At 57.2% G+C, this 57,671-nt stretch carries 50 protein-coding genes (2 of these 50 running past the window's edge); 39 read left to right on the top strand and 11 right to left on the bottom strand.

Annotated elements, in window-relative coordinates; all coding sequences use genetic code 11:
• Positions 1-595, top strand: partial view of a phosphate/phosphite/phosphonate ABC transporter substrate-binding protein gene (locus ACWKXN_RS10545; RefSeq protein WP_454543762.1) — the 3' portion only. It extends 164 nt beyond the left edge of the window; the window shows 595 of its 759 coding nt (coding positions 165-759); its start codon lies off the left edge, out of view; it ends in the stop codon at positions 593-595.
• Here the strand turns inward: ACWKXN_RS10545 and ACWKXN_RS10540 are convergent.
• Together ACWKXN_RS10540 and ACWKXN_RS10535 are read right to left on the bottom strand one after the other, a co-directional pair.
• Entirely contained in the window at positions 574-1,470 is an 897-nt protein-coding gene (locus ACWKXN_RS10540) for a LysR family transcriptional regulator (protein WP_039263611.1), read from the bottom strand. The genes ACWKXN_RS10545 and ACWKXN_RS10540 overlap by 22 nt on opposite strands.
• Before the next feature lie 22 nt (positions 1,471-1,492).
• Positions 1,493-3,781 carry an FdhF/YdeP family oxidoreductase gene (locus tag ACWKXN_RS10535; RefSeq protein ID WP_454543761.1) on the bottom strand — a complete coding sequence of 763 codons (2,289 nt, stop codon included), beginning with the start codon at positions 3,779-3,781 and terminating at the stop codon, positions 1,493-1,495.
• Positions 3,782-4,782: 1,001 nt separating this feature from the next.
• Here ACWKXN_RS10535 and ACWKXN_RS10530 point away from each other — a divergent pair.
• From ACWKXN_RS10530 to ACWKXN_RS10395, 28 genes are all read left to right on the top strand, one after another.
• Positions 4,783-5,277: a hypothetical protein gene (locus tag ACWKXN_RS10530; RefSeq protein ID WP_033145802.1), complete on the top strand. Its 495-nt coding sequence runs from the start codon at positions 4,783-4,785 to the stop codon at positions 5,275-5,277.
• A 23-nt stretch (positions 5,278-5,300) separates the two neighbouring features.
• Positions 5,301-5,804 carry a type VI secretion system lipoprotein TssJ gene (gene tssJ / locus ACWKXN_RS10525; RefSeq protein ID WP_023312162.1) on the top strand — a complete coding sequence of 168 codons (504 nt, stop codon included), beginning with the start codon at positions 5,301-5,303 and terminating at the stop codon, positions 5,802-5,804.
• A 28-nt stretch (positions 5,805-5,832) separates the two neighbouring features.
• Positions 5,833-7,176, top strand: a complete 1,344-nt coding sequence (tssK, locus tag ACWKXN_RS10520) for a type VI secretion system baseplate subunit TssK (RefSeq protein ID WP_214579690.1) — start codon at positions 5,833-5,835, stop codon at positions 7,174-7,176.
• Positions 7,177-7,193: 17 nt separating this feature from the next.
• Positions 7,194-8,432, top strand: coding sequence for a DotU family type VI secretion system protein (locus tag ACWKXN_RS10515; protein ID WP_033145801.1), 1,239 nt, complete (start codon positions 7,194-7,196; stop codon positions 8,430-8,432).
• Between the two features lie 2 nt (positions 8,433-8,434).
• Positions 8,435-12,055 carry a type VI secretion system membrane subunit TssM gene (gene tssM, locus ACWKXN_RS10510; protein WP_454543760.1) on the top strand — a complete coding sequence of 1,207 codons (3,621 nt, stop codon included), beginning with the start codon at positions 8,435-8,437 and terminating at the stop codon, positions 12,053-12,055.
• Positions 12,056-12,071: 16 nt separating this feature from the next.
• Complete coding sequence (tagF, locus tag ACWKXN_RS10505; RefSeq protein ID WP_023312158.1) at positions 12,072-12,788, top strand: type VI secretion system-associated protein TagF; 717 nt, start codon at positions 12,072-12,074, stop codon at positions 12,786-12,788.
• Positions 12,789-12,799: 11 nt separating this feature from the next.
• Entirely contained in the window at positions 12,800-13,816 is a 1,017-nt protein-coding gene (tssA, locus tag ACWKXN_RS10500) for a type VI secretion system protein TssA (protein ID WP_214579692.1), read from the top strand.
• Positions 13,817-13,891: 75 nt separating this feature from the next.
• Positions 13,892-14,416, top strand: coding sequence for a type VI secretion system contractile sheath small subunit (tssB, locus tag ACWKXN_RS10495; protein ID WP_008502644.1), 525 nt, complete (start codon positions 13,892-13,894; stop codon positions 14,414-14,416).
• A gap of 3 nt (positions 14,417-14,419) precedes the next feature.
• A complete protein-coding gene (gene tssC, locus ACWKXN_RS10490; protein WP_014884232.1) occupies positions 14,420-15,919 on the top strand; it encodes a type VI secretion system contractile sheath large subunit in 1,500 nt (499 codons plus the stop codon).
• Between the two features lie 367 nt (positions 15,920-16,286).
• The gene (locus ACWKXN_RS10485; protein ID WP_048980953.1) at positions 16,287-16,676 is read left to right on the top strand and encodes a T6SS amidase immunity protein Tai4 family protein; all 390 of its coding nucleotides are present in this window, start codon (positions 16,287-16,289) and stop codon (positions 16,674-16,676) included.
• A gap of 179 nt (positions 16,677-16,855) precedes the next feature.
• Positions 16,856-17,338, top strand: coding sequence for an Hcp family type VI secretion system effector (locus tag ACWKXN_RS10480; RefSeq protein ID WP_008502640.1), 483 nt, complete (start codon positions 16,856-16,858; stop codon positions 17,336-17,338).
• Positions 17,339-17,931: 593 nt separating this feature from the next.
• Entirely contained in the window at positions 17,932-18,921 is a 990-nt protein-coding gene (locus ACWKXN_RS10475) for a hypothetical protein (RefSeq protein WP_058841364.1), read from the top strand.
• Positions 18,915-19,331, top strand: a complete 417-nt coding sequence (locus ACWKXN_RS10470) for a hypothetical protein (protein WP_033145793.1) — start codon at positions 18,915-18,917, stop codon at positions 19,329-19,331. The genes ACWKXN_RS10475 and ACWKXN_RS10470 overlap by 7 nt, the downstream gene beginning before the upstream one ends.
• An 86-nt stretch (positions 19,332-19,417) precedes the next feature.
• Positions 19,418-21,181, top strand: a complete 1,764-nt coding sequence (gene tagH / locus ACWKXN_RS10465; protein WP_454543759.1) for a type VI secretion system-associated FHA domain protein TagH — start codon at positions 19,418-19,420, stop codon at positions 21,179-21,181.
• A complete protein-coding gene (locus ACWKXN_RS10460; RefSeq protein WP_014884226.1) occupies positions 21,178-21,975 on the top strand; it encodes a PP2C family protein-serine/threonine phosphatase in 798 nt (265 codons plus the stop codon). The genes tagH and ACWKXN_RS10460 overlap by 4 nt, the downstream gene beginning before the upstream one ends.
• A gap of 16 nt (positions 21,976-21,991) precedes the next feature.
• Positions 21,992-22,990: a hypothetical protein gene (locus ACWKXN_RS10455; protein WP_167818497.1), complete on the top strand. Its 999-nt coding sequence runs from the start codon at positions 21,992-21,994 to the stop codon at positions 22,988-22,990.
• A 9-nt stretch (positions 22,991-22,999) separates the two neighbouring features.
• Positions 23,000-23,812, top strand: a complete 813-nt coding sequence (locus ACWKXN_RS10450; protein WP_454543758.1) for a type VI secretion system accessory protein TagJ — start codon at positions 23,000-23,002, stop codon at positions 23,810-23,812.
• Complete coding sequence (tssE, locus tag ACWKXN_RS10445) at positions 23,805-24,368, top strand: type VI secretion system baseplate subunit TssE (protein ID WP_033145789.1); 564 nt, start codon at positions 23,805-23,807, stop codon at positions 24,366-24,368. Before ACWKXN_RS10450 ends, tssE begins: the two co-directional genes overlap by 8 nt.
• 2 nt (positions 24,369-24,370) lie before the next feature.
• A complete protein-coding gene (tssF, locus tag ACWKXN_RS10440) occupies positions 24,371-26,242 on the top strand; it encodes a type VI secretion system baseplate subunit TssF (protein ID WP_454543757.1) in 1,872 nt (623 codons plus the stop codon).
• Positions 26,239-27,282: a type VI secretion system baseplate subunit TssG gene (gene tssG, locus ACWKXN_RS10435; RefSeq protein WP_454543756.1), complete on the top strand. Its 1,044-nt coding sequence runs from the start codon at positions 26,239-26,241 to the stop codon at positions 27,280-27,282. The genes tssF and tssG overlap by 4 nt, the downstream gene beginning before the upstream one ends.
• 38 nt (positions 27,283-27,320) lie before the next feature.
• Complete coding sequence (tssH, locus tag ACWKXN_RS10430) at positions 27,321-29,936, top strand: type VI secretion system ATPase TssH (protein ID WP_454543755.1); 2,616 nt, start codon at positions 27,321-27,323, stop codon at positions 29,934-29,936.
• Between the two features lie 24 nt (positions 29,937-29,960).
• Complete coding sequence (locus tag ACWKXN_RS10425) at positions 29,961-31,379, top strand: serine/threonine protein kinase (protein ID WP_048980918.1); 1,419 nt, start codon at positions 29,961-29,963, stop codon at positions 31,377-31,379.
• Between the two features lie 65 nt (positions 31,380-31,444).
• The gene (tssI, locus tag ACWKXN_RS10420; protein WP_454543754.1) at positions 31,445-34,006 is read left to right on the top strand and encodes a type VI secretion system tip protein TssI/VgrG; all 2,562 of its coding nucleotides are present in this window, start codon (positions 31,445-31,447) and stop codon (positions 34,004-34,006) included.
• Positions 34,006-34,704, top strand: a complete 699-nt coding sequence (locus ACWKXN_RS10415; protein WP_039263597.1) for a hypothetical protein — start codon at positions 34,006-34,008, stop codon at positions 34,702-34,704. Before tssI ends, ACWKXN_RS10415 begins: the two co-directional genes overlap by 1 nt.
• Before the next feature lie 82 nt (positions 34,705-34,786).
• Positions 34,787-35,227: a DcrB-related protein gene (locus tag ACWKXN_RS10410; RefSeq protein ID WP_301508996.1), complete on the top strand. Its 441-nt coding sequence runs from the start codon at positions 34,787-34,789 to the stop codon at positions 35,225-35,227.
• Between the two features lie 3 nt (positions 35,228-35,230).
• Positions 35,231-39,601, top strand: a complete 4,371-nt coding sequence (locus ACWKXN_RS10405) for an RHS repeat-associated core domain-containing protein (RefSeq protein ID WP_454543753.1) — start codon at positions 35,231-35,233, stop codon at positions 39,599-39,601.
• A gap of 11 nt (positions 39,602-39,612) precedes the next feature.
• On the top strand, positions 39,613-40,095 hold the full coding sequence (locus ACWKXN_RS10400) for an SMI1/KNR4 family protein (protein ID WP_454543752.1): 483 nt from the start codon (positions 39,613-39,615) through the stop codon (positions 40,093-40,095).
• Between the two features lie 471 nt (positions 40,096-40,566).
• Positions 40,567-40,737: a hypothetical protein gene (locus ACWKXN_RS10395; protein ID WP_223997960.1), complete on the top strand. Its 171-nt coding sequence runs from the start codon at positions 40,567-40,569 to the stop codon at positions 40,735-40,737.
• 58 nt (positions 40,738-40,795) lie between these two features.
• Here ACWKXN_RS10395 and ychF read toward each other — a convergent pair whose 3' ends face one another.
• Both ychF and pth read right to left on the bottom strand, forming a co-directional pair.
• Positions 40,796-41,890, bottom strand: a complete 1,095-nt coding sequence (gene ychF / locus ACWKXN_RS10390; RefSeq protein ID WP_010432886.1) for a redox-regulated ATPase YchF — start codon at positions 41,888-41,890, stop codon at positions 40,796-40,798.
• A gap of 126 nt (positions 41,891-42,016) precedes the next feature.
• Positions 42,017-42,601: an aminoacyl-tRNA hydrolase gene (gene pth / locus ACWKXN_RS10385; RefSeq protein WP_023336005.1), complete on the bottom strand. Its 585-nt coding sequence runs from the start codon at positions 42,599-42,601 to the stop codon at positions 42,017-42,019.
• 274 nt (positions 42,602-42,875) lie between these two features.
• Between pth and ychH the strand changes: the two genes are divergently transcribed.
• Positions 42,876-43,151 carry a stress-induced protein YchH gene (ychH, locus tag ACWKXN_RS10380; RefSeq protein ID WP_023312132.1) on the top strand — a complete coding sequence of 92 codons (276 nt, stop codon included), beginning with the start codon at positions 42,876-42,878 and terminating at the stop codon, positions 43,149-43,151.
• A 121-nt stretch (positions 43,152-43,272) separates the two neighbouring features.
• Entirely contained in the window at positions 43,273-44,331 is a 1,059-nt protein-coding gene (locus ACWKXN_RS10375) for a MerR family transcriptional regulator (protein WP_094934682.1), read from the top strand.
• On the opposite strand, the gene dauA is transcribed toward ACWKXN_RS10375, so the two are convergent.
• The 4 genes from dauA to lolB all read right to left on the bottom strand — a co-directional run bounded on the left by dauA (position 44,317) and on the right by lolB (position 48,671).
• The gene (gene dauA / locus ACWKXN_RS10370) at positions 44,317-45,996 is read right to left on the bottom strand and encodes a C4-dicarboxylic acid transporter DauA (protein ID WP_143346863.1); all 1,680 of its coding nucleotides are present in this window, start codon (positions 45,994-45,996) and stop codon (positions 44,317-44,319) included. The genes ACWKXN_RS10375 and dauA overlap by 15 nt on opposite strands.
• Before the next feature lie 124 nt (positions 45,997-46,120).
• Positions 46,121-47,068, bottom strand: a complete 948-nt coding sequence (prs, locus tag ACWKXN_RS10365) for a ribose-phosphate diphosphokinase (protein WP_003856663.1) — start codon at positions 47,066-47,068, stop codon at positions 46,121-46,123.
• Positions 47,069-47,193: 125 nt separating this feature from the next.
• Positions 47,194-48,063, bottom strand: a complete 870-nt coding sequence (gene ispE / locus ACWKXN_RS10360) for a 4-(cytidine 5'-diphospho)-2-C-methyl-D-erythritol kinase (RefSeq protein WP_454543751.1) — start codon at positions 48,061-48,063, stop codon at positions 47,194-47,196.
• Complete coding sequence (lolB, locus tag ACWKXN_RS10355) at positions 48,060-48,671, bottom strand: lipoprotein insertase outer membrane protein LolB (RefSeq protein ID WP_454543750.1); 612 nt, start codon at positions 48,669-48,671, stop codon at positions 48,060-48,062. Before lolB ends, ispE begins: the two co-directional genes overlap by 4 nt.
• 201 nt (positions 48,672-48,872) lie before the next feature.
• Between lolB and hemA the strand changes: the two genes are divergently transcribed.
• Genes hemA through kdsA form a run of 6 tightly spaced genes read left to right on the top strand, consistent with a single transcriptional unit; the run spans position 48,873 to position 54,176 of the window.
• On the top strand, positions 48,873-50,129 hold the full coding sequence (hemA, locus tag ACWKXN_RS10350; RefSeq protein WP_023335999.1) for a glutamyl-tRNA reductase: 1,257 nt from the start codon (positions 48,873-48,875) through the stop codon (positions 50,127-50,129).
• A 41-nt stretch (positions 50,130-50,170) separates the two neighbouring features.
• Positions 50,171-51,253: a peptide chain release factor 1 gene (prfA, locus tag ACWKXN_RS10345; RefSeq protein WP_021240360.1), complete on the top strand. Its 1,083-nt coding sequence runs from the start codon at positions 50,171-50,173 to the stop codon at positions 51,251-51,253.
• Positions 51,253-52,083, top strand: coding sequence for a peptide chain release factor N(5)-glutamine methyltransferase (gene prmC / locus ACWKXN_RS10340; RefSeq protein WP_214579703.1), 831 nt, complete (start codon positions 51,253-51,255; stop codon positions 52,081-52,083). The genes prfA and prmC overlap by 1 nt, the downstream gene beginning before the upstream one ends.
• A complete protein-coding gene (sirB2, locus tag ACWKXN_RS10335; RefSeq protein WP_032656670.1) occupies positions 52,080-52,472 on the top strand; it encodes an invasion regulator SirB2 in 393 nt (130 codons plus the stop codon). The genes prmC and sirB2 overlap by 4 nt, the downstream gene beginning before the upstream one ends.
• A 3-nt stretch (positions 52,473-52,475) precedes the next feature.
• On the top strand, positions 52,476-53,285 hold the full coding sequence (gene sirB1 / locus ACWKXN_RS10330; protein ID WP_023312124.1) for an invasion regulator SirB1: 810 nt from the start codon (positions 52,476-52,478) through the stop codon (positions 53,283-53,285).
• 36 nt (positions 53,286-53,321) lie between these two features.
• Complete coding sequence (gene kdsA / locus ACWKXN_RS10325; RefSeq protein ID WP_023335996.1) at positions 53,322-54,176, top strand: 3-deoxy-8-phosphooctulonate synthase; 855 nt, start codon at positions 53,322-53,324, stop codon at positions 54,174-54,176.
• Positions 54,177-54,264: 88 nt separating this feature from the next.
• On the opposite strand, the gene chaA is transcribed toward kdsA, so the two are convergent.
• Positions 54,265-55,365 (bottom strand): sodium-potassium/proton antiporter ChaA, encoded by a 1,101-nt coding sequence (gene chaA, locus ACWKXN_RS10320; protein WP_023312122.1) that lies wholly within the window; start codon positions 55,363-55,365, stop codon positions 54,265-54,267.
• A gap of 270 nt (positions 55,366-55,635) precedes the next feature.
• Here chaA and chaB point away from each other — a divergent pair, with 270 nt between their 5' ends.
• Both chaB and ACWKXN_RS10310 read left to right on the top strand, forming a co-directional pair.
• The gene (chaB, locus tag ACWKXN_RS10315; RefSeq protein WP_054830003.1) at positions 55,636-55,866 is read left to right on the top strand and encodes a putative cation transport regulator ChaB; all 231 of its coding nucleotides are present in this window, start codon (positions 55,636-55,638) and stop codon (positions 55,864-55,866) included.
• 177 nt (positions 55,867-56,043) lie between these two features.
• Complete coding sequence (locus ACWKXN_RS10310) at positions 56,044-56,739, top strand: gamma-glutamylcyclotransferase (RefSeq protein WP_047061041.1); 696 nt, start codon at positions 56,044-56,046, stop codon at positions 56,737-56,739.
• Between the two features lie 30 nt (positions 56,740-56,769).
• Here ACWKXN_RS10310 and ACWKXN_RS10305 read toward each other — a convergent pair whose 3' ends face one another.
• Complete coding sequence (locus tag ACWKXN_RS10305; RefSeq protein ID WP_096149913.1) at positions 56,770-57,009, bottom strand: DUF1883 domain-containing protein; 240 nt, start codon at positions 57,007-57,009, stop codon at positions 56,770-56,772.
• A gap of 211 nt (positions 57,010-57,220) precedes the next feature.
• Positions 57,221-57,671: the end of a methyl-accepting chemotaxis protein gene (locus tag ACWKXN_RS10300; RefSeq protein ID WP_454543749.1), read on the bottom strand. Its footprint extends 1,334 nt past the window's final position; the window shows 451 of its 1,785 coding nt (coding positions 1,335-1,785); the start codon falls outside the window, past its right edge; it ends in the stop codon at positions 57,221-57,223.

Below are 57,671 nucleotides of genomic sequence, written 5' to 3'. Positions count from 1 at the left end.
TATCCTCAGCCAGACCTGCGGTTATCCGCTGGTCACGCAGCTCCCGGACGTGCAGGTGGTCGGCTGTTTTCACTACGCGGCATCGGGCTGCGAAGGGATCCAGTACCGCAGCTTTCTGGCGGTGCGCGAGGAGGATCGGCACCTCACGCTGGCGGATTTTCGCGGACGTCGGGCGGTCTGTAATTCCCCGGATTCCCAGTCCGGCTACAATGCGCTGCGAAAAATAGTGGCTCCCCTGGCGAGCGGCGGTCCCTTTTTCGCGCAAACGTCCTTCAGCGGCAGCCATCGCCAGTCTCTGATTGATGTGAAACGCGGGGCGGGGGATATCGCGGCCATCGACTGCGTGACCTGGGCACTGCTGCAGCGCCATGAGCCGGAACGCCTTGTGGGGCTGGCGGTCATTGACCGCACCCCGCTGACGCCGGGACTGCCCCTGATCACCTCGCCTAACACCTCGCGTGAAACGCTTAACGCCATTCGCGATGCGCTCCACGCGCTGGCCAGTTCACCGGAACATCGGGAGATTTGCGACGCGGTGCTGATCGGCGGTTTTAGCGTGGTCACGCGCGAGGCCTACGCCTCATTGACCGCGTGATAAATCTCCTGCGCGTCGGTAAAACAGCGCAGCGCCAGCGAGGAGACGGGCTTCTGCCTGCGCATAATCAGGCCGACGGGAGCCTCAATGTTCGCGTCAGCGATGGGGACAATCCGGAAGTTGCCGTTCAGTGCCTCCAGCCCGTTGTTCAGCGGCATGACGGCGCAGCACACGCCGCTCTGAACCGCCTGAATGATCTGGAACGTCGAGTCGCTTTCGAAAACGGACGTGGGTTCGATGCCGGCAGATTTAAAGCTGGCCTCCATATGCGCCCGGTAGTGCATCCCTTTGGTCAGGAACCCCAGCGGAAAATCCGTCAGGTCGTGCCACGTCAGCGCTGCCTGGCCGAGCTGGAAATGGCGAGTGTCGTGCAGCAGGCCCATCTTCGTTTTTGGCAGCTGGATAACGTCAAACAGGCTGGTGTCGATGCTGTTGAGGTAGCAAATTCCCAGCTCAAGCTGATTGCGGCTGACGCCGTCGGCGATCTGCGCTGAGGACATGGAATAGAGGCTGTAGGTCAGCTCCGGGTATTTTTGCGTTAGCTGGCGAATAAAGATCATCGGATCCACGCTCGCCAGCGGCACCATCCCCAGACGTAATTCGCCCACCACCTGGCCTTTGCACAGCGCGGCTTCCGCCTGTAACCCGTCGTGTGCGGCAAGCAGGGCGCGGGCCCACGCGAGGATGCGTTCCCCCTCCGGCGTAAACCCTTCAAAGCGCTGCCCGCGCACGATCAGCACCAGCCCCAGCTCCTCTTCCAGGCTGCGGATGCGCATGGAGAGGGTCGGCTGGGTGACGTTGCACTGCGAGGCCGCTTTACCAAAGTGCCGGGTCTCGTCGAGTGCGATTAAATATTTTAACTGTTTAATATCCATCATTATCTCTGCGCGAGCAGCCTTACAGCATGCGGATCTCTTTCGAGCGCAGGGTGATGCGAACCGGAACGGATTTATACGACGGCGTACCGCTGTCCTTATCCAGATAATCAAGCGGTACCAGCACGTTGGCCTCCGGGTAATAGGCGCCGACGGTGCCCGGCGCGATGCTGTACGCCACCACGGTAATGTCCTTCAAACGCTGGACGCTGCCGGGGAGGGCGGTTTCGATATCCACGCGGTCGCCGTGTTCCAGGCCTGACTGCGCCATATCGTCTTCGTTCATAAACAGCACGTCGCGGCGGCCAAACACGCCGCGGTAGCGGTCGTCCAGCGCGTAAATGGTGGTGTTGTACTGGTCGTGGCTGCGCAGCGTGATTAACCGCAGAACATGCTCACCTTCGCCGCTGACGTTCTCGTGAACGCCGTCGAACACCGAGAACATCGCTTTTCCCGTCGCCGTTGGCCAGATGCGTTGCGTCGGCGGCAGCGGCATACGGAAGCCCCCGGGAACGCGGATCCGCGCGTTGTAATTCTCAAAGCCCGGAATGGTCTGCTCGATCAGATCGCGGATCCGGTCGTAATCTTCTACCAGCGTCAGCCAGTCCACGCGGGTTTCCGGCAGCGTGGCTTTCGCCATGCCGGCGACGATAGCGGGTTCCGAACGGAGCAACGGCGAGGCGGGCTTCAGCTTGCCGGATGAGGCATGCACCATCGACATGGAGTCTTCGACGGTAATGGACTGACGGCCGGTGGCCTGGAGATCCAGCTCGGTGCGGCCGAGGCACGGAAAGATAAAGGTCTCTTTGCCCACCAGCAGATGGGTACGGTTGAGCTTGGTGCCGACGTGCACGCTCAAATCCAGGTTACCCATCGCCGGAAAACCCCGCTCGTGATCGGGCATCGCGACGGCAAAATTACCCCCGAGGCAGATGAGCGCCTTCGCGCGGCCGTCGATCATCGCCTGCGTGGCCTGCACCGCATCGTGTCCGTGGTGAGACGGCGGCTCAAAGCCGAAAACGTCCTTCAGACGGTTCAGGAAGGCCGGCGTGGGCTTCTCGCTGATCCCGACGGTACGGTTCCCCTGAACGTTTGAGTGGCCGCGCAGGGGGCAGATACCCGCGCCGGGCTTGCCGATATTCCCGCGCAGCAGCAGCAGGTCGGCAATCAGTCGGACGTTCGCCGTGCCTTTATTGTGCTGGGTAATGCCCATCCCGTAGGTAATGATGGTGGCATTTGATTTCGCATAGGCGTCGGCGACCTTCCCGAGCGCCGCCCGGTTCAGGCCCGACTCGCGCTCGATCTCGTCCCAGCGGGTTTGCGCGATATCGGCGGCGAAGTCCTCAATGCCCTGGGTGTGTTCGGCAATAAATGCGCGATCCAGCACGTCACCGCGTTCGGCCTCCATTTCCAGCAGATGTTTGGCAATGCCTTTCAGCGCGGCGGCATCGCCCCCGGCCTTCACCTGGAAATAGGTCGAGGCGATATCCGTTGAGCCGTAGGTCGCCATTTCAATCACGCTTTGCGGGTCGGCGAAACGTTCGAGGGCGCGCTCGCGCAGCGGGTTAAAGACGATAATCGGCACGTTGCGACGGGCCAGCTCATGGAGCGTCCCCATCATTCGCGGATGGTTGGTGCCGGGGTTGTGGCCGATGGAGATCACCAGCTCGGTCTTATCAAAGTCGTCCAGCGAGACGGTGCCTTTCCCGATGCCAATCGAACGCGGCAAACCGACGCTGGTGGCCTCGTGGCACATATTCGAGCAGTCGGGGAAGTTATTGGTGCCGTATTCGCGAGCGAACAGCTGGAACAGATACGCCGCTTCGTTAGAGGCGCGTCCGGAGGTATAGAACTCGACCTGGTCCGGTTCGAGCCCGCGCAATACTTCGCCGATGCGTTGAAACGCCTCGTCCCAGTCGACGGGCCGGAAGGTATCGCTTGCCCGGTCATAGCGCAGGGGATGCGTCAGTCGACCGTAGCCTTCCAGCTCAAAGTCCGATTTTGCCAGCAGCGAGGAGACGCTGTTTTCAGCCAGAAACGCGGGGGTAACGCGTTTGCTGGTCGCTTCCCAGGTCACGGCTTTGGCGCCGTTCTCGCAGAACTGGAACGTCGACTTGTGTTCTTTATCCGGCCACGCGCAGCCCGGGCAGTCAAAACCGTCAGGCTGGTTGGTGCGCAGCAGCGTGGCGGGAGCGTCCAGGGCATCCATTTGGGTACGTACCGCGATGGCCGTCGCTTTTAACGCGCCCCAGCCTCCGGCAGGACCGTCATAGTGTCTGATACCCGGCACCGAGCGTCTTTTCTTATTCATACCCACTCCTGATTTCTTCGGTCACACAACGTCTGAACCCATAAAAACGCTGCAAAGGACAATAAGTGAAAGCAATGACGACCGGATGGCTATGCGCATGCGGTGTAGAAAAATGCTTTATCTTAAATTCGTTTTATTACAGCGATTTATCAGATCTGATGCTTAAATATTTAAAGAAATTATAACGAAATTTTATCATTTTAATAATAAATCTTATCTATCACACGGTAGGCAAGATAGATGGGGCGAGCAGGAGAGGATGTAGCAACAATAAAATTTCGAATGAAGGCTGTGGGCGGCAGCAATAAACACGGGTCGCAGCTGGCGGGATATTGCGAGCATTTTTGGCGGGGATAATGTCAGGATGGTTAACTCAGGCTTAATGATTAAAGGATAAAATTCAGGCCTGGTTGGGTAATTGTCGCAACGCGAAATATAAAGTTATTTTGAGGCGTAAAATTAACGTCGTGCAACATAAGTGAAATAGTCACATTCACGTTAACGCGTGCATTCAATATTAAAGTTACCCTGATAGTGCAACAAATAATTCATCTTTCATATATTCTGCTGACCTCACCAATACGCGAATTCTACTAATTATGGTAGTGGCGATAATAGCCGTATTGCGTTAATGAAAGTGGTTCTCTTTTGTGTTTTTTGTATATAAAACAAATGATTGCAATGTTGTGTGGCTAAGAAATAAAAGGGCGTAGGTCATATCGGGTTTTTTCATAGGATTAATCCTATAATTTTCCGACTGCTTCATTTACCAACAGTTACGTACCGGTAAATATTGAATTGAGACGAAGCTCATGTAAACTTGTTTACCGTTTGTCAAAATATGTCAGGAAGACACTGGGCCTTATTCTGAAGGGCTCGTGCGGTAGCTATGCCCTTAAAATAGTAACGCCCCGAAAATATCCTGGCTATTTTAACAATAGCACCTAAGTCAAACTTCACTCCCTTATCTTCATCATCGAAATATCGCTACGGAAAAGCATATGAAAATGCGCGTACTGTTTTCACTTCTGTTTGTAATGGCGGTGGCGGGCTGTAAAGCGCCGCAGAAACCTGTGATCAACGACGATACGATCGAGACCAGCCAGGTCAACGGCGTGACCTTAACCCACCGTCACGCTGTGACGCCGCCGGCGGAGTTCAACCCGGTCAACGAACCGTATCGCGCCATGTATCCAGCCTCCCTGATGAGCCGTCCTGACTTCGGCGGCAAAGTTATCCGCACTCTCGACACCGGAAAAACCTACGTGGTGCTGGGTCAGGTTGAACATTACTGGATGGCGCTGGCCGATGAAGGGAACGATCAGCTGATTGGTTACGTCCCGATGCGCGCGGTGATCAAGGCCGACCTGTACGACGCCGCCGTGCGTAAACAGGCCATTCGTCCGAAGGCGCGTAAAAAAGCGACCTGTGTCGACGTCGATGGCAACAGCAAAGCCTGCAAAGACAGCGCTAACGGTACCTGGATCCTGAACTAAACGGCTTGCATGAGCGCATTTTTATGAATAATAAAAATTTTCATAAGCTGTGGTTATTCTTTTACGCGGTGATTTTCGCCCTGGTCAGTGGTTGTACGTCGTCTTCACACAGCGACCCCTCCCGCTACAATCTGCAGTTTCAGGCTCATCCACAAATCAACGAATCTGCGCCGCTTAAGGTCCGGGTGTTGTTGCTGAAATCCGATGCGGATTTCATGTCCAGCGACTTCTACTCCCTGCAGAACAACGCGTCAGCCACGCTTGGCGCGAATCTGCTGAACAGCGACGTGTTCTTCCTGATGCCGGGACAGCTGTCCAAAACCCTCAGCGGGCAAAGCTCTCCGGAGGCCCGCTACATCGGCGTGATGGCGGAGTATCAGATGCTGGATGGCAAAAAATGGCGCGTTTCACTCCCTCTGCCTGTGCCTGGCGAAAATCATATCTACCAGTTCTGGAAATGGTCCGCGGATGAACTTCAGGCCAACGTTTTTCTCGACGTGAACGGCATTCGGGTCATCAGCCAGTAACGCGCTTCAACACAGGAAACACATCATCATGACGAAAGCAGAAAAGGTCGTCTGGACCGAAGGCATGTTCCTGCGTCCACACCATTTTCAGCGGACTGAAAGCTATCTGCTCAACCATGTTCGTGAATGGGGCGCGCTACAGCGGTCATATCTCTGGGGCTTTCTTGACGTGGAACTGGATGAAGCGATGCTTCGTCAGGGATGCATTGCCCTGAGCTACTGCAGTGGCTTGCTGCCGGACGGCACCTTTTTCCAGGTGCGTAACGGGCGCAACGGCCCTGCGCCGCTGAAAATTCCTGACAATCTCACCAACGAAAAGGTGGTGCTCGCGCTGCCGGTTCGTCGTGGCGAGAGAGAAGAGGTGATTTTTAGCGAAGAGCCGGCCTCGCTGGCGCGCTTCATCGCTTTCGAGCAAGAGGTGGAAGACGACAACGCCATGTCGGTGGGGGATGCCACCGTCCAGTTTGGCCGTCTGCGTCTGACCCTGATGCTGGAAAAAGACCTCACGGCGGAATGGACCGCCATCGGCGTGGCGTTTGTGACGGAGAAACGTAACGATAACCACGTGCGGCTCGATAACAGCTACATCCCGCCGATGCTCAACGGCAACAACAGCCCGCAGATCTACAGCATGATCAACGATCTGCACGGTCTGCTGGTCCAGCGCAGCCAGCAAATTGGCGGTCGTCTGCGCCAGCCTGGCCGCTTTAACACCTCCGAACTGATTGAGTTCACGCTGCTGTCGCTGGTTAACCGTCATCTGGGCGAGGTTTCTCATTTAAAAACCCTCCCGCTGCTGCATCCGGAAACGCTCTGGCGCAGCTGGCTGCCCTTTGCGACCGAGCTCGCCACCTGGACGTCGCAGCGTACCGCCGAAAGCGTGCTGCCGATTTACGATCATGACGATCTGGCTAACTGCTTCAGCAAACTGATGCTGATGCTGCGTCAGGGGCTGTCGCTGGTGATGGAAGACCACGCGATTCAGCTGCCGCTTAACGAACGCTCTCACGGCCTGAACATCGCCACGGTGCCTGAAACCAGCATGGTGCGCGAGTTCGGCTTCGTGCTGGCGGTAAAAGCCAACGTGCCGGGCGAACACCTGCAAACCCATTTCCCGGCGCAGATGAAGGTCGCGCCGGTCTCGAAAATCCGGGATCTGGTTCAGCTTCAGCTGCCGGGCATTATGCTGCGCGCCATGCCCGTCGCGCCGCCGCAGATCCCGTGGCATGCCGGCTACAGCTACTTTGAACTGGAGAAGGGCAGCGAGCTGTGGCACGAGATGGATAAGTCCGGCGCATTCGCCCTGCATCTTGCAGGGGAGTTCCCGGGGCTGGATATGGAGTTTTGGGCCATCCGTAGCCCGACAGAATAATAAAGCGAGCGCTTAATATGCAGGAACGACAGGACACCGGCAGTGATGCCGCGTTTACCGGAGCCAGTAGCAACAACCAGCTGGTGGCGGCCGCCAATCCGCTGCTCAACGCGATTCCGCAGATCCGTCATTCGGTCTCCCATGACGATCAGGTGGCGTTACGCCAGCGTCTGATCGATGAGATTCGCCGTTTCGAAGTCCGCTGTCAGCAGGCGGGGCTGCCCTACGAAGTGATCGTCGGGGCACGTTACTGCCTGTGTACGGCGCTCGATGAGGCCGCCGCGCTCACCCCCTGGGGCAGCAGCGGCGTCTGGTCAAGCAACGGTCTGCTGGTGACGTTCCACAACGAAACCTGGGGCGGCGAGAAGTTCTTCCAGCTGCTGGCGCGCCTGTCGCAGAACCCGCGCGAGCATATCCTGCTGCTGGAGATGATCAACTACTGCCTGCTGCTGGGCTTCGAAGGACGCTATCGGGTGCTGGATAATGGCCGCACCCAGCTTGAAACCATCAAGCAGCGGCTGTGGCAGATGATTCGCGGCGTGCGCGGCAGCTATCCGCCGCCGCTTTCTCCCCATCCGGAAGACCGTCCGGTGCTGCGCAAGCTCTGGCGGCCGATGGTTCCCCTGTGGGCTTGCGTGGCGCTGGCCGGGTTTATCGCCTGCCTGTTTTATATCGTGCTTAACTGGCGCCTTGGCGATAACACCAACCCGGTGCTGGCGAAGATTTACCAGTCCCAGCTGCCGGAAACCACTATTCAGCAGCCGGCCCGTCAGCTTCCGGCGGTGCTGAACCTGCGCGGCTTCCTGAAGCCTGAAATCGAGGCGGGCCTGGTCGCGGTGAAAGACGAAGCGGATCGCAGCGTCGTGATCCTGAAGGGCGACGGGCTGTTTGCCTCCGCCTCTACCGTCGTGCGTGACCGCTATGAACCGGTCATCAACCGCATTGCGCAGGCGATGAATAACGTCAGCGGCAAAATTCTGGTGGTGGGCTACAGCGACAACGTGCCGATCCGCAGCGCGCGCTTTGCCTCGAACTATGAACTCTCTCTGGAACGCGCCCGCTCGGTACAGAAAATGCTGCAGGGAAGCCTCTCTCAGCCTGGCCGCGTGAAAGCGGAAGGGCGGGGCGAGATTAACCCGGTGGCGCCGAACACGACGCCTGAAAACCGCGCCCGTAACCGCCGTGTGGAAATTACTCTGCTGGTGTCGCCTGAAAACACTCAGGCTGAGCTGAACGGATTGCCGCAAGGAAACTAAGGATGCTGACTACACTTCTTTCCATCTTGACCAACCGCATTCTGTGGAGCTTCCTCGGCGTAACGGCGCTTGCGGCGGTGATCTGGATGATTGGTCCCCTGTTGTCCATCGTGGACACCCGACCGCTCGAGTCTGAGCAGAACCGCATTATCAGCATTGCCGTGGTCTATCTGCTCTGGGCGCAGGGCCACATTCTGCCGCGCCTGTACAACGCCTGGCTGAACCGCAAGCTGATGGACAAGCTCAAAGAGAACACCGCCAGCCCGGAAGCGGCGGATCCGCAGAAGCGGCTGAACAGCGAGGAGCAGATCCTCGCCAGCCGCTTTGATGAAGCCGCGCAGATGCTGAAAAAAGCCCACTTCAGCAAAGCGGGCCAGGGCGCCCAGTGGACGCAGCGCTTCAGCACGCAATATCTCTATCAGCTGCCGTGGTACGTCATTATTGGCGCGCCGGGATCCGGTAAAACCACGGCGCTGGTTAACTCCGGGCTGCAGTTCCCGCTGGCCGATCGCTTCGGTAAAACCGCGCTGCGGGGCATTGGCGGCACGCGTAACTGCGACTGGTGGTTTACCAATGAAGCGGTGCTGCTGGACACGGCGGGCCGCTACACCACCCAGGAGAGCGAGCAGGTGCAGGATGCCGGCGAATGTCTGGAGTTCATGGGGTTACTTCGCAAGTATCGCCGCCGCCAGCCGATCAACGGCGTTATCATCACCATCAGCATTTCTGACCTGCTCACCCAGTCCGCCGAGGCGTCCCGCCAGCAGGCGGTGAACCTGCGCCAGCGTCTGTCCGAGCTGCATGAACAGCTGGGTATTCGCTTCCCGGTGTATGTGATGGTGACCAAGGCCGACCTGCTTAAAGGCTTCCGCGCCTGGTTTGCCGACTACGACAAAGCGCAGCGCGACCAGATCTGGGGCTTTACGCTGCCGTGGGAGCAAACCAAACACGCCGATTACGACCTGATGGGCAACTTCCAGCAGGAGTTTTCTCTGCTCCAGCAGCGCCTTGATGCCGGGCTGCCGGAAACCATGCTGAAAGAGCATGACGCGAAAACCCGCGCCGAAGCGTATCTCTTCCCGCAGGAGTTCGCCGCGCTGCGTCCGCTGCTGGCGGACTACCTGAGCACGGTCTTCGCCCGCTCCAACTTCGAAACCGAGTTCTCTCCGCGCGGGATCTACTTCGCCAGCGGGACGCAGGAAGGTATGCCGTTCGACCGCGTGATGGGCGAACTGAACCGCGCGCTGTCGCTGCCGGAAGGGGGAGAGGCGGATAACTGGGATTCGGTCAGCAAAGAAGCGCCGATCCCGGGGGCAAAAGGTCAGAGTTTCTTCATTAAGAACCTGCTGCAAAACGTCATCTTCCAGGAAGCCGGGATCGCGGGCGAAAACCGCTGGTGGGAGCTGCGCAACCGGGCGGTGATCTGGTCTGGCTACGCGGCGCTGCTGGCCCTGTTGGTGATCCTCGGCGGTCTGTGGCTGACCAGCTATGCCAAAAACAAGGCCTATCTGGAAGAGGTGGATGCGAAGGTGCCGCTGCTGGACCAGCAGAGCAAAGCGCTGCAGAACCAGACCCAGCGTGACCTGTTCGATCTGCTGCCGCTGCTGAACGGTCTGGTTGACCTGCCGAAAAGCGACGCGTTTGATGTAAACGATCCGCCCCTATCCCGCCGTATGGGGCTCTACCGCGGAGATGACGTCAGCGATGCCTCGCAGTCTCTGTACCAGAAAGCGCTGGATCAGATGCTGTTGCCTGCCGTCGCTATGCACATCACCACCTGGCTGCGCAACGACAACGGCAGCGACGTGGAATACAGCTATGAAGCGCTGAAAGCCTATCAGATGCTGTATCAGCCGAAGCACTACGACGGCAAATTCCTGCATTCGTGGGTGATGCTCAACCTGCAGCGAAATCTGCCGCAGAACGTCACGAAGGCGCAGCTGCAGCAGCTTGAATGGCACCTGACGCAGCTGCTGGAACCGAAAATCCAGGCCTCGCCGTACGCGCAGGATGAATCTCTGGTGGCCCGCGAAAGAGCGATGATCGGCCAGCAGCCGCTCTCCACGCGCGTTTACGGTCGTCTCAAACGCCTGCTGGAGCATGATGACAACCTCAAGCCGGTCTCCCTTTCCGACCTGGGCGGACCGCAGAGCGAGCTGGTGTTTTCACGCAAAAGCGGCAAGCCGGTGAGCGAAGGCGTGCCGGGTCTGTATACGCCGGACGGCTACTGGAAAAGCTTTAACGGCCAGATTGACAGCGTCACCACCGCCCTGCATGAAGACGACGCCTGGGTGCTGGGGGCCGCGACGGCGCAGGAAGATAAACAGCAGATCGATAACGCCGTGCGCCAGCTCTACATGCGCGATTTTATCGCGAACTGGGATCGCTTCCTCGCCGACATCCAGCTCAATAACAGCGCCGATCTTTCCCAGCGCATCAACACCGCGCGCCTGCTCTCCGGCGCAAACTCGCCTCTGCGCCGTCTGGTGCAGAACCTGAGCCAGGTCCTGACGCTGTCACGCAATGCGCCAGCGCCGGAAGATGCGGATAAAGCGCAGGCGCAGAGCAACCGCGCCACCCGCACGCTGGAAGCGCTGTTCAGCAACAATGACGCTGCGCCGACCCAGGCCGCCGTGGTCACCCAGGCGCCGGAACAGCTGGTCACCGACCACTACGCGCCGATGATTGAGCTGGCGCAGCCGCTGGAGAAGGGCGGGAAGACCATCGTGTTTGATGATTTTCTCAAGCAGGTGGATGAGCTCTATCGCTACCTGACCGCCGTCCAGGACGCGGCCAACAGCGGCATGCCGGCACCGGGCGGCGAGGCGATCAGCCGCCTGCAGGCCAGCGCCGGTCGTCTGCCGGGCGGGCTGCAAACCATGTTCAGCAATATGGCGGTGGGCGCCAGCAGCGATACCCAGCGCCGCGACCTCGAAAACGTGCGTAAGCGGATTAACGTTGAGGTGGGCGGTTTCTGCCGTCAGGCGATCGCCAGCCGTTACCCGCTGGTGCGCAGCGCCAGCACCGAGGTCACCCCTGACGATCTCGCGCGCATGTTTGCGCCGGGAACCGGGCTGATGGACGCTTTCTTCCGCGACAATCTGACCAATAAAGTGGATACCACCCAGGCAAACTGGCGCTTTATGCCGGGCATCGACGGGAAAACGCTGCCGGGAAGTGAAGGGCTGCTGAGACCGTTCCAGCAGGCCCAGTCGATTCGCGACGCCTTCTTTGCTAATGGCGCCACGACGCCGTCCTTCAAGGTGACGGTTCGCACCGTGCGAATGGATAACTCCATTCTGAACCTGACGCTGGACGTCGACGGCCAGCTGCTGCGCTACAGCCACGGCCCACAGGCCGTACAGATCATGAACTGGCCGGGGCCGGGCGGCACCAACCAGGTACGCATGCAGCTGGGGCTGGCGAACGGCAGCACGGCGACGCTGGTCACCAACGGCGCCTGGGCGCTCAACCGCTTCTTCGATAAAGCGAGCACCAGCCCGGGCGCGGGTAGCCTGAGCCGTCAGGCCACCTTCAACGTCGACGGACATCAGGTCACGCTGGAGTTTGCGCCAAACAGCATTCGTAACCCGTTCCAGCTTCCCCGTTTCTCATGCCCATAACCGCAAGGACAGCCGTATGACGAATACCCCTGCGATGAACCGCTACAGCTGGTATGGCAAGTTACCCAGCGCCGGAGATTTTTTGCAGCGTCGCTTTCCTGACACTTTACAGCGCCAGTGGTCGCACTGGTTCCAGGTCGGCCTGCTGGCCTGGCAGCAGGAAGAGCAGCGCAGCGGCGAGCGCCAGTTTCACAAAGCGCCAGTCTGGAATTTTGTGGTACCGCCCATGCTGGGCAGCCAGATGATCCAGATGGGCTGTCTGCTGCCCGGCCGCGACAGCGTTGGCCGACAGTATCCGGTTTGCCTGCAGCTGAGCTTCGCCCCGTCAGAGTGGTCGACCAGCCTGCTCAGCCAGGCAGAAAGCTGGTACCAGCAGATTGGGCGCCTGGGGCTGCACGCGGTGCGCAACAGTTTTTCCGCCTCACAGCTGGATGAGATGCTGATGACCATTCCGGCGCCGCAGCCCGTCGAGCCGCAAAAGCGTTCCGACATCCTTGATGTGATTGGCTATGACGAGGACGGGCAGAGCACGCTGGGCTGGCCTCAGGCGGCCGAGTGTTTTGATCCGCTGCGTCAGACCAGCTACTGGTGGACCAACCGCTGCGACGGCTACCCGCTGTACACCCACGTGCACAGCGGTAACTTTACCGGGCAGCTTTTCACCCTGCTGTTCGACCCGGCAGGGGGCGCCCGTCCGGGGCGTCACGGTCTCTATCCGCCCATGTTTGAATAAGCAGGGATCTCATGAATATCGAAGAATTTCTCGCGCCAATCAGTCCCGAAAAACCCTGCGGCGAAAACCTGGAGTACGACGCCGACTTCCAGATCATGAATCAGGCAAGTCTTGGGAAAGCGGAACAGCAGTTTGGCGACACCATTATCCCGGCAGAGCCCGCTGACTGGAACACGGTGGAAAAATACGCCACCAGCCTGCTGACCCGCACCAAAGATCTTCGCGTACTGCTGGCGTTAACCCATGCCTGGACGCGCCGCCGCGGGCTGGCGGGCTACGCGGACGGATTATTGCTGGTGCAGGAGGCGATCGCCCGTTACTGGGAGACGCTCTATCCGCTGCTGGAAGAGTATGGCGAAACCGATCCGTTCTATCGCATTAACGCCCTGGCAGGGCTGAGCGATAAATCCGACCTCACCGTCGCCGTGCGAAACGCCTCGCTTCTGCGTTCAAACGGCGATGAAATTTCGCTCCGGGATGCCCAGGCCCTGCTGGACGGCAGCAAGACGGAATGTCCGGACTATCCCGGCGGCCGTCCACGGCTGATTGACGAGCTGGCCCGCGGCGACCAGCCGGGAACCGCAGCAGTTATCGTCATTAACGAACGTCTGCTGGCGATTCGCGAGCTGCTCTCCGGGCATCTCGGTGAAAGCGGCGTGCCCGAGATGGAACAGCTGCTGAAAACCGTCGGACTGGTGGCCAGCGCGTGCCAGGTAACCGACATCAGCAAGCTGCTGACGAACCGTGAGGCGCAGGCAGAACCCCAGGCCGAGCAGCAGTCGGCGGCAGCGCAGCCCGTTCAGCCGGTCGCCGACTGGCGAAGCGTGCAGATCACCAGCCGCGCCGACGCGCAGCTGATGCTGGAAAAAGCGAAGCAGTATTTTGCGCAGTACGAACCGAGCCACCCCGCACCGCTGATGATTGAACGGGTGCAGCGGCTGTCAGAACTTAACTTTATGGACATTATTCGCGACCTGGCGCCAGACGGCGTTAACCAACTTGAAAACATCTTTGGGCGCCGCGAATAACGCGTCCAGGCATTATGACGACAGGCATGGAGCCTGCCGTTTCACCTTCACCGCGCATCTTTGATGGAGAACATCATGGCAATGAGTAACAGTGGGCAGAAATTCATCGCACGTAACCGTGCCCCCCGCGTGCAGATCGAGTACGACGTAGAGATCTACGGTGCAGAACGTAAGATTCAGCTGCCGTTTGTGATGGGCGTCATGGCCGATCTGGTCGGCAAACCGGTTGAAAATCTGCCGGCCGTCGACGAGCGTAAATTCCTCGAAATCGACATCGACAACTTTGACGAACGCATGAAGGCGCTTAAGCCGCGCGTGGCGTTCCAGGTGGATAACACCCTGACCGGCGAAGGCAAGCTCAACGTGGATCTGACCTTTGACAGCATGGACGACTTCCTGCCGGATGCGGTGGCCCGCAAGGTCGAGCCGCTGAACAAGCTGCTGGAAGCGCGTACCCAGCTCTCCAACCTGCTGACCTATATGGACGGCAAAAACGGTGCGGAAGAGCTGATCGCTAAAATTCTGCAGGATCCGACGCTGCTCAAATCCCTGAGCCAGTTGCCGAAAAATGACGAAAGCGCGAAAGGTAGCGAGGAATAATCGATGAGCAACCAGACTCAACAACACGAGCAGCAGGCGGGTCAGGCGTTCAGCCAGGATGAGTTCAGCGCGCTGCTGAACAAAGAATTCCGCCCGAAAACCGATCAGGCCCGTTCAGCCGTAGAAAGCGCGGTTAAAACTCTGGCGCAGCAGGCGCTGGAAAACACCGTCACTTTCTCCAACGACACCTACCGCACCATTCAGAACCTGATCGCCGGTATCGACGAGCAGCTGTCGCAGCAGGTAAACCAGATCATTCACCACGAAGAGTTTCAGAAGCTGGAGAGCGCCTGGCGCGGTCTGAGCTATCTTGTGAACAACACTGAAACTGACGAGATGCTGAAGATCCGCTTTATGAGCATCTCCAAGCAGGAGCTGGGCCGCACCCTGAAGCGCTTCAAGGGCGTGGGCTGGGACCAGAGCCCGATCTTCAAGAAAATCTACGAGCAGGAGTACGGTCAGTTCGGCGGCGAGCCGTTTGGCTGCATCGTGGGCGACTACTACTTCGACCATAGCCCGCAGGACGTTGAGCTGCTGGGCGAAATGGCGCGCATCGGCTCTGCGGCGCACTGTCCGTTTATCACCGGTACCGCGCCGGGCGTGATGCAGATGGAGTCCTGGCAGGAGCTGGCTAACCCGCGCGACCTGACCAAGATCTTCCAGAACACCGAATACGCCGCCTGGCGTTCGCTGCGTGAATCCGAAGATGCCCGCTATCTGGGCCTGGTGATGCCGCGCTTCCTGTCGCGCCTGCCGTACGGTATTCGCACCAACCCGGTCGACAGCTTTGACTTTGAAGAGCAGACCGACGGCGCGAACCACAACAGCTACTCCTGGGCGAACGCCGCGTATGCGATGGCCGCCAACATCAACCGCTCCTTCAAAGAGTACGGCTGGTGCACCTCGATTCGCGGCGTGGAGTCCGGCGGGGCGGTGGAAAACCTGCCGTGCCACACCTTCCCGAGCGATGACGGCGGCGTGGACATGAAGTGCCCGACCGAAATCGCCATCAGCGATCGTCGTGAAGCCGAGCTGGCGAAAAACGGCTTTATGCCGCTGGTTCACCGCAAAAACTCCGACTTTGCCGCCTTCATCGGCGCGCAGTCGCTGCAGAAACCGGCCGAGTACCACGACCCGGATGCCACCGCCAACGCGCGTCTGGCCTCTCGTCTGCCGTACCTGTTCGCCTGCTGCCGCTTTGCACACTACCTGAAGTGCATCGTGCGCGACAAAATCGGCTCCTTCCGCGAGCGCGAAGAGATGGAGCGCTGGCTGAACGACTGGGTCATGAACTACGTCGACGGTGACCCGGCGAACTCCTCTCAGGAGACCAAGTCCCGTAAACCGCTGGCCGCAGCGGAAGTGCAGGTGCAGGAGATTGAAGACAACCCGGGCTACTACGCCGCGAAGTTCTTCCTGCGTCCACACTACCAGCTGGAAGGTCTGACCGTTTCCCTGCGTCTGGTATCCAAACTGCCGTCGCTGAAGACGAAAGACGCGTGATGAGTGTAGCCGGCCCATTGGGCCGGCTACTTTTCGGTCAATACGAGATAGCTAATGAATTTGACAGTGAAAGCGTTGATACGAAAATTCATCAGCTATTTAGCCATTTATACGTTGCTAATAATTTCATTCATGCTGTTTGTGACGGTATCCGGCTACTATCTGTTTATCTTTGACTGGCCGGCAGAAGTCCCGCGAATCGCAATGCATGGATTTTTATGCACTGGACTTAATGCATTAGCGATAGGGATATACGTTGTCGCAGAAAAATGGAAAGAGGAAAGTTAGTATTTTACGCGGACTGATGCGCTGTGGGTCTTATGGCAAAGGATATAAGGTGAAACGTTTATGTTTTTTCCTCGTATTTATGACTTTTTATGTGTATTCCGGAAATAACTATCCTGATTTTTATCAGCAGCAAACATACCGGCAGGTTTTAAAAGATTTTGTTCTGGCGCGCTGCCTGGCGCAGGTAGCAGATAAAGGCAGCCAGTTTTCTGCTGATGCTGCCCGAAGTGCGAGTGCATTCATTGAGTGGATTCCTTTTGATGCTGAAAATGGCACTGAGAAAATGGATGCGCTCATTGGAAAATACAAAGATCACATTAACGGCTTTCATGCCGAACGAAAGCCCGATGTAAAAGGCGTTACGTTAAATTGCCTGCGTCTTTATCATAGTGACGAACTTAACAAGCTGGTACCTCAATTAATTATCGGAAATCCTGATCGCACCTGGATTCAGGATAATCCGCAGTAGTAAAGACTTCACATTCTTTCCGTTCATTCAGGGGGAATGTAAGACTGTCAAATGACACGGGTCATTTGATATGAGGCAGAGGTAAAATATGGACGGTTTTATTCAGCCCCATGCTTTCCTGTTTGCCATATAAGTGCTTTTTCGAAAGCAATATTGTTCATCCACGAAGAGTAGATATTATGGCTATTGATATGTTTCTGAAGGTCGAGGGTGTTACGGGCGAATCTAAAGATTCTAACCACACCGGCTGGACTGATATTACCTCCTTCTCCTGGGGCGCTTCCCAGCCAGGTAATATGAGCGTTGGCGGTGGCGGCGGTGCCGGTAAAGTTAACTTCAACGACCTGCACGTTAACGCGCTGATCGACAAATCCACCACCGCTATCCTGAAACACTGCGCCAGCGGCAAACACCTGACCAAAGTTGAGCTGTCCGTCTGTAAAGCCGGCGGCCAGCAGGTGGAATACTCCCGCATCACGCTGGAAGATGTGCTGGTCACCTCTGTTCAGTACACCGGTGCTGACAACGGCGATACCGTTGGTGTGACCTATGCATTCCAGGCTGCGAAAGTGAAACAGCAGTACTGGGAGCAGACCACGTCTGGTGGTAAAGGTGCTGAAAGCAGCGCTGGCTGGAACATCAAAGAAAACAAAGAAGCGTAATTGCGTATGTGGCCGGGGAGTTTTCCCCGGTCATTATGATTGCTTCACTATTCGGCGCGTATTTGCGATGGAAAGAGCGTTAACGGTTATACCCATTGTATTATCATGTAGCGCCTGCATATCCCACCCTGCTCAGTTTCAGAGTTTAACTGTTAAGGTGGAAAAAAATGCACCCTGTTTTGGCGTTTCGAATGACACTGAACCAGGTGAGGTTGTGCTAGTTTATGAACCCTCGATATCTCGACGTGCAGGTAACGAATGGGAAAGCATCTTCTCTCCAGGAGCATTTCCTTCCAGCCGCTTTTTGAAATCTGAAGAGTGCCTACGCTGGGATAAAGTAGACTGGCAGTCAGGGGAGTATGATGTGGTATTAGAATCGAGAAATCATAATACTATTGTTCGATATGCTACTCGCTTTATTCTCAGTATAAATTCCAGAGGCGAATTATCGCTGGTTAGAATAGAATAGGAGCGTTTTCAAATGTTGATGTTTTTAAGAAAGTGTCAACCTTTGGATAATAATTCAACTCCGTTTTTATTTAAATGGGTATGCTTATTTGTGAGCGTTTTTGTAAAAATCAAAGGGAATGAATATGGCTAGCCAATCATTAGTTAATCCGGGATATTGTATTGTTCAGCAACCCGGAACCCTGGATTTCCAGACAAGGCTTTTATTCAACGATCCAAATAGTGATGCTGCACGTTATTTCATGCAGGTTAATAGTGATGTGCAGTGGTCAAAACCTGGGCAGATGTTGATTCTTGGTGCACCGGGAAGTAATAATTCTGTGCAGCTTAAGCAATTACAGCTCGCTAAAAAGAAAGTCAACGGTGCTCTGGCCGATCTTAATTCTGGTGAAGCGAATTTCTTTAATCAACATTTTAGTACCATAGCTGCAGTTACTAATTTTATGGATAAGTCCCTTGGTGTCGTTGCTGATGCAGGTGAAAAATATTTTAGTGAAATAGAAAAAAAACTTAAATCCATTGAATTGGCTTACCAGAATCAGTACAGAGCACAAGGGACATTGATAAGCCAACAGTTTTTTGTTGAACGTCAGCGCCTCTTTTCTGAGTTGGATGGTTTATTAAACAAATTGTCCCGACTGACCTTAAAGATGAAGCCCTATAACGAATTGAAGCATGCATTAGGCTTGTCAAGCAGATCCATTGTACATGAATGGAGTACAGCCGGGGTCGCCTCTATTCGTGGTTATTCAACTTATATCGATAATGCCTCTAAGGCCGCTCGTTTTCTTAAAGCGGGAGGGTGGCTTGCAATAGGTTTTGCAGGTGCAAATACCACTAATGAAGTTTACAATGCCTGCACCGTAGGACGAGAGCAGAGTTGTTCTAAAGTCGCTGTGAAAAAATACAGCAGCTTTGGTGCAAGCCTGGCAGGGGGTATTTACGGTGGTAAATACGGAGCAATGGCAGGTGCTGGTGTATGCGTTGCGCTTGGTGTTGCGACGGGGGGCGTAGGACTGCTCGCCTGCTCTATTGTTGGGGCTGCTGCAGGTGGATACGTTGGTGGCGAGATAGCGGGCGGAGCGACTGAGTATATGATGGATAAAATATGGTGAATATAGAGAATTTATCATTATTTCTTATCGTGGTTTTATTGCTGGTTGTTGTAATTATGGATTTGTTCAGTTCTCGTTATTTCAAAAAACACGAGGCTGATTATAATCGGTTACTTTCAGACTATCGGCGCAAGGGATATGATCTGGATCTTGTAACCAACTATGCTTCTTTTTTTGGTTCGCTGGCCAATTATCAAAAAATAATCTGGTTTGTTCGCCTTTATAAAGGCGTTGAAATGAAATTCACGCGTGAAAGGCTTGTTCAGGAAGATGCTTATAAATATGTACAGTCGTTACCTGAAGAAAGAATTGGTTGGATGCTAAAATTACATCGCCGTTATAAGTTACAGGCGTTAATATTCACTCTATGGCTCATTGTTGGATTATATTTTATCACCTTCATTAAATAGTTTTGATATTCAATTTCTCAAACGCCGCCGTTCTCGCCCCGAGAGCGGCAGCGTTTGAGCGCTAATCATACCAGCAGGAATACGCCATGCGATTCACGATTATTTCTACGAAACCCGGTCATCAGCCGCCGCAAAGCAGCTGTGATTTTTACGCCCCGGGCGGCACCATTGGGCGCGGTACGGATAACAATCTGGTGTTGCCGGATAATGACCGCACCATCTCTCGTCTGCAGGCCATTGTTCACGTTGACGCCCAGGGCGAATGCCGCGTGACCAACCGTGGCAGCGTCACCCGCGTGGTATTAAATGACATTCCGCTGGAGCGAGGGCGTCAGGTTGAGCTGCAGGATGGCGACATTCTCGGTATTGATGACTACCGTATCGAAGTGACCGAACTGATCCACGATACGCAACCCGTAAGCCGTATGGCGGCCAGTATGCATCAGCAGGCGCGTCCGACAGCCGCACCCGCGCCCGCTGCGCAACCGAAGCCGGCGAGTGCCGCACCGCGCGGGAAGGCCGAGCCAACCGCCGTGCCAACGGAGATCTGGGATAGCCTGATGCAGGAGTTCTCCATCTCCGACAGCATCTCCAGCAACCGTACAAAACCGCAGCCTGCTCCATCGCACGATCCGTTCTCCCAGCCTGCGGCCCCGGAGCGTAACGCGGAAGATCCGCTGGCGATGTTTAACGACAGCGATCCAAAGCTCGAGCGTAAGAATGTCGACCCGGACACGCTGTTCAGCGACGAAGCGTTGTTCAAAAAAGAGAGTATTTTTGACGACGTCACCCCGTCAACGCTGGTGCCGCCGGGCGAGAATAGCCCCGTGAAGCCAGAAGACGAGGCGACGGACGAGCTCGATCCGCTGGCCCTGTTTGGCGGTAAGGCCAGCGCGCCAGCCGCGCGTAATGACGACCCGCTCGGGCTGATGGGCGGCGCGCCATTAACCCATCCGGATGACATTATTGCCGAAAAGCCTGCGCCAGTGCCGGAACCCGAGCAGGAAGAGGACGTGCTGGCCGATTCTCCGCTGTTCGCCCCTGAGCCGCAGGAAGAACCGCGTGCTGAAGAAGAGCCCGCGCGGCCGGATTACGCAGGCTTCACTATGCCAACGCCGCAGGCCGTTGCGCGCAGCAGCGCTCAGGCCCCGAAGGGCCGCCTGCGCATTGACCCGGTCAATAACGCCGCCGCCCCAAGCGCTACGGCAAACAGCGGTGAGAAGGGCGAAGTGCTGCAGGGCGAGCTGCTGGAGGCGCTGCTGGAGGGGATGGGGCTGAGCGAAATGCAGCCCGTCCCCCAGTTTGATCGTGAAAATATGCGTCAGCTGGGGCAGATCCTCGGCATGTTCTCTCAGGGAACCGTGGCGCTGCTCTCCTCGCGCTCCATTCTCAAGCGTGGCGTGAAGGCCGATATGACCATGGTGCTGGACGATGCCAACAACCCGTTCAAGCTGTTGCCGACCGGCAAAACCGTGCTGATCCAGATGTTCGGCACCCCGATGCCGGGCTTTATGCCGCCGACCAAATCCGTGCGCGACGCGCTGATCGACCTGCAGGCGCACCAGCTGGGCATGATCTCCGGTATCCGCGCCATCATTGCCGCGATGCTGCAGTCCTTTAACCCGGAACAGCTGGAAGAGCAGGCGAAGCAGAACGGGATGACCTCGCGTCTGGCGCTGCCGGGCAGCCGCAAAGCCGCCCTGTGGGACTATTTTGTGCGCAGCTATGGCGAAACGGCTGGCGAGATTGAGGATGATTTCCACACCCTGTTCGGCGAGGCCTTCCTTCATGCGTACGACATGGAGGTGAATCAGTACAAAGACTCACAGAGCGGATCGGAAGACAAATGAATATCGCAACGGCTTCTCTCTCCCGCCAGGGGACGCGCGCCAGCAACCAGGATCAGACGGGAGAAACCATAGGGGAACGTTCAGCCTGCTTTGTCGTCTGCGACGGCATCGCGGGCCTGCCGGGCGGTGAGGTGGCTGCAGAGCTGGCCCGCAACAGCATTATCTCCCGCTTCGATGGCGACAAACATCTTAATGCGCAGCATATCCGCGACTACGTGCAGACGGCTAACCGCACCATCCTCAGCGAACAGCAGGCCGTTCAGGACTATCGCCGGATGGGCACGACGCTGGTCAGCCTGTTCATTGACCGTGATTACGGCCTGGCCTACTGGGCGCACGCCGGAGACAGCCGCCTGTACCTGTTTCGCCGGGGATGGCTGTGGCATGTGACCACCGACCACAGCCTGGTGCAGCAGATGAAAGACGCCGGGCACCAGACCGACAACCTGAACAGCAACCTGCTCTATCTGGCGCTGGGAATTGAAAACGGCGGGCCGGAAGCGAGCTACAGCGACGTGGTGCAGGTTGAAGACGGCGATGCATTCTTACTCTGCACCGACGGGTTCTGGCACGGCGTTAGCGAAGAGCAAATGAAGCAGTCGCTGCATATGGTCAATACGCCGCAGGAGTGGCTGACCTTAATGAACCAAATCATTCAAAAGAATGGCGAACAGGAGGGGAATGCTCAGGATAACTATACTGCCCTGGCGGTATGGATGGGCAACCCTCAGGACACCACTTTGCTGCACACCCTCTCTGACGCAGCACAATTTCTTCCCTGCGGAACTGATTAGACACACAAGGAACGATATGAAACTTTGGCTATCGGGTTTGGCACTTCTGGCGGTCACCTCCACCGCGCAGGCTGAGAATTTCCGCATCGTGCAGTCTCCTGCGCAGAAGCTGGATATCTGGATCGACAACATTAAAGACAACACGCCGCAGAGCTGGTGTAAGCCTGAGGTGGCGCTGCGCATTGTGGCGAACGGCAAGAAGGACGTCTCCGTGCTGGAGAACTTTGTGCCGCGTCTTGGCTCCCTGCTGGAACACCAGTGCAGCAAAGTGAATAAGCTTAGCTGGACGCTAAACGATCCGGCGGGTACCACGCTGGCGCAGGGTACGGCAGGCAAAGCGCAGGACTGGGCGCTGGTGGTGAAACAGGACCAGGCCGCGCCTGCTGCGACCGTCACCGCAGCCCCAACCAGCGGCGCGCTGCTGCCGCCGGACCAGAACGTGGCTTCCCGCACCGTCGCGGCTGACCGCACGCCGTGGCAGGAATTCACCCTGCAGGACGGCTGCCACCTGCGCACCTTCTGGGAAGGTGGCGCTTCCGCTCCGGCGCTCTTTATTCCGGATTCTGACACCACCCGCTGCGGTAACGGCAGCTGGCTGAGCGGACACACCGTGGTTTCGCAGTCCCGCAACGGCGGACAGAAAGAGATGGCGGTGACCTACATCCACGGCTTCCCGGTGACGGGTCTGAATCAAAGCGCCGATCCTGAAAACGCGCTGATCACCTCCGTCAACAAAGAGCGCATGGTATTCAGCACCCCAAACAGCGACCAGAGCTGGATGATCCTGCCTTACGATAGCGCCCTGAATAGCTGGAAAAGCAACGGCACCGTAGCGGTGGAGATTTCCCGTGAAATCGCCAGCGACGATGCAAAACTGCAGGCGCGTATTGCGGCGGTGAAAAAAACCTGGAGCGCCTGGGTTGCACCCGGCACTCCGCTCAATATCGTCCTGATTGACACCCTGCGTCCTCAGCTGCGCGATCCGGCCGTCGGCGCATGGCGCGCGGCGAATTAAGGAGTGGCTATGAATACGCTCTATCAACACCTGGCGGGCGAGTCGCTCAGCGACGCGCTGGCGCGCCTTGAAGCTGAAATCAAAGCCCGTCCGGCGGATGCCGACCTCCGCGCCGCGTTCGTGCAGTTTTTAACCCTCAGCGGCAACTGGACGCGCGCGCTGACCCAGCTGAAAAGCTGGCTGGCGCTGAAGCCTCAGGCGAAGCCCACCGTCACGCTGCTGGAGCAATCCATTCAGGGTGAGCTGCAGCGCGCGCAGGTGATGGCGGGAGAGGCGCGTCCGGCTATGCCTGAAGCCCAGTGGCCGTGGCTGACGACCCTGGCCGCGGCGCTGAGCGAGGAGGGCGAGCGCGCCCGGGCGCTGCGTCTGGAGGCCCTCGATCGGGCTGAGGCCACCCCCGGCCAGATTATCCTCGAAAACGAGGAGACGCAGGCGTTTGACTGGCTGATGGACGGCGATGCCCGTCTCGGCCCGGTCTGCGAAACCATCGTGAACGGCCGTTATTTCTGGCTGCCGTTCAGCGCCATCGCGGAGATCCGTTTCCAGGCGCCCGCCAGCGTGACCGATCTGGTCTGGCGTCACGCGCTGGTGCGCCTGACCGACGGTACGGAGCAGGTGTGTCAGATCCCGGCGCGTTACCCGTTTGCTGCCGATGCCACTGATGCGGTCAGGCTGGGCCGCACCACCGAATGGCAGCCGCTCGACGAAGACGGCACTCTTTACGAAGGCAGGGGCCAGAAGGCCTGGCTGAGCGAGCAAAGCGAATACCCGCTGCTGTCCTTAAGCCTCGTGACGTTTGCGACGGATGGAGCCGATGAGTAATCCCGCTGGCGAAGGCGATCTGCTGCGCAGCGGCTGGCAAGCCCGCAGCAAGCAGGAGAAGGTGGGGGCGCGCGACAAAATGCAGCCCTCGCTGCTGGATCGTCTCACCGATAATGAGCCGGAAAAAAAGCGCGAGTCGGCCAACAGCAATCTGATCACCCACGCCGCCCTGCGCCGCAACGTCCTGCGCGATCTGCAGTGGCTGTTTAACACCATCAACCACGATGCCTCCGGCGATTTGAGCGCCTTGCCGCACGTGAAGCGCTCGGTGGTCAACTTCGGCGTCGCGCCGCTGGCCGGGAAAAGAATGTCGGATATCGAATGGCACGACATTCAGCGCAAGCTCACCGAGGCCATCATCAATTTTGAGCCGCGCATTTTACCGCAGGGGCTGCAGGTCCGCTGCGTGTCGGATACCTCCTCGCTGGATCTGCACAACGTGCTCTCCATCGAGATCAAAGGGCGTTTATGGTGTGTGCCGTACCCGCTGGAGTTTCTGTTTCGTACCGATGTCGATCTGGAAAACGGCCATTTTGAACTGAAAGATGCGGGGTAATCATGGAAAGTAAACTGCTCGAATATTACAACCGCGAGCTGGCCTACCTGCGCGAAATGGGGGCCGAGTTTGCCGAACGCTATCCTAAGGTCGCCGGACGGCTGGGCATGCGCGGCATCGAAGTGGCGGACCCGTATACCGAACGTCTGATGGAGGGCTTCGCCTTCCTGACCTCACGCGTGCAGATGAAAATGGACGCGGAGTTTCCGCGCTTCTCCCAGCGTCTGCTGGAGATGATTGCGCCTAACTATCTCGCGCCCACGCCGTCGATGGCGATTGCGGAGATTGAGCCCGACAGCAGCCGGGGCGACCTGAGCAAGGGCTTTATCGTGCCGCGCGGTACCATGATGGACAGCCTGGCGCTGAAAAAAACCGGCGTGACCTGCAGCTATACCACGGCGCACGAGGTCAACCTGCTGCCGCTGAAAATCGACAAGGTCGAGCTGGGCGGCGTGCCCGCCGATCTGCCGCTCGCGCAGCTGGGGCTGAGCCAGCGGGGGATCGGCAGCGCCTTGCGGATCCGCATCGCCTGCGACGGCCCGCAAAACCTCGGGCACCTGGATTTCGACCGTCTGGAATTTTTCCTCGGCGGTCCGGATATTGAAGCGCTGAAGCTGCTGGAGCTGGTGATGGAGCATCACGCCGGGATCGTCTGCCAGACGGTCAGCCCGCAGCCGCAGCGACAGCTGCTGGCGTCGGACGCGCTGCGCCAGGAAGGCTTTGAGCCTGACCAGGCCCTGCTTCCGGACGATCTGCGCAACTTTGATGGCTATCGCCTGCTGCAGGAGTATTTCGCCTTTCCGGCCCGTTTCCGCTTCATTAGCCTGAGCGGTCTGGGCAAGCTTATCGAGCGCTGTGAAGGCGAAAAAGCCTTCGACATCTTCATTCTGCTGGATAAGTCGGATGAACAGCTGGAGCGCGTGGTTGATGCCAGCCATCTGGCGCTGCACTGTACGCCGGTCATCAACCTGTTCCCAAAGGTCGCGGCGCGTCAGAAGCTGAATGAAGGCCAGCATGAATACCATCTGGTGGTCGATAATATCCGTCCGCTGGATTATGAAATTTACACGGTCAAAAAAATCTATGGCAGCGCGGACGGCCAGCGCGATGACCAGACGTTTCGTCCATTCTGGAGCACCTGGAGCGGCGATGCGGGCAACTACGGGGCCTATTTTTCCCTGCGCCGCGAACAGCGCGTGCTGTCCGAGCACGCCCTGCGCTACGGCACGCGCACCGGCTATATCGGCTCGGAGGTGTTTGTTTCGCTGGTGGATGAACAGCACGCGCCGTGGCAGGAAAACCTGCGCTATATCTCTGCCAAGGTGCTCTGCACCAGCCGCGACCTGCCGCTGATGCTGCAGCAGGAGCTCGGGCAGTTCATTATGGCCGACTCCATGCCGGTGAAATCCCTCACCCTGCGTAAAGGCCCGACGCCGCCGCGTCCGGCGCTGGCGGAAGGGTTCAGCACCTGGCGGCTCATCAGCCAGCTGCAGATGAACTACCTCAGCCTGATGGACAGCGAAAACGAAGACGGCGCGGCCGCGCTGCGCCAGCTGTTAGGGCTGTACGCCAACCTGGCAGAAACGCCCGTTGCGCGCCAGGTGGAGGGGGTACGCCACTGCGTGCTGGAGCCGGTTCACCGCCGCGTGCCTGAACCCGGCCCGGTCGTTTTCGCCCGCGGGATCGGCATCACCCTGACGGTCGATGAGCGTGCCTTTTCCGGCGCCAGTCCGTGGCTTTTTGGCAGCGTGATGGAACGTCTCTTTGCCCGCCTGGTGTCCATCAACAGCTTTACGGAGTTCACCCTGAAAAGTCAGCAGCGCGGCGAGATTGGCTACTGGGCGCCGCGCATGGGTAAAAGGGCGCTGATATGAGTGACGCTGCCACTGCACCGCTGCGCGTGCATCGCCTGACCCGGCTGCCGGACGCGTTCTGGCAAGGGGTTCGCGAGACGCCCTGGCGCTACGATCTGTTTCAGCTGCTAAGGCGCATTGATGCCCAGGGCGGCGAGCGCTACCCGCTGGGACGCGCGCCGCTGCCGAAATTTGAGCCGCTGCGCATCGGCCAGCAGCCGTCGATGAGTTTTGCACCGTCGACGCTGGCTCAGGTCCGCCAGCGGGAGGAAAGCGGGCTGCACGAGGTGTCTATCCTCAGTTTCGGCCTGTTTGGCCCGAACGGCCCGCTGCCGGTCCATATGACCGAATACGCCCGCGAGCGAATTTATCATCATCAGGACGCCAGCCTCAGCGCGTTTGCCGACCTGTTCCATCACCGCCTTGCGCTGCTGTTTTACCGCGCCTGGGCGGATGCGCAACCCACCGTCTCCCTCGATCGCGCTGATAACAGGCGCTTTGAGGGGTATCTGGCATCGCTGATTGGCATGGGCCAGCCGGGACAGATGAACAAAGGCAGCCTGAGCTCGCATGCCCGCTTTACCCACGCCGGGCACCTGACCCGTCACGGGCGGGATCCGGAGGGGCTGGAGAAGATCCTGCGCAACTATTTTAAAGCGCCGGTTAAGCTGGTGAGCAACGTGCCGCAGTGGATGCCGCTTTCCACGCGCGAGCAGGCGCAGCTGGGAGCAGGGCGCCGCATGCCGCGCATGGGGGAATCCGCCTTTCTCGGCGTTGCCGTCCGCGACGTGCAGCATAAGTTTCGCATCGAAATTGGCCCGCTGAGCGCGGAGGAGTACAACCGTTTTCTGCCGGGTGAAGCGTGGGTCACCGAGCTGCGCGACTGGGTGCGTCAGTACGCCGGGGTGGAGTTTGAATGGGAAACGCGGGTGATCCTGCGTGAAGACGCGGTGCAGGGCACCACGCTCGGCAGCAATGGGCGATTAGGCTATAACACCTGGCTGGGCCTTCAGCCGCAGCCTGTCCCGCGTGGCGATCTGGTGTATCGCGCAGAGCGGTAATCCTTCCGTATACCGAATCATTGTTAATGGAAACTAACATGTCAGAAATTAGCCGTGCCGTGCTTTTCGGCAAACTGGATACGCTGTTATTTACCTCTCTGGAAAGCGCCACTGCGTTCTGCAAGCTGCGCGGCAACCCGTACGTTGAGCTGGTGCACTGGCTGCATCAGCTGATGCATCAGCAGGATGGCGATCTGCAGCAGCTCATCCGCCACTTTGCCCTTGATGAACAGCAGCTGACGCGCGATATCGTGGCGGCGCTGGATGTCCTTCCGCGCGGGGCGAGTTCCGTTTCCGATCTCTCCGAACACATTGACAGCGCCGTGGAGCGCGCCTGGGTCTTCGGCTCGCTGAAGTTTGGCGTCAGCCGTATTCGCGGCGGCCATTTGCTGATCGGCATGCTTAAAACCTGGAACCTCGCCAACGTGCTGAAAAGCATTTCGTCGCAGTTCACCCGCCTTAACGTCGAGGTGCTGATTGAGCAGTTCGACGCGATTTGCGCCAACAGCAAAGAGACGCAGCAGGCCGCTGCCGCCGCAGACGCACCGGCGGGTACGGTACCGGCGGCGCAGGGGACGCTGGCCCAGTACGGCCAGGATCTGACCGCCCGCGCCCGCGACGGGAAGATTGACCCGGTTGTCGGGCGCGACGAGGAGATCCGCCAGATGGTGGATATCCTGATGCGTCGCCGCCAGAACAACCCGCTGCTGACCGGGGAAGCCGGGGTCGGGAAAACGGCCGTCGTTGAAGGGCTGGCGCTGCGTATCGCCGAGGGCGACGTCCCGGAACCGCTGCAAAATATTCAGCTGTGGCTGCTGGATATCGGCATGCTGCAGGCAGGCGCAGGCATGAAAGGCGAGTTTGAAGCCCGTCTGCAGGCGCTCATTAACGAAGTCCAGTCCAGCGCCACGCCAATCATTCTGTTTATCGATGAGATCCACACCCTGATTGGCGCAGGCGGCCAGCAGGGGACCGGCGATGCGGCGAACCTGCTGAAGCCCGCGCTGGCGCGCGGACAGCTGCGCACCATAGGCGCCACCACCTGGGCGGAATACAAAAAATACATCGAGAAAGATCCGGCGCTGACCCGTCGTTTCCAGACGGTGCAGGTACACGAGCCGGACGAAGCGAAAGCCATTCTGATGCTGCGCAGCACCGTGTCGCCGCTGGAGACGCACCACCAGGTGCTGCTGCTCGACGAAGCGGTCAGCGCGGCGGTGAAGCTGTCGCATCGTTACATCCCGGCGCGTCAGCTGCCGGATAAAGCCGTTGCGCTGCTCGACACCGCCTGCGCCCGCGTCGCGGTCAGCCAGAGCGCGCCCCCTGCGCAGCTGGAAGACTGCCTGCGCCACCTTGCCGCGCTGGACGTGGAAATTGAGATTGCTGAACGCGAAGCGCGCGTGGGAGCCGGTGACGCCGATCGCGTAACCGCTTTACTCGCCGAACGCGACGCGTATGAGACAAAACGCGAAGCCCTGGCCCAGCGCTGGGAAGAAGAGCGCAGCCTGGTGCAGGAGATTATCCGCCTGCGCGCGGGGCTGTTCGCGGCGGGCGATGACGATAGCGCCGAGCTGCGCGGCCAGCTGGCGGAACAGCAGCAGGCGCTGAACGCCCTGCAGGGTGATGAACCGCTGCTGTTTGCGGCGGTGGATGAAAACGTGGTTGCCGCGGTGGTCTCTGACTGGACCGGGATCCCGCTGGGCCGGATGGTGAAAAACGAGATCGACGCGGTACTCAACCTCGCCGACACGCTGAACCAGCGCGTTATCGGCCAGCGTCACGGTCTGGATCTCATTGCCCGCCGCGTGAAAACCTCGCGGGCGAAGCTGGACGATCCCAACAAACCGGTGGGCGTCTTTATGCTGTGCGGCCCGTCCGGGGTCGGTAAAACCGAAACCGCGCTGGCGCTCGCGGAATCCCTCTACGGCGGCGAGCAGAACGTTATCACCATCAACATGAGTGAGTTCCAGGAAGCGCACACCGTTTCCACCTTAAAAGGTGCACCTCCGGGGTACGTAGGGTATGGTGAAGGCGGCGTGTTGACCGAGGCCGTGCGCCGCCGCCCGTACAGCGTGGTGCTGCTGGACGAAATTGAAAAAGCGCACCCGGATGTCCACGAGATCTTCTTCCAGGTCTTTGATAAAGGCTGGATGGAAGACGGCGAGGGGCGCCACATCGATTTCCGGAACACCATCATTATTCTGACCTCCAACGTCGGCACCGACCTGATTAGCGCCATGTGCGCCGATCCGGAGCTGATGCCGGAGCCTGATGCATTAAGCGGCGCCCTGCGCCAGCCGCTGCTGGAGGTCTTCCCACCGGCGCTGCTGGGCCGCCTGCTGGTGGTGCCGTACTACCCGCTCAGCGACGAGATGCTGGGGCAGATTGTTCGCCTGCAGCTCAAGCGCATTCAGCGTCGTCTGGAAGAGAATCAAAGCATTATTTCTGAGTTTGACGACAGCGTGGTGGAACAGATTGTTCAGCGCTGTACCGAGGTGGAGTCCGGCGGCCGCATGGTGGATGCTATTCTGACCAACACCTTGCTGCCTCAGATGAGCCAGATCTTACTTACCGCCAGCCGCAGCGACGAGCAGTACCGACGTCTGCACGTCACCTGCGAGCAGGGCGAGTTTCACTGTCAGTTTGCCGCGTAATAATCATCAAGAGAACTGTAAAAGATGACGGATAATGATAACAATCGGACTGTCCCAAACGCGCTCCCGGTCGGGTACCGCTTCAACGAGTTTGAAATCAAAGAGGTGATCGGCGGCGGCGGTTTTGGCATCGTCTATCGCGCGTGGGATCACCAGCTCGAACGCACTATCGCTATCAAAGAATTTATGCCTTCCTCGCTCGCCGTGCGCGGCGACGACATGACCCTGGTGCTGCGCAGCGAGCGTTTTGGCAAAGCGTTTTCCGCAGGCCTGAACAGCTTTATTCAGGAGGCGCGTCTGCTGGCGCGCTTTAACCACCCGAACCTGCTGCACGTCCTGCGTTTCTGGGTGCAAAACGACACGGCCTACATGGGGACGCTGTTTTACAGCGGCACCACGCTTTCGCGCCTGCGCGAGGAAAAGCCGGAGCTGATCAACGAGGCCTGGATCCGCCGCACGCTGCCGATGCTGTTCGGTGCGATCAAGACCATCCACAACGAAGGCTATCTGCACCGCGACATCTCGCTGGATAACATTCAGATCCAGGATAACGGCCTGCCGGTGCTGCTTGATTTCGGCTCCGCGCGCCGCACCATCGGTAACCTTTCCGATGAAACGGAAACCATGCTGCGCCCGGGCTTTGCGCCGATCGAGCAGTACACCGACGACAACGAAAGCGAGCAGGGCCCGTGGACGGATATTTACGCCCTCGGCGCGGTGCTGCGTACCCTGATTGTGGGTTCTCCGCCGCCGGTCAGCGTGGTGCGCTCTATTCAGGATACCTGCAAACCGCTGGTGGAAATCATGCCGCAGGGCTATTCCATTCCGCTGCTGCAGGCCATCGACCGGGCGCTGGCGCTGCACATGGAGGACCGTCCGCAGTCCATCGACGAGTTCGCCGCGCTGATAGAGATGCCGGTCGCAGGGATCAACGACGTGCTGACGGCGAAAAAGCCCGGCACGATGCTGGTTCCTGTCGAAGACGAAAAACCGGCTTCGCTGCTCGACTGGCGCCGCTACAAGATCCCTGGCATGGTTGCCGCAGGCGTGCTGGTGGGCGTTGTCGCCGGGGCGATGCTGTTCAGCGGCGGTAACGATGCTCCCGAGCAGGCTGCACAGGCACCGGCAGAGACGCGTTCGACTGAGACCGCCGCAAACGCGCCGGACGTGAAGCCGGAAACGGCGAAGGTTAACGAGCAGGCGACGGCCCAGCAGACTCCGCCGCCTGTGGAGAGCCCGGTTGCGCTGGTCTATATCCGCATCCTCGACGGCGAAACGCTGAAAGTGAACGGCGAGCCAAAAGCGCTGCGTCCGGCGACCAACGGCTATGCATCGCTCAAGCTGCCGGCCGGTGAGGTGAAGATTGAACTCCAGGGCAACGGAAGAACGCGTGGCCAGACGCTGGATATCACCAAGCCGGGCACCTGGCTGGTGAACCCTTAGAATTACGCTCAGTCACAGATGCGAACCTCTTTTCTGAATCGCATAAGCTAGATGGAATAAAGATTATGCTCAACCGAATTACCGTTCAGCTCCCGGTGGAGGGGCTTCTGTTCTGGAAACTGACGGGCCGCGAGGCGATGTCCGAGTCGTTCGCGCTGACGCTGACCGTGCTCGGCACGGACGCGCGCATTGACCGCAGCAAGCTGCTGGGCCAGCCGGTCACGGTGACCATCCCGACGCAGAACCTGCTGACGTCCCGCTATGTTAACGGCAAAATTACCCGCGTGGCGGTCAGCGCCGTCGAGCTGACGGGCACCCGCTATGCGGTGTACCAGCTGACGGTTGAGCCGGACCTGTGGCCGATGAAGCGCGACCGTAACCTGCGTATCTTCCAGGGGCAGACGGTGCCGCAGATTGTGAAAACCCTGCTGGGCGAGCATCAGGTTAACGTTGAGGATAAACTCACCGGCAGCTACCGGGTGTGGGACTACTGCGTGCAGTATCAGGAGTCGAGCCTGGACTTCATCAGCCGCCTGATGGAGCTGGAGGGGATTGCCTATCACTTCAGCCACGAGGCGGACAAACACACCCTGGTGCTCACCGACGCCGCCACGCAGCATCAGCCGTTCAGCGGCTATGAGGTCATTCCTTACCACCAGACGCCGTCCGGCGGCAGTACGGACGAAGAGGGCATCAGCCAGTGGGCGCTGGAGGACAGCGTGACGCCGGGGATTTACAGCCTTGACGACTATGACTTCCGCAAGCCGAACGCGTGGCTGTTCCAGGCCCAGCAGAACCCGGCGTCGCCGAAGCCGGGCAGCATCGACGTGTACGACTGGCCGGGTCGCTTTGTGGACAAAGGGCACGGGGAGTTCTATGCCCGCATCCGTCAGGAGCGCTGGCAGGTTGAGCATCAGCAGATTCAGGCCACCGCCACGGCGGCGGGGATTGCGCCAGGGCACACCTTCACCTTAACCCACGCGCCGTTCTTCAGCGACAACGGCGAGTATCTGGTGACGGCGGCGGGTTACCACTTCGAAGAGAACCGCTACGCCAGCGGCGAGGGTGAAACCATTCACCGCACCGATTTCACGGTGATTCCGTCGGCGGTGGTGTACCGTCCGGCGCAGACCACGGCGTGGCCGCGCACCTACGGCCCGCAGACCGCGAAAGTAGTGGGGCCGAAGGGCGAGAGTATCTGGACGGACAAATACGGTCGCGTGAAGGTGAAGTTCCACTGGGACCGCCTGGCGAAAGGCGATGACACCAGCTCCTGCTGGGTGCGCGTGTCGAGCGCGTGGGCGGGCCAGGGCTACGGCGGGGTGCAGATCCCGCGCGTCGGCGACGAGGTGGTGGTGGACTTTATCAACGGCGATCCGGACCGTCCGATTATTACCGGTCGCGTGTACAACGACGCGAGCATGCCGCCGTGGGCGCTGCCTGCCGCCGCGACGCAGATGGGCTTTATGAGCCGCACGAAAGACGGTTCCGTCGACAATGCTAACGCCCTGCGATTTGAGGATAAAGCGGGCGCAGAGCAGGTGTGGATCCAGGCCGAGCGCAACATGGACACCAGCGTTAAGAACGATGAAACGCACAGCGTCGGCGGGGCGCGCAGCCATTACGTGAAGAAAAATGAACTGCATCGCGTGGAAGCGAACCAAACCCAGGCCGTGAAAGGCGGAACCGAGATCCTGACGGGGAAAGGCAAGCTGGATGCGGCGGTGGAGCAGTACGTTATTGCTTCCGGGACGAAGCTGCGGCTGGTCTCAGGGGAAAGCGCCATTGAGTTGAATGCGAACGGCAAGATTAACCTGATCGGCAAAGAGTTTAACTTCTTCGTGGAAGGGGATGGGTATATCACCACGGGCGGTAAGCTGCATCTGAATACCTCTGGCACCAAGCCGGGCACAACGGCACCGGGTTCGGGGCATAAAGGGGATATTGATGCGGCAGTGCAGGCGTATTTTGCGCCTGAACAAAGCAAGAAAGGGGCAGGAGCGTCTCCTGTGCCATCACAGTCTGCAACGAAACCAGCACCTCAAGCTACAGTAAGTAATGCCACTTCAGCAACACCGACTCAAAGTGAGGACAAGTTTTCAAAGATTTCACCTATTATTTTCCAAAATGAAGGCGGATACGTTAATGACCCTAACGACGCTGGGGGGGCTACCAATAAAGGAATTGCGTGGAAAACATGGCAGAAATATGCCAAGGAAGATCTTGGTGTTGAACCCACATTGGATAACCTAAAAAATTTAACCAATGAACAAGCTGAGACAATTTACCGTAAACGTTACTGGGAGCCGTCTGGATTTAACAATCTTAATGATCCTAAACTCGCACTAATGTCTTATGATTGGACCATAACCTCCGGCGGAGCCGGTAAGCAAATCCAAAAATTGCTGAATAATGAGTTCGGCCAGCAGTTGATTGCAGATGGAAAAATAGGGCCTAAGACTATAGACGCAATGAACAGCGTAAGCGACTCAGCGAAGCTTACGTCCAGAATAGCGGACATTCGTAAAGAATATTATGAGAATCTTGTGGTAAATAACTCTAAAAATGCTAAGTTTTTGACAGGTTGGTTAAATCGAGTTGATCGGTGTGCACAGGTGGCTTTGTAATGAATATAAAATTAGTAATGTTATTGATGGTTGCGGGTTTTAATAGTGGTCATGCAATAGCTAAAGATATGTTTTCTGGTCAGTGGGGCGGAGAACAAAAAAATGAGTCAACACTGACTTTACGATTAACTCAAGCTGGTCAAAATGTGAATGGTAGTTATTGTTATGTTACGCAAAACGGTAACCGCATTGACTGTCCCTCAGATGATGAGAATAATCTAAAGGGTGTTATTGCTGAAAATCGAGCAAATGTGGAATTTACCTCTTCATTTGGTGGTGAAAAGGGACGTGCGAAACTGGAAGTTGTTGGTGATAAAATGATCTGGACTTTAATTACACCGCCACAGAAAGGTGAATATTATGCTCCGCAGTATTATAAACTAACAAAAGTGTTAAAGTCGCCGGTGTCCGAAAAAAGAGTTTTTGATACCGATAAATTCAATATTACTCTAGTCAATAAATGTGGTTCATTTGAAAGTGACTGCAATGATATGTTTTACCTTGGAATTAGAAAAAGTGACAATAGTACAATTTCTTTAGATGGGAAGACTTTAAACGATGCGACAGGAAAAGTAATTGGTTCCTTATTTAAAAATGGCGGAATTACCTATACGGTTACCTATAACCCATTGAAATTGGTAGTCAGTAAGGGTGGTGATATTTTAGTTGATCAGCCAGGTCAATGGGTTAATAAGTAGAATCTATTACTAAAGGGTCAGTATTCTCTGGCCTTTATTTTTGCCTTCACTGTTCTTGATATTAATCATCCCGAGTTCACTTATGAAATACACCCTCCAGGAAGGTTCGTTTTCCCTTTTTCCTGCTGCCTGGCAGGATAACAGCATGAACATTATTCGCGATGACGAAAGCGGGCTGTCCGTGGTGGTCAGCCGCGGCGTTATCCCCGATGGCAGCGACTATGAACAAGAGTTCCATCGCCAGTGGGATGTGCTGCGTCCTCAGATGGGCGAAATTGCCCAGAGCGAATTCCGGAACGTAAAAGCCGGGCCTGACGGAAAAATTAACGGGCTGGAAGTTGAAACCACCTTTGACCGTAACGGGCAGCGCCTGTGGCAAAAACAGCTGGCCGTGCAGACGCCGGGCAAACCAGTATTGATGATTTTTACCCTCTCGGCACTCAGGGCATTCACCGAAGAGGACGAGGTGCGCTGGAGCGCGCTTAGGCAGAGTCTGACGCTAAACGACAACCGGAATGTGTAAGGCATGAGCGATAACAACGCGGCCCGTAAGGGCGACGAGATTATTCACTCCAGCATTTTTGCTGACATCACCAGCATTGTGGCGGAGGGTGCCGCCTATGCGGTGATCGGCGCGGCGGTAGGCGCAGCTGCAACCGTAGCGGCGCCATTGCTGGGCGCAGGGGCGGCCGCAGCGGGCGTAGCGGCAATTGGATCCAGCTGTCTGTTAAGCGGCATCATTGGCGGCGTGCTGGCGAACGTGGCGGGGATCACCGACGATATCAGCAACGCCGCGGAAGGATTAGGCAATGCGCTTTTTCCACCGTCGCCTGCGGGTAAAATCACCACCGGTTCCAGTAACGTTCTCACCAACGCAATCCCAGCCGCGCGCGCGGCAGGCACGCTGACGCCCGCCGATACACCGTCCCCCGAGCCGCAGTCGCCGGGCAGCTTTGCCGATTACGCGGGCATGCTGCTATCCGCCGCCGGTCAGTTTGGCAGCGAAATGTGGCAGCCGAGCGTGGCCTCTGCCGCCGCGGGAACCTCGCCGCTGGAAGAGGACAAGGTGGCGTGCGAAAAGCACTCCGGGCCGCAGTATCTGGCGGAAGGCTCTAAAAGCGTCTTCATCAACGGGCAGCCCGCGGTGCGTGCCAAAGATCGCACCACCTGCGAAGGCACCGTTTCCGACGACGTCTCCCCGAACGTGATCATCGGCGGGGACACGCTCACGGTTCGCGATATCAAAAGCGGTAAAACGCCGGGTCTGGCGCTGGGGATGATTGCACTCTCCCTGCTGCGCGGGCGTCCGGGTAAGATCCTGAAAAACATGCCCTGCGCGCTGGCGGCGGCCGGCGGCGGGATGCTGGCCGATATGGCGGTGAATGCCGTGTTTGGCTCCTCGCACCCGGTTCACGCCGCCACCGGCGTGAAGGTGCTGAATGACGACGACGAGCTCGATTTCTCGCTGCCGGGGCGCTTTCCGCTTCGCTGGCAGCGCAGCTATAACAGCCTGACCACCCGGGAAGGGCTGTTCGGTCTGGGCTGGGCAACCACCTTTGACAGCTATCTGGCGCTGGAAGACAACAACGCCACCTGGTTCGACGAAACCGGGCGCGAGCTGAGCTTCGAGCTGCCGCCTGTCGACCGCGCGTTTTACAGCATCAGCGAAGGCATCATTATCCGCCGCAATGAGAGCGGCGACGTGGCGATTGCCGACGATGACGGCGCGGTGTGGCGTCTGTATAAACCGACCCGGGCGAATCCATCTATCCTGCGTCTGGCCTCCCTCAGCGACGAATACGGCAACGCGCTGCTGACGGAGTGGGACGAGCACGGCAGGCTGGTCGGCCTTCACGACGAGCCGCGGGCGATAGACGTCACCCTGCGCTATGACGATGAACGTTTCCCGCAGCGCGTTACCGCTGCCAGCCATTTCGACGGTAGTCAAACCTGGCCGCTGATGCAGTGGGGCTACGACGCGCGCGGCCAGCTGGCGAGCGCGACGGATGCCTCCGGCGTGGTGACGCGTGAATACCGCTATAACGAGCACGGGCTGATGGTCTGGCACCGGATGCCGGGCGGTCTGGAGAGCGAATACCGCTGGAAAAAATTCGATCACTGGCGCGTGGTGGAAAACCGCACCAGCACCGGCGACGGGTGCCGCTTTAGCTACAATTTAGCCGCCGGGCTGACGACCGTTGAGCACTACGACGGCCAGACGCGCCGCCACTACTGGAACGCGCAGAATCTGATTGTCCGCTACGTTGACGAGCGCGGTGAAAACTGGCGCTACGAGTGGGACGAGAACGAGCTTCTGACGCGCCGCATCGATCCGCTCGGCAATGCCGTTACCTTCGTCTACGACGAAATGGGCAACCGGGTTCAGGAGATCGACGCCGACGGCAATACCCGCACCACCGCCTGGCTGGAGCACCGCGCGCTTCCTGCGGCCATTATCGAAGCCGACGGCAGCGCCACCCGGTTCTGGTACGACGAACATCACGGTCTTAAGCGCGTGGTGGACCCGATGGGGCAGACCACGCAGCTACGCCGGGACGAGTTCGGCCAGGTCGTTGAAGAGGTCGATGCCGCAGGAAACAGCCGCTACCAGGAGTACAACGAGGCCGGGCAGATTGTTCGTTCGACGGACTGTTCCGGGCGTATTACCCGCTACCGCTACCATCCGCTGGGCTGGCTGGTGGCCGAGACTGGCGCCGACGGGGAAGAGACGCGATATCGCTACGACGCCGCAGGGCGTCCGGTGCAGCTCGATCGCCCGGAAGGCTGGACGGAATCGCTCAAATGGAACGAACGCGGCCTGCCGGTGAAGCATGCGGGCGCCGACGGTAAGGAAAGTGAGTTCAGATACGATGAGGCAGGACGCTTAACCGCAACGCGTAATACCCAGGGTGAAGAGGTCCGTCGCCGCTGGGACAGCCGCGGGCGTCTGATTGCCCTGGAAAACGAAAACGGCGAAGCGTATCAGTTCCGCTGGGGCGCGGACTCGCTGCTGCTGGAAGAGGTGGGGCTCGATGGCGTAGCCTCGCAGTATCGCTATGACGCCTGCGGACGCACGATAGCACGCACGTTTGCCGCCGGTCATCCTGAGGCCATCACCCATGCCTTCGCCTGGAGCGCGAGCGGCCAGCTGGTCGCCCGTACCACGCCGGAAGGGCAGACACGCTACCACTACACTCCCTCCGGGCTGTTAAGCCGGATAGGGCTTCATCCTGCGCTTTCAGCCGACGCGTGGACCACCGCGGCAGAACAGGAGCTGGCCTTTGAGTATGACGCGCTTGGTCGCGTGACGCGCGAGGCGGGCGAGCACGGCGAGCTGGCGTGGGAGTATGACGCGCTGGGCAACCGCACCTCTATCACGCTTCCCGACGGCCGCGAGCTCAAGCAGTTTTACTACGGCAGCGGGCATCTGCTCAGCATTGCTCTCGATAAGCTGTCGGTCTCCGACTTTACCCGCGACGAACTCCACCGGGAGACCAGCCGCACTCAGGGGCTGCTGACCACCCGCAGCGAATACGATCGTCTTGGGCGACTGCATCGCCGGGACGTCTTTACCGGCAATGCGCAGCGCCCGTCGCCGCGCCGCTGGTCCCGACGCTGGGATTACGACTACCGAAATAACCTGGTGCGTGAAGAGCGGGACGATAACCCGTTCAGCTGGTACCGCTGGCAGTACGACAGCGCCGGGCGCCTGCTCGTTCAGGACGGCACGCTGCCCGGACAGGAGCAGTGGCGCTGGGATGCAGCCGGTAACCCGCTTGAAGGGGCTGCCGAGAAGGTCACGCACAACCGCCTGACGCAGCTGAGCGGCATTCGCTGGCGTTATGACATCCACGGCCGCACCGTGGAGAAGGATAACGGCCAGACCCGCTGGCACTACCGCTACGACGGTGAACACCGCCTGACGGAAGTCATCAGCCAGCCGCGGGACCGCAATAAACCGCAGACGCAGGTCAGCTTCCGCTACGATCCGCTCGGGCGACGCATCAGCAAAACGCGACGCCAGATGCTGGGCGGACAGCCAACCGGCAAGCCGGTCACAACCCGGTTTGTCTGGGAAGGGTTCCGCCTGCTGCAGGAGGTGCACGGGGATGTGCCGCTCACCTACGTCTACAGCGATCAGGACAGCTACGATCCGCTGGCGCGTATTGACGGCGTGGATGCACCGGAGATTTTCTGGTTCCACTGCCAGCCCAACGGCACGCCGGAGCGGATGACGGATATCGAAGGGCAGGTGCGCTGGGAAGGAGTGAACAGCGCCTGGGGCAAGCTGCTGCGGGAAAGCGAGACGCAGGTATCAGGATATTCTCAGAACCTGCGCATGCAGGGGCAATACCTGGACCGTGAGACAGGGCTGCACTACAATCTCTTCCGGTATTACGACCCTGACTGCGGGCGGTTTACGCAGCAGGACCCGATAGGACTGGCGGGGGGGATTAACCTTTACCAGTATGCGCCGAACGCGCTGGGTTGGGTGGATCCGTGGGGGTTGGCATTAAAGGGAGTTGACTTTACAGGAAGTCCAGATCTTTTCCCTACCAATGGAACGAAACAGAATATTGTATCTATTACAATGCAAGGAACTCGAGATAGAGATTTCACCGAGGCTTTCAAGGCAGCCGGTATTTCTAAAAGCGAAGCAACCGGATATACATGGCATCATGTCGATGACTTTGACCCAGCCACAGGAAGGACAACAATGCAATTAGTAAAAACTTCTGCGCATGAAGCTACTTTCCCACATAAAGGCTCAGTCTCACAATTCGAGAAATATTTTGGCGTAAAATATGGTTCCCAAGAAGCCATTGCTGTTTCTCATTCTAAAGGCTGGTTGAAGGGGCGTGTCCCGAAAAAATTGCGTGCAAACTGTCACCAGTGAGGTATAAATCTATGAATCATTTCAGTAACTGTGAAAAAAAGATTGGACGTGCAGATATTGCTAAAACGAAAGAGAAATTATCTATTACTCTTCCGGATGATTTCGTTTCACATTATCTGCAATTTAATGGTGGCATCCCAGAGAAAAGTTGGTGGGACGGTGATGAAGATTTTGAGCCAATAGAGGTGGCTGCGTTTAAGCCATTTGTTTATAATAGTCAGACAAATAATGCCCTTGGATCTTTAATTGACGGTTGCTATATCAGCATGGTGGATAGGGAAGTGATTCCTAAAAACCTGCTTCCTTTCGCAAATGATTGGGGAGGCAATTTCTTCTGCCTGGATTTAGATAATTACTCAATTGTATATTTTGCTACAGATTCTTTTGATGAGGATTTGACTATGCAAGAGAATCACACAAAACTTCAAAGATATCTGACAAATTCATTTGCTAACTTTGTTAACGGATTAGTAGCAGAAGAGGATCTTTCTTAAAGAATACTTAAGAATTTAATCGATTTATTTAATTCGATTGCTGTTATTTTGCTATTCATATTGTTAATAAAACTCTGTGACACAAATCATAGGGTTTTATTATAAAACAGCATGGCGCTTGGTGGTATGAACATCCCTAGGATCCCAAGTGAAATAAATTACATTAAAACATGAAAATATTCCAGTTAGCAACATATATATAAATAATATTAATTGACTTGTTAATCTTGGTATGACAACGGCACTCACTGGTGTTATCTAGGCTCAGTCTCTTAGCTTATTTATAAAATGGCTGAAAACTTATGAATGTGAGAGCACCAACCTGGAAGCAGTTAATGAAATAACGGGTTATCTCGCAAAAAAGAGACTAACAAATATCAATGCTGGAAATCTTTAGTCAAAGAACCTAAGAAAGTTGTGTAGAATAATATTATCCCAAAAATAACCTTCCCGGAGTCTGAGGAAGGCTCAATGACTGAGAACTTAAAATGGAACCTTGTGAATTACTTGCTTGAAGATGCGTATAGTAATTTTCTTCAAGAGCCATTCTTTTTTGACGGATTAATTAATGTTTATGAAGCTGGGCATATGCCCTGTGGGTGGTCAGGTACTTGGCCAGCGGGTAAACTCGTTATCTATTGATAGATCACGCGCAAAAAAAATCCACGCCAAAGCGTGGATTTTTTTCATTCAAAACAACTCAAACGTTAAACAAGAAGTTCATCACATCGCCATCTTTAACGATGTAGTCTTTCCCTTCCGCACGCATCTTGCCTGCTTCTTTCGCGCCTTGCTCACCCTTGTAGGTGATAAAGTCTTCAAACGCGATAGTCTGCGCACGAATAAAGCCTTTCTCGAAGTCGGTGTGGATTTTACCGGCCGCCTGAGGCGCAGTCGCACCTACAGGAATGGTCCACGCACGCACTTCTTTCACGCCAGCGGTGAAGTAGGTCTGAAGGTTCAGCAGCTCATAGCCTGCGCGGATCACGCGGTTCAGTCCCGGCTCTTCCAGACCCAGCTCGGCCATGAACTCTTCACGGTCGGCGTCGTCCAGCTCAGCAATATCGGATTCAACGGCAGCGCAAACCGCCACAACCACAGAACCTTCAGCCGCTGCGATTTCACGCACTTTGTCGAGGTACGGGTTGTTCTCAAAACCGTCTTCGTTAACGTTGGCGATGTACATGGTTGGCTTCAGGGTCAGGAAGCTCAGGTATTTGATCGCCGCTTTGTCTTCTTCAGTCAGGTTTTTCAGCGCGCGCAGCATGCCCGCATTTTCAAGCTGTGGCAGACATTTTTCCAGCGCAGCCAGTTCCGCTTTCGCGTCCTTGTCGCCGCCTTTGGCTTTCTTCTGCACGCGGTGAATAGCGCGTTCGCAGGTGTCGAGGTCAGAGAGCGCTAGCTCGGTGTTGATGACGTCGATGTCGTCAGCCGGATCCACTTTGTTGTTAACGTGGATGATGTTGTCGTTCTCGAAGCAGCGCACAACGTGGCCGATCGCTTCGGTTTCACGAATGTTGGTCAGGAACTGGTTACCCAGACCTTCACCTTTGGACGCGCCTTTTACCAGGCCCGCGATGTCCACGAATTCCATGGTGGTTGGCAGAATGCGCTGCGGCTTAACGATTTCCGCGAGCTGGTCCAGACGCGGGTCCGGCATTGGCACAACGCCGGTGTTAGGTTCGATGGTACAGAACGGGAAGTTCGCCGCTTCGATACCCGCTTTGGTAAGCGCGTTAAACAGGGTGGATTTGCCCACGTTTGGCAGACCGACGATACCGCATTTGAATCCCATTTCTAAATCACCTTAATATCTTGATAATCAATCCGTTAACGATAACCGATTGATGAAAAGTAAATAACTACGCCTATTATACACGTAACCCGCATGACGCGCGGTAAAAAAGCCGAATCGGGCGGATTATTGCGCTTTGAAAGCGTGTAAGCGGTTTGTCGCTTTGGTTAACCCATCTTTCAGCCAGATTTCAGTGCAGCGCGCCGCTTCGTCTACCGCCTCGTCAATCAGTTTCTGCTCAGAAACCGGGGGCTTACCGAGTACGAAACCGACAACTTTGTTTTTATCGCCCGGATGGCCGATTCCAACGCGCAAACGGTGGAAATTCGGGTTATTGCCCAGCTTGCTGATGATGTCTTTAAGACCGTTATGGCCGCCGTGCCCGCCGCCAAGCTTGAATTTTGCCACGCCGGGCGGGAGATCCAGCTCATCGTGTGCGACCAGAATTTCATCCGGATTGATGCGATAAAACGTTGCCATTGCCGCCACCGCTTTACCACTCAGATTCATAAAGGTGGTGGGCACCAGTAAACGAACATCCGCGCCAGCAAGGTTGATACGTGAGGTATACCCGAAGAATTTAGGTTCTTCACGCAGGGGAGCACGTAACCGCTCGGCCAGCAGATCGACGTACCATGCCCCAGCGTTGTGGCGGGTGGCCGCATACTCTGCGCCGGGGTTGGCGAGGCCGACAATCAGTTTAATCGTCACGATTCAATTCCTAATGGGTTCCAGATCTGGCGCGTAGTTTACTGTCTGGCGCGCCGCTTGACAAAATTCTGCGATCTTCCCAGCGAAATACGAATAATTTCTGATTTGAACCATTAGAATTTCAAGCTGTTCAAAGCCTTATTTGTAAACTTTTGTTTGGGACTTATCTGTAATTGTGATCATTCACGCAACTCATAAAAGGGGCGTTGTCTATACTTTACACACAAGGATTAGGGGCTTTTCCCCTGACAACCCAAAGTTCCGGAGGTGACACATGAAACGCAAAAACGCTTCGTTACTCGGTAACGTACTGATGGGATTGGGGCTGTTCGTGATGGTAGCCGGCGTGGGTTATTCCATTTTAAACCAGTTACCTCAGATTGACCTCCCGCAATACTTCGCGCACGGCGCGATATTGAGCATCTTCGTTGGTGCGGTATTGTGGCTCGCCGGGGCGCGCGTGAGCGGCCATGAGGAAGTCTGCGATAAATACTGGTGGGTGCGCCACTACGACAAACGCTGTCGTCGCGATCAGCATAAGCACAGCTAGTGCTACGATAAAGAACGCCGAAACGGCTCCCGAGGGAGTCGTTTTTTTTTGCATCAAGGGTTGACCCTCACGTAACGTAAGGCTCCAGAGTGGCGTCACTGGCAAAGAAAAAGGAGCAGTTATGTTGATTCAGGTGGGTGAGCTGGCGAAACGCGCCGGGATCACCGTGCGGACATTGCACCACTATGAGCAAACAGGGTTGTTGCTGCCTTCTGCCAGAAGCGCGGCAGGTTACCGGCTTTACAACCTGGCGGATGTCCAGCGTCTGCATATGATCCAGGCGCTGGCAAAAGCGGGGCTGGAACTTGCTGAAATCAGGGATTTCCTGGAACAGGAGTCGCTGTCGTTAACCGAGTTACTCGATGCGCAAATCACGCTGCTGGATAAACAGCTGCGCAGCATACATACGCTGCGCGACCGGCTGGTGGAGCTGCGAACCGGGCTTCTCGACGATGCGACGCCGGATCTGGAATCCTGGCTACAGACTCTGGAGTTAATGAATATGTACGATCGCTGGTTTAGCAAAGAAGAGTTACAGCAGCTGCCGTTTGCGGTGCAGAAGGATGCGCTGGCGGCTATCTGGTCAGGGCTGGTTGCAGAGGCCAACACGCTGCTGGAGCACCATATACCCGCTACTGACGCCCGGGCGATGGATCTGGCGACGCGCTGGATGGAGCGCCTTGAGCAGGACACGGCGGGCAAGCCGGAGTTTCTCACCCGGCTGAACGAGATGCACAGCGTTGAACCGCAGATGCAGGCGCAGACCGGCATCACGCCGGAGATGACGGATTACATCACGCGCGCGTTTGCTGAGTCTAAGCTCTTCATATGGGAGAAGTATCTCACTGCCGAAGAGATGGCCTTTACCCGGGCACACTACTTTGACCGCATGATGGAGTGGCCGCCGCTGGTGGCGAAACTGCATCAGGCGCAGCGGGAAAATATCGATCCTGCCTGTGAGGAGGCGCAAAAGCTGGCTGAAAACTGGCTGGCATTGTTCCAGTCTTACGCGGGCAAGAACCCGGAAACTCAGCAAAAGTTTCGTACTGCCATGCAGCAGGAGCCGCACCTGATGAAAGGAACCTGGATGACGCCTGCCGTGCTTGCATGGCTCCAGCAGGCGATCGGGGTGATGATGCAGAGACGTTTCTCTGCATCAGGTAACTCACAGATCCGCTAACGCGGCTTCACGGTTAGGGTAGAAGGAGAGTCGGCCAGGGATCGGCTGTACACCCGCGCGCGCCATGGTGCGCAGCGGCTGAAACTCCAGGTTACTCACCCGCAGCTCGCAGCCTTCCGGCAGACGTTTCACAAAGCGCTGGAAGGCATCCAGGCCGCCTGCATCGAGCACCGGTACGGCATCCCATTTCAGCACCACAACTCGTTTGCCCGCGATGCGGGACTCCAGATCGCTGAATAGACCTTCCGCCGCGGCGAAGAACAGCGGGCCAATCACGCGCAGCACCAGCACATCGTCAGGCACCTCGACGTTAACCGGAGAAAGGCGCGTCATCTGCGCGATGCGGCGCATAAACAGCAGGGAAGCCAGCACGATCCCGACGCTGATGGCGATAACCATATCGAACAGCACGGTCAGCGACATGCATATCAGCATCACGATGATGTCGTCTTTCGGCGCGCGACGAAGCAGGTTCACCACCTTGTGCGCCTCGCTCATGTTCCAGGCCACCATCAGCAGCAGGGCGGCCATGGCGGAAAGCGGTAGCCAGGAGAGCAGCGGGGCGAGGATCAGCAGGGCGAGGATCACCAGCACGGAGTGGATAACCGCCGAAACCGGTGAGGTTGCCCCCGCACGCACGTTGGCCGCAGAACGGGCGATGGCTGCCGTTGCGGTAATACCGCCGAAGAACGGCGCGACGAGGTTGCCTAATCCCTGACCGACCAGTTCGCTGTTGGCTTTGTGCTTGGTGCCGGTCATGCCGTCCAGAACGACGGCGCAGAGCAGGGATTCAATCGCCCCCAGCATTGCCATAGAGAACGCGGCGGGAAGCAGGGCGCGCAGGGAATCCCAGCTTAGGGTAAAGCTGGAGCCGGGCATGTCCCACGGCAGCACCAGCTGCGGTAGCAGTTGCGGAATGCCGCTCCCCTGTGAACCGTCCGCCAGAACATAGTGGAACTGCGAGCCGATAGTCGCGACGTGACCACCGAACATATTGACGATCGCCATCACCGCGCAGCCCAGCAGCAGCGCGGGCAGATGGCCCGGCAGACGAATACCGAGGCGAGGCCAGACGATCAGCGTGCCCAGCGTCACAATCCCGATGGCGGCGTCGCCCAGGTTGGCCGTCGGCAGCGCCATAAACAGCGCCCCCACTTTTTGCAGGTAGTGCTCCGGTACGTGGGGCATCTGCAGGCCGAGGAAATCCTTGATCTGCATGGTTCCGATGGTAATACCAATCCCCGATGTGAACCCCAGCGTAACGGAAAGGGGAATATATTCAATCAGGCGACCAAAGCGGGCCAGACCAAACAGAATCAAAAAGACGCCGGACATCAGAGTGGCGACCAGCAGGCCTGCCAGACCAAACTGCTGTGAAACCGGGTAGAGGATCACCACGAAGGCGGCGGTCGGGCCGGAGACGCTGAAGCGCGAGCCGCCCGTCAGGGCAATGACGATCCCGGCAACGGCCGAGGTGTACAGACCGTACTGCGGCGCAACGCCGCTGCCAATCGCCAGCGCCATCGCCAGTGGGATGGCGATAATGCCGACGGTGATCCCGGCAATCAGGTCACGAACAAAGCGTGACGAGGTGTACTTCTCTTTCCAGCAGGCGTCGATGAGGGCGCGAAAGGGCAGAACATGTGAGGAGGTTACGTTTTTCACAATTATCTATCATCCGTATGCGCATCATCTGTCATGTGAATGGCAGGTGAAGGAGGCATTAATCATACAAATAAAACCCGGAGACAAAAAAACCCGCCGCAGCGGGTTTTTCGGCCGTGTTCGATTAGTGTTCGAACATTGCTGAGATGGATTCTTCGTTGCTGATACGACGAATCGCTTCGGCCAGCATCCCGGACAGGGTCAACGTGCGCACGTTTGGCAGTGCTTTGATCTCGTCGCTCAGTGGGATGGTATCGCATACCACCACTTCGTCAATGACGGAGTTGCGCAGGTTGTTTACCGCGTTACCGGAGAAGATCGGGTGAGTCGCGTAAGCGAATACGCGCTTGGCACCACGCTCTTTCAGCGCTTCAGCTGCTTTACACAGCGTGCCGCCGGTATCGATCATGTCGTCAACCAGCACGCAGTCACGGCCAGCAACGTCACCGATGATGTGCATCACCTGAGAAACGTTAGCGCGCGGACGGCGTTTGTCGATGATCGCCATGTCGGTATCGTTCAGCAGCTTAGCGATAGCACGGGCACGTACCACGCCGCCGATGTCCGGCGAAACCACGATTGGGTTATCCAGGTTCAGCTGCAGCATGTCTTCCAGCAAGATTGGGCTGCCGAATACGTTATCAACCGGGACGTCGAAGAAGCCCTGGATCTGCTCTGCGTGCAGGTCAACGGTCAGTACGCGGTCAACGCCGACGCTGGACAGGAAGTCAGCGACAACTTTAGCGGTGATTGGCACACGTGCGGAACGGACGCGACGGTCCTGACGGGCATAGCCGAAGTAAGGGATTACAGCAGTGATACGGCCTGCTGAAGCGCGACGCAGGGCGTCGACCATAACAACCAATTCCATCAGGTTGTCGTTTGTTGGAGCACAGGTGGACTGGATGATGAAAATATCACCACCGCGTACATTTTCGTTAATTTGTACGCTGACTTCGCCGTCGCTAAAGCGACCTACGGCGGCGTCGCCGAGGGAAGTGTACAGGCGGTTGGCAATACGTTGTGCTAGTTCCGGGGTGGCGTTACCAGCAAAAAGCTTCATATCAGGCACGAGAAGAACCTCAGGCATGCGTCCAGTGGTGGATAGCGTTCGCCGCAAACTGTGCGGGCCAGGCGAAGGCTATCCAGGCGGTGTATTAAAGAGCGCGATGCAACGTCTGGAACAGGGTGACGTTGTCACCGAAACTCAGTCTGCGCCAGAATGGTCTGCTGTAGGGGGGAGGTGTTCATCCCGTGTGCTACAAAACCATGCAGCCAAACCGGCGCTTGCTCAAGCACCTGACGAGCGGCGGATTCGGTGTCAAATTCAGCAAAGACACAGGCTCCTGTACCAGTCAGGCGCGACGGCGCGTATTCTAACAGCCAGGAAAGCACCGCATCAACCTCGCGAAAACGTTTTCTTGCGATATCCTCGCAATCGTTGCTGAATTCACAATTTAATAACGTTTCTATTGACCGAACCGGGGTATTCCTTTTCAGGTCAGGATCTTTAAAGATGACCGGCGTCGGAATGCTCACGCCAGGATGGGCAACCAGATACCACTTCTCCGGCGGTTCAGCCGGGGAGAGGATCTCACCCACGCCTTCAGCAAAGGCCGCATGACCGCGCACAAACACCGGGACATCCGCCCCCAGCGTCAGGCCCAGGGCTGCCAGTTCGTCCTTCGACAGCCCGCAGCCCCAGAGGTGGTTCAGCGCAACCAGCACGGTGGCGGCGTTGGATGAGCCGCCGCCCAGACCGCCGCCCATCGGCAGGCGTTTCTCGATACGGATATCCGCACCGCTTCCCACGGGCAGACGGCCCGATTCCGCCGCGGCTTTCATCAGCAGACGCGCGGCGCGCACGATCAGGTTGTCCTCATGCGCCACGCCTTCGACCGGCGTTAGCAGGCAAATCTGCCCGTCCTGGCGCAGTTCAATAGAGATCGTGTCGCCATAGTCAATAAACTGAAACAGCGTCTGCAGGGTGTGATAACCGTCAGCACGCTGGCCGGTGATGTATAAAAACAGGTTCAGCTTTGCCGGAGAGGGCCAGTGGGTCATCATTTAACGATCCAGTTGTCCATTTTCAGCTTGATGCGCTGGCTGCCCTGGGTCAGTTCCATATTCGATGGCAGCGACGGTTTACTCTTGCTGTCATAGGCGCTGTACACCACTTTCCAGGTTTTACCGTTCTGGGTGTAGTTCACCTGGCTCAGACGGTACTGGTCGTCAAGGGTGTAGTCAGTTGCCTCACCCGGCAGGCCAAGGATCCACTGGCGCAGGCTGTTGAGCGGGATAGGCATCCCGGTCAGCTTGCCAATCATCTCTTCGGCATCGGTTGCGGTATAGTGCTGGCCTTTGCTATCGGTGATCTGCGCTTCACCCGGTTTCGCGATAAGCTCCAGTTCGGTGCTGCCCAGCGGGTTCAGCAGCAGAAGGCGGTAGTTGTCCTGCCCCGTCTGCTGCCAGAAGAAGCGGGCATAAACCTTTTGTTCGTCAGAGAGATAAGCGAAAGCGCCGCGTGTCTGGTACTGGTTCAAATTACGGACGTCCTGCTGGTGCTGACGCCACTGCGGTGAATCAGGGCTTTTGCCCGGGCCTTTTGGTTGGGTGACGGTACAGGCGGTCAGAACCAGTGCTGCCAGCGGCAGCAGGCGAATCAGTCGGGTCATAATGAGGACAAATCCTTGAGATACGTTGCAGTTATAACTGTTAATGCTAGCGTCGAAGGGGGCTACCGTCTACGTTCAAATTATCTCAAAGGGTTGTGTAACCTATTACTCCGAAAGGAGGCAGTCCCTTTTATTGATCTCGCGCATCCTGTATGATGCGTTCTGCTAACCTTATTAACGCTGGTACTACTCCCGCTCAACATGACCCTATTAGCACTCGGCATCAACCACAAAACGGCTCCGGTTTCGCTGCGAGAACGCGTGACGTTTTCGCCGGATACGCTTGACCTGGCGCTGGACAGCCTGCTTGCACAGCCTATGGTGCAGGGTGGCGTGGTGCTCTCGACGTGCAACCGTACCGAGCTGTATTTAAGCGTGGAAGAGCAGGACAACCTGCACGAAGCGCTGATCCGCTGGCTATGCGACTACCACAATCTCAATGAAGACGAGCTGCGCAACAGCCTGTACTGGCATCAGGACAACGATGCCGTCAGCCATCTGATGCGCGTCGCCAGCGGGCTGGATTCGCTCGTGCTGGGCGAGCCGCAAATTCTGGGTCAGGTGAAAAAAGCCTTTGCGGATTCGCAAAAAGGGCATCTGAAGGCCAGCGAGCTGGAGCGCATGTTCCAGAAGTCGTTCTCCGTGGCGAAGCGTGTGCGAACAGAAACCGACATTGGTGCCAGTGCGGTTTCTGTTGCTTTCGCGGCCTGCACCCTTGCGCGCCAAATCTTTGAATCCCTTTCTACCGTCACCGTGATGCTGGTGGGGGCGGGCGAAACCATCGAACTTGTGGCGCGCCATCTGCGCGAGCATAAAGTGAAAAAGATGATTATCGCTAACCGCACCCGCGAACGCGCGCAGGTGCTGGCGGATGAAGTGGGTGCAGAGGTGGTTGCCCTGAGCGACATCGATGAACGCCTGAAAGAGGCTGACATTATTATCAGCTCAACCGCCAGCCCGCTGCCGATTATCGGAAAAGGTATGGTGGAGCGTGCGCTGAAGTCCCGCCGTAATCAGCCGATGCTGCTGGTGGATATCGCCGTCCCGCGCGATGTTGAGCCGGAAGTGGGAAAGCTGCCTAATGCCTATCTCTACAGCGTGGATGACCTGCAAAGCATCATTTCGCACAACCTTGCCCAGCGTAAAGCGGCGGCGGTTCAGGCGGAAACCATCGTTGAGCAGGAAACCAGTGAGTTTATGGCCTGGCTGCGCGCGCAAAGCGTCAGCGAGACCATCCGCGAGTACCGCGGGCAGGCGGAGCAGGTGCGTGATGACCTGACTGCCAAAGCGTTAGCAGCCCTTGAACAGGGCGGCGACGCAAATGCGATTATGCAGGATCTGGCGTGGAAACTGACCAACCGCCTGATCCATGCACCAACCAAATCTCTTCAGCAGGCTGCCCGTGACGGGGATGATGAACGCCTGACTATTCTGCGCAACAGCCTCGGGCTGGAATAGCGCCCTATACCCATTTTCTAAGACAAGGTGCACTTACGCCTATGAAGCCTTCTATCGTCGCTAAACTGGAAGCTCTGCACGAGCGCCATGAAGAAGTACAGGCGCTGCTCGGGGATGCCGGGACCATTGCGGACCAGGAACGTTTTCGCGCGCTCTCGCGTGAATACGCGCAGTTAAGTGATGTTTCTAAATGCTTTACCGACTGGCGACAGGTTCAGGAAGATATCGAAACCGCGCAGATGATGCTCGACGATCCTGAAATGCGCGAGATGGCGCAGGAAGAGTTGCAGGATGCGAAAGCGCGTTCTGAAGAGATGGAGCAGCAGCTTCAGGTGCTTCTGCTGCCGAAAGATCCGGACGACGAGCGTAACGCGTTTGTGGAAGTGCGTGCCGGTACCGGCGGTGACGAAGCGGCGCTGTTTGCCGGGGATCTGTTCCGCATGTACAGCCGCTATGCCGAATCGCGTCGCTGGCGCGTGGAGATCATGAGCGCCAACGAAGGCGAACATGGTGGCTACAAAGAGGTTATCGCCAAGATCAGCGGCGACGGCGTGTACGGTCGTCTCAAGTTTGAATCCGGCGGTCACCGCGTGCAGCGCGTGCCGGCCACCGAATCTCAGGGCCGCATTCACACCTCCGCCTGTACGGTTGCGGTGATGCCTGAGCTGCCGGAAGCTGAACTGCCCGACATCAATCCGGCGGACCTGCGTATTGATACGTTCCGCTCCTCTGGCGCGGGCGGTCAGCACGTTAACACCACCGATTCCGCTATCCGTATTACCCACCTGCCGACCGGCATCGTCGTCGAATGTCAGGACGAGCGTTCGCAGCACAAAAACAAAGCCAAGGCGTTGTCCGTGCTGGGCGCGCGTATCCACGCAGCCGAAATGGCGAAACGCCAGCAGGCGGAAGCGTCTACGCGCCGTAACCTGCTGGGCAGCGGCGATCGCAGCGACCGTAACCGCACCTACAATTTCCCGCAGGGGCGCGTAACCGATCACCGCATCAACCTGACGCTGTACCGTCTGGACGAGGTGATGGAAGGGAAGCTGGATATGCTGATTGAGCCTATCGTGCAGGAATACCAGGCCGACCAGCTGGCGGCGCTGTCAGAGCAGGAATAATGGATTTTCAGCGCTGGTTACGTGAGGCGGCCGGTGAGCTTTCAGAAAGCGAAAGCCCGAAACGCGACGCCGAAATTTTGCTTGAGCATGTGACGGGTAAAGCCCGCACGTATCTGCTGGCTTTTGGCGAAACCGAACTGACCGCGGAACAGGAAGCGCAGCTCGGCGCGTTGCTTGCCCGCCGTAAAACCGGAGAGCCGGTGGCGCATCTGGTCGGTGAACGTGAGTTCTGGTCGTTACCGCTGTACGTCTCGGCGGCGACGCTGATCCCGCGTCCGGACACCGAGTGTCTGGTGGAGCAGGCGCTGGCGCGTTTACCTGCGACGGCCTGCAGCATTCTCGATCTCGGTACCGGCACCGGTGCTATCGCGCTGGCGCTGGCCACCGAGCGGCCCGACTGCGCGGTAACGGCGGTGGATGTGATGTCCGACGCGGTGGCGCTGGCGCAGCGTAACGTGGAACGTCTCGGGCTTCGCAACGTGACGGTGCTGCAAAGCAGCTGGTTTGCCGCGCTGGAGAATCGCTCATTTGCGATGATTGTCAGCAATCCTCCCTACATCGACGAACATGACCCGCACCTTTCGCAGGGAGACGTGCGCTTCGAACCGCTGACGGCGCTCGTGGCCGCCAACGCGGGATTAGCCGATCTCGAACACATTGTGACAATGTCACGGAAGCATTTACTTCCCGGCGGCTGGCTGCTGGTGGAGCATGGCTGGACGCAGGGAGAAGCCGTTCGGGCACTGTTTACGCAAGCTGGCTACGCCGCTGTCGAAACCTGCCGCGACTATGGCGGCAACGAACGCCTGACGCTGGGGCAGTGGCTATGAGCCTGTTTACCGTGCTCATTACTGTCCACCTCATTTCCGTTGCGCTGACCATCAGCTTTTTCATCGTCCGTTACTGGTGGCGCTACAGCAACAATCCGCTGATGGATGCCCGCTGGGTGCGTATCGCACCGCACTGCATCGACACGCTATTGCTCCTTTCCGGTGCCGGGCTCATGTGGAAGACCGGCTATCTGCCATTTACTGATAAAGGTGCATGGCTGACTGAAAAGCTGTTTGGCGTTATCATCTACATCGTTTTGGGTTTTATCGCGCTTGGGCGTCGTCGTCCGCGCAGCCAGCAGGTCGGGTTTATCGCCTTTCTGCTGGGTCTGGTGGTGCTGTACATCATCATTAAACTCGCCACCACAAGAATACCGTTACTGGGGTAAGTCATGAGGTCCTTAGCCGATTTCGAATTTAATAAAGTGCCGCTTTGCGATGGCATGATCCTGATTTCCGAGATGATTCGCGACGATTTTACGTCGCAGTTTGTCTACGATGAGCTGGAGAATCTGGTCAGCCTGGCGCGTGAAGAGATTAATCAGGCTCGCCCGCAAGACTGGCAATTAGAGAAGCTGCTGGAGCTTTTCTACGGCGAATGGGGTTTCTGCGACACGCGGGGCGTGTATCGCCTGTCTGACGCGTTATGGCTGGACCAGGTCTTAAAAAATCGTCAGGGCAGCGCCGTGGCGCTGGGCTCTATTTTGCTGTGGGTCGCGCACCGTCTGGATATTCCGCTGGTCCCGGTCATTTTCCCGACGCAGATGATCCTGCGTGCTGAGTGGCTGGACGGCGAAATGTGGCTCATTAATCCTTTCAACGGCGACACGCTGGATGAACATACGCTGGACGTGTGGCTGAAAGGCAATATCAGCCCGGTGGCTGAGCTCTTCAACGAAGATCTCGACGAGGCGGATAACGCAGAAGTGATCCGCAAGCTGCTGGATACGCTGAAGTCTGCGTTAATGGAAGAGCGTCAGATGGAGCTGGCGTTGCGCGCCAGTGAAGTACTGCTGCAGTTCAACCCGGAAGACCCGTACGAAATTCGCGATCGTGGGCTGATCTACGCGCAGCTCGACTGTGAGCACGTGGCGCTGAATGATTTGAATTATTTCGTTGAGCAGTGTCCGGAAGATCCCATTAGCGAAATGATTCGTGCGCAGATCAACGCGATCTCGCACAAACAAATTACACTGCATTAATCTTAATTCCGATTCACACCTGAATAAGGCGATCCTATGAAACAAAAAGTGGTTAGCATTGGTGATATCAAGGTAGCAAACGACCTGCCGTTCGTACTGTTTGGCGGCATGAACGTGCTGGAATCCCGCGATCTCGCCATGCGTATCTGCGAACACTACGTGACCGTGACCCAGAAGCTGGGCATCCCGTACGTGTTTAAGGCCTCTTTTGACAAAGCCAACCGCTCCTCTATCAACTCTTACCGTGGCCCGGGCCTGGAAGAGGGAATGAAAATTTTCCAGGAGCTGAAGCAGACCTTTGGCGTGAAAGTGATCACCGACGTGCATGAAGCCTCACAGGCGCAGCCGGTGGCAGACGTGGTGGACGTGATTCAGCTCCCGGCGTTCCTCGCTCGCCAGACTGACCTGGTTGCGGCGATGGCGAAAACTGGCGCTGTTATCAACGTGAAGAAACCACAGTTCGTCAGCCCAGGCCAGATGGGCAACATCGTCGATAAATTTATCGAAGGCGGCAACGATCAGGTCATCCTGTGCGACCGTGGCGCAAACTTCGGCTACGACAACCTGGTTGTCGACATGCTGGGCTTCAGCGTAATGAAAAATGTCTCCGGTCAGTCTCCGGTGATTTTCGACGTGACGCACGCTCTGCAGTGCCGCGACCCGTTCGGCGCCGCGTCCGGCGGCCGTCGCGCTCAGGTGACCGAGCTGGCGCGCGCCGGCATGGCGACCGGTCTGGCCGGTCTGTTCATTGAAGCGCACCCGGATCCGGCTAACGCGAAATGCGACGGCCCATCCGCGCTGCCGCTGGACAAGCTGGAGCCGTTCCTGAAACAGATCAAAGCGATTGACGATCTGGTGAAGAGCTTCGACGAGCTGGATACCAGCAATTAATAAAAAAACCCGCTTCGGCGGGTTTTTTGTTCTCCCTCTCCCTGTGGGAGAGGGTTGGGATGAGGGCATCAGCCCGCGCCGCATAAAATTACGCAAATATCGTCATCAGATACGCAATAAACAACGCCATATGCGCCGCGCCGTTCAGCACGTTGGTGCGCCCGGTTGAGAACGAAATCTGGCACAGCAGCAACGAGGCGACCATCACAATCATCTCCGGCGCGCCCAGCGCAAACTGCAGCTCGTTGCCCGTCATAAAGGCAATCAGCGTCACCACCGGTACGGTAAGTGAAATCGTCGCCAGTACGGAGCCGAAGAACAGGTTCATTGCGCGCTGTACCTGATTATTCAACACCGCTTTCAGCGCGCCCAGCCCTTCAGGGGACAGGATCAGCAGCGCCACCAGGAAGCCGGTAAACGCCACCGGCGCGTTCAGCTCGGTTAACAGCGTCTCCAGCGGGTTAGCGTTCATCTTGGTGACGGCAATCACCGCAATCAGATGCACGATCAGCCAAACCGTATGCCACGCGCTGCTGTGGGCCGACGGCTTGCCGTGGTGCGGGTCATCATCGTCGCCGTCATCTTCATGCTCGTACACAAACAGGCTCTGGTGCGTTTTGGTCTGAATCAACAGGAACACGCCGTACATGGCGGCGGAAATCAGTGCGACCAGCAGCGCCTGCCCGGTGGAAAAGTTTGCACCCGGCAGCGCCATCGGGAAGACCAGCACGATAATCGCCAGCGGGAAGAGGGCGATCAAATACTGTTTAATGCCGAACAGGTTCATATACTGGGTCGCAAATTTGCGCCCGCCCAGCAGAAGAGAGAAGCCCACCAGGCCGCCCGTCACTATCATAATGATCGAGTAAAGCGTGTCGCGCATCAGCGTCGGCGCGGCATCGCCGGTTGCCATAAGGGCGGAAATCAGGCTGACTTCGAGAATAACAACGGAAAGGCTGAGAATTAACGATCCGTACGGCTCGCCCAGACGGTGGGCCAGGACGTCCGCATGGCGAACAACGCTAAATGCGCTGGTTAAGATGCCGACCAGGGCAAGAATATTGATACCAACCACCACTGGCAGTGACTGACTGCTTCCCCAGAAGAGCAGCACAGCCAGTGCCAGAACCGGGAAAATGAGTGACGTCTCCTTGTGGCGGGTCTTTACCGCCTCGTGTGTTGCTGTCATGTGCTTCTCCATCAATGCAGGTGCTTGTAATTATAGATAGATTTTTGAGGTCATTAAACTAACAGATCTCTGTTAAATACCCTTTATTTTTTACTTAATTTTACCCTTTGTCATTATTTTCATTGATGATGGGTATAATGCGAGTTTTTTACTGATTAATCATTAAATAACAATAAATTAAAAATGTAATTTATTCATAAATAATTGCCGGGTGGCACCATGGCGTATCGTCGTCCACACTTATCTCTTTAACCAAAAGAGAGGTTAGTAATGCCCTATAAAGCGAAACGCGAATTACCGGATAACGTACAAAACGTGCTGCCCGCTCACGCGCAGGATATCTACAAAGAGGCGTTCAACAGCGCCTGGGATCAGTACAAAGACAAGGACGATCGTCGGGATGATGCCAGCCGTGAAGAGACGGCCCACAAAGTCGCCTGGGCCGCAGTAAAACATGACTATGAGAAAGGAGACGACGATAAATGGCATAAAAAGAAATAGCCATGAAATGATTCGCTGCCTTCATTTTGACTTTTCAGGCGGTTGAACTTCCGTTGTATTGCAACTGGTCCGCTAATTGCTTATCGTTATTCGACTGCTGGCAAAATGACCAGCATAAAATGCCGGGAAGGCGAATTACAGATGTCGCAAGGAAGCATGCAGTGGCGGAGGTGGAAAGTGTTAACGCGTGATTTCTTAATGAAGGCAGATTGTAAGACGGCATTTGGTGCTATTGAGGAATCGCTTCTCTGGTCAGCTGAACAACGTGCGGCGTCACTCGCTGCCACGCTTGCCTGCCGCCCGGATGATGGCCCGGTATGGATTTTTGGCTACGGCTCCCTGATGTGGAACCCGGCTCTGGAATTTGTCGAATCGGCAACGGGAACGCTGCCTGGCTGGCATCGCGCATTTTGCCTGCGCCTGACGGCCGGACGCGGCAGCGCGTGCCAGCCCGGGCGCATGCTTGCACTGAAAGAGGGCGGACGCACCACGGGCGTGGCGTATCGCCTGCCGGATGCCACGCTGGAAGAGGAGCTCACGCTGCTCTGGAAGCGCGAGATGATCACCGGCTGCTATATGCCGAGCTGGTGCAAGCTGGAACTGGACGACGGACGCACCGTCAACGCGCTGGTGTTTATTATGGACCCGCGTCATCCGCTGTATGAAGCGGATACCCGCACGCAGGTGATTGCCCCGTTGATTGCCGCTGCCAGCGGGCCGCTGGGCACCAACGCGCAGTATCTCTTCTCCCTCGATCAGGAGCTGACGCGCCTCGGCATGAAGGACGATTGTCTGAATGAGCTGGTGGTGAAGGTGAAGGCGCTGCTGGAAGGGAACCCGCTCAACAGCGCGCTGCGACCGGGTTTTGCCTGACAATACGCCCGGCTTGCCGGGCGTTTAAACTTATGCTGCCACGTAGCTGACGGAATGCTCCAGCGACTGGCTGTGGCTGTCAATCAGCACATCCCACGTGCCGGTATACGGCACGGTAAGCCAGGCCTTATCGTCCTGTACGGTGAGAATATCCGCCTGGGACTGTTTTTGTACTTTCGAACTCATCAGATGAATACGACAGCGTTCTGAGCAACGCACCACTACCGTATCCCCGCCAAACAGTTTCAAACTTGTTTTTACCAGTGCCATTTTTTACCCCGTAGTCTTAAACAACGCTCTCCCTGCTGCCATATCCGAGCGTGATGTTGTTCACAATTCACTCATGGCATAACACCAAAGGGGAGGGGGCGAGATGCTGATTTTGATCAAAAAATGGCATAACGATTAAACAAAAATGACAAAATTCCTCAAAATTTACGCTGGCGCGCGTTTTACCCGCTAAACGCGCGCCGGAAGAAGATTAAATGCGGAAATGCCCGGCTGTTTCAGCAAGGTCGCCCGCCTGGCTCTGCAGGGCACCCGCGGCAGCGGCGGATTCCACCACCAGCTCGGCGTTCTGCTGAACCATTCTGTCGAGATGGGTCACCGCGTGGTTGATCTCATGAATCCCTTTCATCTGCTCGCTGGTGGCGATGGAGATTTCGCGCATGATGCCAGAGACGCTGCCGATGCTGGAGCGGATCTCATCCATGCTTTCCCCCGCCAGATGCACGTAGCGGGAGCCGGTTGCCACGCTGTCGGTGGTGGAATCAATCAGCGATTTGATCTCTTTCGCCGCCTGAGCGCTACGGCTCGCCAGGTTACGCACTTCACCTGCTACGACGGCAAACCCGCGCCCCTGCTCACCCGCACGCGCCGCCTCGACGGAGGCGTTCAGCGCCAGAATGTTGGTCTGGAAAGCAATGCCGTCA

The sequence above is a fragment of the Enterobacter sp. UPMP2060 genome (genome assembly GCF_053709655.1).
This window is presented reverse-complemented; position numbering and strand designations above follow the sequence as displayed.

Bases quoted from the DNA above. Each gene is read 5' to 3' on its own strand.
- ACWKXN_RS10540 (WP_039263611.1), bottom strand. From the start codon at position 1,470: ATGGATATTAAACAGTTAAAATATTTAATCGCACTCGACGAGACCCGG.
- ACWKXN_RS10535 (WP_454543761.1), bottom strand. From the start codon at position 3,781: ATGAATAAGAAAAGACGCTCGGTGCCGGGTATCAGACACTATGACGGT.
- ACWKXN_RS10530 (WP_033145802.1), top strand. From the start codon at position 4,783: ATGAAAATGCGCGTACTGTTTTCACTTCTGTTTGTAATGGCGGTGGCG.
- tssJ (WP_023312162.1), top strand. From the start codon at position 5,301: ATGAATAATAAAAATTTTCATAAGCTGTGGTTATTCTTTTACGCGGTG.
- tssK (WP_214579690.1), top strand. From the start codon at position 5,833: ATGACGAAAGCAGAAAAGGTCGTCTGGACCGAAGGCATGTTCCTGCGT.
- ACWKXN_RS10515 (WP_033145801.1), top strand. From the start codon at position 7,194: ATGCAGGAACGACAGGACACCGGCAGTGATGCCGCGTTTACCGGAGCC.
- tssM (WP_454543760.1), top strand. From the start codon at position 8,435: ATGCTGACTACACTTCTTTCCATCTTGACCAACCGCATTCTGTGGAGC.
- tagF (WP_023312158.1), top strand. From the start codon at position 12,072: ATGACGAATACCCCTGCGATGAACCGCTACAGCTGGTATGGCAAGTTA.
- tssA (WP_214579692.1), top strand. From the start codon at position 12,800: ATGAATATCGAAGAATTTCTCGCGCCAATCAGTCCCGAAAAACCCTGC.
- tssB (WP_008502644.1), top strand. From the start codon at position 13,892: ATGGCAATGAGTAACAGTGGGCAGAAATTCATCGCACGTAACCGTGCC.
- tssC (WP_014884232.1), top strand. From the start codon at position 14,420: ATGAGCAACCAGACTCAACAACACGAGCAGCAGGCGGGTCAGGCGTTC.
- ACWKXN_RS10485 (WP_048980953.1), top strand. From the start codon at position 16,287: ATGACTTTTTATGTGTATTCCGGAAATAACTATCCTGATTTTTATCAG.
- ACWKXN_RS10480 (WP_008502640.1), top strand. From the start codon at position 16,856: ATGGCTATTGATATGTTTCTGAAGGTCGAGGGTGTTACGGGCGAATCT.
- ACWKXN_RS10475 (WP_058841364.1), top strand. From the start codon at position 17,932: ATGGCTAGCCAATCATTAGTTAATCCGGGATATTGTATTGTTCAGCAA.
- ACWKXN_RS10470 (WP_033145793.1), top strand. From the start codon at position 18,915: ATGGTGAATATAGAGAATTTATCATTATTTCTTATCGTGGTTTTATTG.
- tagH (WP_454543759.1), top strand. From the start codon at position 19,418: ATGCGATTCACGATTATTTCTACGAAACCCGGTCATCAGCCGCCGCAA.
- ACWKXN_RS10460 (WP_014884226.1), top strand. From the start codon at position 21,178: ATGAATATCGCAACGGCTTCTCTCTCCCGCCAGGGGACGCGCGCCAGC.
- ACWKXN_RS10455 (WP_167818497.1), top strand. From the start codon at position 21,992: ATGAAACTTTGGCTATCGGGTTTGGCACTTCTGGCGGTCACCTCCACC.
- ACWKXN_RS10450 (WP_454543758.1), top strand. From the start codon at position 23,000: ATGAATACGCTCTATCAACACCTGGCGGGCGAGTCGCTCAGCGACGCG.
- tssE (WP_033145789.1), top strand. From the start codon at position 23,805: ATGAGTAATCCCGCTGGCGAAGGCGATCTGCTGCGCAGCGGCTGGCAA.
- tssF (WP_454543757.1), top strand. From the start codon at position 24,371: ATGGAAAGTAAACTGCTCGAATATTACAACCGCGAGCTGGCCTACCTG.
- tssG (WP_454543756.1), top strand. From the start codon at position 26,239: ATGAGTGACGCTGCCACTGCACCGCTGCGCGTGCATCGCCTGACCCGG.
- tssH (WP_454543755.1), top strand. From the start codon at position 27,321: ATGTCAGAAATTAGCCGTGCCGTGCTTTTCGGCAAACTGGATACGCTG.
- ACWKXN_RS10425 (WP_048980918.1), top strand. From the start codon at position 29,961: ATGACGGATAATGATAACAATCGGACTGTCCCAAACGCGCTCCCGGTC.
- tssI (WP_454543754.1), top strand. From the start codon at position 31,445: ATGCTCAACCGAATTACCGTTCAGCTCCCGGTGGAGGGGCTTCTGTTC.
- ACWKXN_RS10415 (WP_039263597.1), top strand. From the start codon at position 34,006: ATGAATATAAAATTAGTAATGTTATTGATGGTTGCGGGTTTTAATAGT.
- ACWKXN_RS10410 (WP_301508996.1), top strand. From the start codon at position 34,787: ATGAAATACACCCTCCAGGAAGGTTCGTTTTCCCTTTTTCCTGCTGCC.
- ACWKXN_RS10405 (WP_454543753.1), top strand. From the start codon at position 35,231: ATGAGCGATAACAACGCGGCCCGTAAGGGCGACGAGATTATTCACTCC.
- ACWKXN_RS10400 (WP_454543752.1), top strand. From the start codon at position 39,613: ATGAATCATTTCAGTAACTGTGAAAAAAAGATTGGACGTGCAGATATT.
- ACWKXN_RS10395 (WP_223997960.1), top strand. From the start codon at position 40,567: ATGACTGAGAACTTAAAATGGAACCTTGTGAATTACTTGCTTGAAGAT.
- ychF (WP_010432886.1), bottom strand. From the start codon at position 41,890: ATGGGATTCAAATGCGGTATCGTCGGTCTGCCAAACGTGGGCAAATCC.
- ychH (WP_023312132.1), top strand. From the start codon at position 42,876: ATGAAACGCAAAAACGCTTCGTTACTCGGTAACGTACTGATGGGATTG.
- ACWKXN_RS10375 (WP_094934682.1), top strand. From the start codon at position 43,273: ATGTTGATTCAGGTGGGTGAGCTGGCGAAACGCGCCGGGATCACCGTG.
- ispE (WP_454543751.1), bottom strand. From the start codon at position 48,063: ATGATGACCCACTGGCCCTCTCCGGCAAAGCTGAACCTGTTTTTATAC.
- lolB (WP_454543750.1), bottom strand. From the start codon at position 48,671: ATGACCCGACTGATTCGCCTGCTGCCGCTGGCAGCACTGGTTCTGACC.
- hemA (WP_023335999.1), top strand. From the start codon at position 48,873: ATGACCCTATTAGCACTCGGCATCAACCACAAAACGGCTCCGGTTTCG.
- prfA (WP_021240360.1), top strand. From the start codon at position 50,171: ATGAAGCCTTCTATCGTCGCTAAACTGGAAGCTCTGCACGAGCGCCAT.
- prmC (WP_214579703.1), top strand. From the start codon at position 51,253: ATGGATTTTCAGCGCTGGTTACGTGAGGCGGCCGGTGAGCTTTCAGAA.
- sirB2 (WP_032656670.1), top strand. From the start codon at position 52,080: ATGAGCCTGTTTACCGTGCTCATTACTGTCCACCTCATTTCCGTTGCG.
- sirB1 (WP_023312124.1), top strand. From the start codon at position 52,476: ATGAGGTCCTTAGCCGATTTCGAATTTAATAAAGTGCCGCTTTGCGAT.
- kdsA (WP_023335996.1), top strand. From the start codon at position 53,322: ATGAAACAAAAAGTGGTTAGCATTGGTGATATCAAGGTAGCAAACGAC.
- chaA (WP_023312122.1), bottom strand. From the start codon at position 55,365: ATGACAGCAACACACGAGGCGGTAAAGACCCGCCACAAGGAGACGTCA.
- chaB (WP_054830003.1), top strand. From the start codon at position 55,636: ATGCCCTATAAAGCGAAACGCGAATTACCGGATAACGTACAAAACGTG.
- ACWKXN_RS10305 (WP_096149913.1), bottom strand. From the start codon at position 57,009: ATGGCACTGGTAAAAACAAGTTTGAAACTGTTTGGCGGGGATACGGTA.